Genomic DNA, 57671 nt, shown 5'->3' with positions numbered 1-57671 from the left:
CCGCGGTCGATATCGACCCGACTCACCGAGAAGCGGGGATTGGAGGCGGTGGCGATCACCGTCATCAGATAACGGTCCTCGGCGGCCGAAACATGACGTTCCTTCTGCCACGGCTGGCCGCTCGGCACGAACACCACCTCATCGAGGTCGAACAGGTCGGCCACCTCGCTGGCGGCAACCAGGTGGCCGTAATGGATGGGATCGAACGTCCCACCCATGACACCCAGCCTGCGAAGGTGCTTTTGCACGGTTTGCCAGCTTACTTGACCAGGCAACGCGGTATCGTCTAGGCATGCGTGCAACCATCGATAAGGCAGGAAGATTGGTTATTCCCAAGCCATTGCGGGATCATCTCGGGCTCAGGCCGGGTGAAGTCGAGGTCACCGCCGACGGGGCAGCCCTACGTGTCGAGGCGCTCTCCGGTGAGTCGCTCGGTGAGCGGGACGGCCGTTTGGTGATACCGGCCGGCGGAGCCGATATTGACGACGCGGTCGTGCGGACGCTGCGCGATGCCGGCCAGCGCTAGGGCAGGCACGCTGCTGGTCGACACCAGCGTCGCGGTCGCGCTCGTGGTGGCCGACCATGCACAACATGAGCAGACCTTTCGCGCGTTGAGTGGCCACACGCTCGGCCTCGCTGGCCACGCAGCCTTTGAGACCTTCTCGGTGCTGACTCGCTTGCCGCCGCCGGCCCGCAGGACTCCGGCCACCGTCACGAAGCTGCTTACCCACACCTTCCCAGAGACCCGATTCCTCGGCCCTCGGGCGGCAACGTCGCTGCTAGCCGAACTTGGGACGGCCGCAATCGCCGGCGGGACCGTCTACGACGCGCTGGTCGGCGCGGCCGCGAAGGAGCATCGACTCCGCCTGGCAACTCGCGATCGGCGAGCGTTGGAGATCTATCGCGCGTTCGATGTGGACGTCGAACTGCTGACTTGAGCGGCGCCCGCCAGGCACGTTTTGATTCAATGGCCCGGCAACAGCCCGCCCGGTCGTGTAAAAGAGGTCTGTGGACAATCTGTCGCTCGCCTCGGAGGAACCGACGCAGCTACTGCAAGAAGCAATGACCCGGCAGCTCTACCACCGATCGGTGGTCACGGGCGAAATCTCGCTTCCGGCGGTCCCGGGCATGATCGACGAATACGTGAAAATGTGTGACAACCTGTTTGCGACGGTAGGCAGGAAGTTTTCCGACGAGGAACTTGCGCACGTCCGGAAGGTGCTCGAAGGCCAGTTGGCCGAGGCTTTTGCCAGATCGCCGCGTTCGAGCATCGTCATCACCTATAACGCGCCCGTCGGCGGGACGTTGCACTACCAGGTCAACGCCCGCTGGTGGACCTTGGCCGAGGCCTACGAGAACTGGATCAGCACCCGGCAGCCGCCGCTGTTCGGCACCGAACCCGACGCGCGCATCTGGGCGCTGGCCAACGAAGCGGCCGACCCCACGACCCATCCGGTGCTCGAAATCGGGGCGGGAACCGGGCGCAACGCCCTTCCCTTGGCACGGCGCGGACACCCGGTCGACGTCGTGGAAATGACCCCGAAGTTCGCCGAGATGATCCGTACCGAGGCCGAACGGGAATCCCTCAACGTGCGCGTCATCGTGCGTGATGTCTTCGCAAGCACGGAGGATCTGGGCCGCGATTATCAGCTGATCGCGCTGTCCGAGGTGGTGCCCGACTTCCGGACAACGCAGCAGCTGCGTAATCTGCTCGAGCTCGCCGCTGTTCGCCTGGCTCCCGGTGGACGCATCGTCTTCAGCGTTTTCCTGACGGCTCTCGGCTACACCCCCGACCAGGGCGCACGCGAGTTCGGGCAGCAGGTATATACAGGATTCTTCACGCGCCGCGAGATGGCAGACGCTGCCAACGGACTACCGCTGGAGCTCATTGCCGATGACTCCGTCTACGACTACGAGAAGGCGAATCTGCCCGACGGCGCCTGGCCGCCGACGAGCTGGTACGCCGGTTGGGTCAGTGGCACGGACCTGTTCCCGGTCGAACGTGAGAAAAGCCCGGTCGAGTTGCGCTGGCTGGTGTTCCAGAGGAGACGCTGAGGCACGCCGGGCGCTTACACGGGCAACAACTCGTCGATCACCGCCGCCAACTGCTTGGCCGACCGGCATTCGTGCATTGTGATCACCTCTTGGTAGCGCGGCACTGCGGAATCGCCGCTGCCCCACAGATGTTTGGGCTCGGGGTTGAGCCAGTGTGCGTGCCGGGCGGCGGTCACCATGTCGTCGAGAACGTCGACGGCCGGGTTGCGGTAGTTGGTCCGGCCGTCGCCGAGAACCAGCAGCGAGCTGCGCGGCGACAGCACATTCGGGAATGCCTGCATGAACGAGACGAACGCGTTGCCGTAGTCGGAATGCCCGTCGCGGTTGTAAACGCCGGCCTCCCGGGTGATCCGCTGGATCGCCACCGCCAGGTCGGCTTCGGGCCCGAACATGTGCGTCACCTCATCGGTGGTGTCGATGAAAGCAAACACACGAACGCGCGAAAACTGTTGGCGCAGAGCATGAACCAACAACAAGGTGAAGTGGCTGAACCCAGCGACCGATCCGGAAACGTCGCACAGCACCACCAGTTCCGGGCGCGCCGGTCGCGGTTTGTGCAGCACGACGTCGATCGGCACGCCGCCGGTGGACATCGACTTGCGCAGCGTCTTGCGCAGATCGATCGACCCGGCGCGGGCGCGACGGCGACGGGCCGCCAGCCGGGTGGCCAGCGTGCGGGCCAGCGGGGCGACTACCCGTCGCATCTGGCGTAATTGCTCACCGGATGCTCGTAGGAATTCGACGTTCTCGGAAAGCTGTGGGATACCGTACATCTGAACATGCTCGCGGCCGAGCTGCTCGGCGGTACGCCGCTTGGTCTCGGCGTCGACCATCTTGCGTAACTGCGCAATCTTTTGCGCAGCAAGCGCTTTGGCTATCTGCTCCTGAGCCGGCGTGGGCTCGTCGCCGTACGGGGCGAGTAGGCCGGCCAGCAGCTTACCCTCCAGCTCATCCAGCGCCATCGCCTTGAGCGCTTGATAGGACGAGAAAGACGGGCCGCGGCTGGAACTGTATTTGCCGTAGGCCTCCACGATCCGCGCGATCATCGCGACCAGCCGCTCGTCCATATCGGCCAGGTCCGGGTTGTCGGTCAGCAGATCGAGCAGCATCTGCCGCATCGCCTCGACGTCGTCGGGTGGTAGAGCACGAGCGTCGGGGTCACCGGCGGCGGCGTCGTTCAAAACCACCGCCCGTGCGCCCAATGCGGCGGGAAACCACAGGTCGAACATGGCGTCGTAGGTGTCACGGTGGTCGGGTCGGCGCAACACCGCGCAGGCGATGCCCTCGCGCAGCACCTCACGATCGCCCAAGCCCAACGCTGCCATCACCCGGCCGGCGTCCACCGTCTCGGATGGGCCGACCGAAATCCCGCTTCCGCGAAGCGCTTCCACGAACCCGACCAAGTGACCGGGCAGCCCATGCGGGGCGAGCGGCCGGGTAGGACGGGTGCGTCGGGTGGCCATTTTGGTTGGGCCCCTTCCCTAATTGAGCCTGAGTTCGCCGGTCGCGCGTTGTTGGTCGGATTGGTGCTTGAGGACCACGCCGAGCGTGGCGGCAACGACCGCGTCGTCGATGGTGTCGAGGCCCAGCGCCAGCAGCGTGCGTCCCCAGTCGATGGTCTCGGCGATCGACGGCACCTTCTTCAGCTGCATCCCGCGCAGCACGCCGATGATGCGGACCAACTCCTCGGCGAGGTGCTCAGGCAGTTCGGGAACTCGCGACAACAGAATGCGGCGCTCCAGCTCGGGGGTGGGGAAGTCGATGTGCAGGAACAGGCAGCGACGCTTGAGCGCCTCGGACAGCTCGCGGGTTGCGTTGGAGGTCAGCAACACGAACGGCGCCCGGGTTGCGGTAAGCGTGCCCAGTTCCGGGACGGTCACCGCGAAGTCGGAGAGCACCTCTAGCAGCAGGCCTTCTATCTCGATGTCGGCCTTGTCGGTTTCGTCGATGAGCAGCACCGTCGGATCGGTGCGCCGGATGGCGGTCAGCAGCGGACGTTGCAGCAAGAACTCCTCGCTGAACACGTCGTCTTTGGTGGCCTGCCAGTCCCCGGAGCCGGCCTGGATCCGCAGGATCTGCTTGGCGTGGTTCCACTCGTAGAGGGCGCGTGCCTCGTCGACACCCTCGTAGCACTGCAACCGGACCAGGCCCGAGCCGGTTGCCTGGGCGACGGCACGGGCTAGCTCGGTCTTGCCGACGCCGGCGGGGCCTTCCACCAGCAGGGGCTTGCCGAGGCGGTCGGCGAGGAAGACCGCCGTTGCGGTGGCGGTATCGGGCAGGTAGCCGGTATCGGCCAGCCGCCGCGAGACATCAGCGATGTCGGCGAACAACGGCAGGGACCGTGCGGGCACGCTCATGGTGGAACGCTCCTTATAAAGAGTGCGTCAGGCCGGACGGATGTGGCCCGTAATGGGCGAGCCCCAGACGATCCACTTGGTCGAGGTCAATTCGGGCAGCCCCATCGGACCGCGGGCGTGCAGTTTCTGGGTGGAGATACCGATCTCGGCGCCGAAGCCGAACTGCTCGCCGTCGGTGAACGCCGTCGAGGCATTGACCATCACCGCGGCGGCGTCGACTTGTTCGGTAAACCGTTGGGCCGCAGCAAGGTTAGTGGTAACGATCGCTTCGGTGTGGCCGGTGCCGTACTCGTTGATGTGGGCAATCGCGGCGTCCACGCCGTCGACCACCGCTACCGCGATATCCATCGCCAGGTATTCCCGACGCAGGTCTTCCTCACCAGCGTCCGCATGCACGGTGACGCCGGAATCCTGCAGGGCGGCCAGCAGTCGCGGCATGGCCTGCTCGGCGATCGCCGCATCGACCAGCAACGTCTCGGCCGCGTTGCAGACGCTTGGCCGGCGAGTTTTGGAGTTCAGCAGGATGCGTTCGGCGACATCCAGATCGGCGGCTTCGTGGACATACACGTGACAGTTGCCGACGCCGGTCTCAATGGTGGGGACCTGCGCGTCGCGCACGACCGCGTTGATCAGGCCCGCTCCCCCGCGCGGAATCACCACGTCAACCAAGCCGCGGGCCTGGATCAGATGGGTCACGGTGGACCGGTCGGCGGCCGACAGCAGCTGAACGGCGTCGGCGGGCAACTCCTGGCTGACCAGTGCGTCACGCAACACCGTGACCAGGGCTTCGTTGGATCTCGCGGCCGAGGAGCTGCCGCGCAGCAGGGCGGCGTTTCCTGACTTGAGCGTCAGCCCGAAGGCGTCGACGGTGACGTTGGGTCGGCCCTCGTAGATCATGCCGACCACGCCGAGCGGCACCCGCTGCTGACGCAGCTGAAGTCCGTTGGGCAGGGTGTAGCCGCGGAGCACGACACCGACCGGATCGGGTAGGCCCGCGACCTGCCGAAGACCGGCCGCGATGCCATCGATGCGCTGCGGGTTGAGGGCCAGACGATCAAGCATCGCAGCGGGGGTGTCCGCGTCGCGTGCCGCGTTCAGATCTTCGGCGTTGGCCGCCAGGATCTGGTCGACATGGGCGAGCACCTCGTCAGCGGCGGCGTGCAGCGCGCGGTCTTTGACGGCTGTCGGCAGCGAGCCCAGGCGGCGGGCGGCCACCCGGGCTCGGCGAGCGGCCTCGTGCACCTCTTTACGCAGGTCGGGAAGGGACGGCGCGTGCACACTCATTACCCCAGGGTATCGGGCTTGAGCTGGCCTAGTAAGACGGGCCGTCGGTGAAGCGCGCGGTCGGCCGGTCGACGCGCAGGCGCGCCCGGGCCATGGGGGTTTTGCGCGTCGAGACTCAAGCCACGCACACCCGCCACGGCGAGTCGTGTACATGGTGTGAGTGTCGCAGTCGGGATAGCCGTGTGATGCGTTACGCCGCCGCAGGCTGCGGCACGCCTCTCAACCCGTCGCCTCACCACGGCGTGTCCGGTGCACTTTACTTTGCCGCTCATCCAGGATGTGTCCAAAGTCGTGCAGTAGCAACGGTTCCCGCATGACAAGGTGCTCAATATGCTCGCGACCGATCTCGACCGCGGTCACCTCTTCGAGCGCGTATGCGCTCGCGAGGTTAGGTTGCCGGGTCAATGCGGTCAGACCCAGAAATGAGCCTTCGTCCAGCGTGCTAATCAGCACGTCCAACCCCTCGTCGGTGGTGGCGACCAACCGCACCCGCCCGCTGACCAAGAACGTCATCCCCGCGGGGACCTGCCCGGCGTACTCCACGATCTCGTCGGCGCCGTAGCGGACGATCCTCGCGCGCGAGAGCAACGACGCCCTATCGCTATCGCTCAGCCGCAATACCGGCGCCACCACCGTTCGCAATGCGTTCTCGATACGCTCGGGCGTCGAGAAGTCGTCATCGGCGCCATCGAGGTGCAGGCCCTCCCGCCGTGCCGCATACCAAATCCACCGCAGAAACGTTGCTTTGGCGGCCCGTTCGTCGGCCGGCGAGTCCAGCCCGATGGTCGTGCAGTATTCGGCGTCGCCGAGCGGTTCCGACATTGGTATGTCCCCCGCCAGGAGCTGCGGCAGCGCGCTGGCGACGCGGGTCAGCATCGCACAAACTCGGTCGGGAGAATCAGCGTCCGAAAACTTGGTCGTCATCGCCAATTCGTGCGCGCCCGCGGGGCGGCTGAGATTCGTGAACGGTGTGCCGGCGAGCACCGCGTTTGGAGTGATCCGCAATCCGCTGCCGGTCTCGATGTGCACGGCGCGCCAGTTCACCTCCACGATGCGTCCCCGTGCCGTGGTCGTATCGATCCAGTCATTGATCTGGAAAGGCTGCTCGAACAACATGAATAAGCCAGACACGATCTGGCCGACGGAGTTTTGCAGCATCAAGCCGATGACCACCGAGGTCACACCCAACGCGGTGAACAATCCAGCGACTCGAACGCCCCAGACATAGGAGAGGATCACGGCCAGACCGGCTCCGATAAGTACGAAACGGGCGACGTCGAGGAAGATGACGGGTATCCGCTTGCGCCACGAGCCTTCGGGTGCACCCGCGAAGACGGTGGCGTTTAACCCCGACAACAGCAGTACCAACACCAGAAAGCCGAAGACCGTCGTCAGTATCCGCACTGCGGTGTCGCCTGCCGGGACACCCGTGGCATTGACAATCAGCAACAAGAGCGCCCCGAGCGGCAGCACATAGTTGCGCAGCAGACCAACCTGGCCGGCCAGTCGACTTCGCCTACGAACAAGCGAGCGATGCAGCTCGGTGAGAACGACAATCCCGACGGGCAAGCCCACTACGACTCCGAGGGCCCAGTAGAACCAGGCCGAGCCAAGGATGCTCATCGCCGCTCCGACAATCGCCAGATCTGCTGGCTGGATCCGCCGACCGAAATCTCGCCGGCCGGCGTGAATTCCCATATGTCTCGCATGGCTTCGTAAACCTGCGAGGTGACATAGATGCCGGGTTGGGTTGCGCCATTGTGCATTTGGTAGGCGAAATTTACCGCGTTGCCCCACATGTCATAGACGAGACTTGATCGACCGACCAACCCGCTGATGACCTTGCCAGTGTTGATACCGACCCGAAGGCGCAGCGGGTGGCGAGATTGACTGTTGAATCGATCGATAATGTGTTGAATCTCTAGGGCGAAGTCGACGCTGCGGTGAATGTTGTCCAGGCGCGGAGTGGTGGCGCCACAGCTGGCGAGATAGCCGTTGTGGAACGTGCGGATCCGTTCCACGCCAAGAGATTCGGCCGCAGAGTCGAACTCGCGGAACAGCCCATTGACAATCCCGATCAATTCGTCGCCCGACAGATTTTCCGACACCTCATCGAGCCCCACCATGTCGGCGAAGACGACCGCGACGTCTTGGTGCTCCTGTGCGATGATCTCTTCGCCCTCGCGATACCGCTGTACCACCGGTTCGGGCATCAGCGACAGCAGCAGGCGGCTGTTTTCACTACGCTGCTCGTTCAGCTGGTCCTCTTTGATCTTGAGGTTACGACTCATCTCGTTGAAAGCCGCAGTGAGGTCGCCGAGTTCGTCTCGCGAGCTCACCGGAACGGTGACCTCGTAGTCGCCGGAGCTGATCTTCTCGGTACCGGCCTCCAGTCGCCGGATGGGCCGCACCAGCAGCTTGGCAAGCAGCATCGACACCACACAGATGACCAAGCTGATGCCCGCGACGGACAACACCAGCGTCTTGCCGAACGAAGCCAATCGCTGATACGCATCCCGATCTGCCCGAGTCGCCAGAATGGACCAGTGCAATTCGGAGTTCGGTACGTCCAGTGGGGCGTAGGCTTCTAATTCCTTGTTGCCCAGGTAACTGGTGTCCCTGACGACACCGGTCTGCCCGCGTTGGGCCGCGCGAAGACCCGCGCTTGGCACCGGCTGCACCAGCGTCGTGCCGCCTAACCGAATCGCCTGCTTCACGACGTCGGGTGGCGTGCCGCCAGCGATTGCCTCGCGCTGATATTCCTCCGGATCCTGCAGGAAAAGCCTTGAATCAGAACGCATCAGGTTGTCCGGTCCCGCCAAATAGGTCTCGGTTGACCGGCCCATGCCGACAGCTTCCCAGTGCTTACTGGCGTTCATGATGTCGTTGATCTTCGAGATGGGTAGCGGCAGCGCCATCACGCCGTTCATTCGGCCGTTCATCCCGACCGGCGAAACCACCCACGCGGTGGGGGCGTCGAGTTGCGGCTGATACGGCTGGAAGTCGGTAATCCAGATGAAGTCTAAGTCGTTGGAACGCAACGCTTTTTGATATGCCTCTCGCAGATTGGTTTCGCGATATGGGCCGGTGAGGATATTGGTACCGAGATCGGGGCCTTTGTTCACGCTGTAGACAACATTGCCATCGAGGTCCAGCAGCAGCGCATCCCGGTAATCGAAACGTGTGACTATCCCGCGGAAGAATTCGCTATAGCGGGCGTTTGCTGCCGACCACGCGCTGCCGTCGTTGGAGTTGTTGCGGCGCATCGCGTCACTAGACCTTTCGAACGGCGCCGTGTAGTAGGCCTGAAGGTACTTCTGCGCGTTAGAACTGGGCAGCAGGGCGTTGATATCGAGATCGTCGCCAGTCAGCCGATTGATCGGCTTGATCAGTTCATTGTTGTAATAGTTGACGATCGCCTCCTGCTGGACGGCGTCGATCGTCGCGTTGGCCAATTGGGCGAAGCCCGTGGTGAATGCCTCGGTTGCCTCGACGGCGCTGAACCCGCTGCTGTACACGAGCAGCGAATTCGTCAGCTCCGCGAACAGCGCCTCCACCTGCCGCTTCTGCGACTCACGCAACTCGAGCAACCGCTCGGTTGCTACGTCGCGCAGCGCATTACGACCGGTAACGTAGCCGACGAGGCCGACCACCGCGACCGACATGATGCTGCAGACCAACAGCGTCACCAGAAGCTTGGACTGGATGCCCACCCGGAAGAACCGCAGAAACCGACGCCCACGTTTTCCGGCTTTAGCGGGCTCCTCTACCGATACCGGTTCCGCTTGCAGGCCCGATTTCAACCATGTTCCTCTCGCGAGTCCCGACAAGCCCTAACCCACTCGTTCTCGGTGAGTTACGCGCTCCGCCTTGGTTTGTCGTTCGTCGATAAGTCGGCCCAATTCTTGCAACAGGATCGGCTTGCTCATCACGACCTGCTCGAGGTGTTCGCGATCGATCTGTAGGGCGGTCACCTCCTCCAGCGCCACAGCGCCGGTCGGGTTGGGCTGCCGAGTCAGCGCGGTCACCCCCAGCAATGCGCCTTTGTGGAGCGTAGCGAGGGAAACGACCGAACCGTCCTCGATCGTCGCCGTGAGCCGAACACTGCCAGCGACGATAAAAGTAATCCCGCTTGGCACTACACCCGCGTGCTGCACGATTTCGTCGGCGCCGTAGCGCACCACCCTGCCGTACGGAGCCAACGACTGCTGATCACTCAGGCTCAGCCGTAGCTCCGGCCCCACCACGGTGCGCAATGCGGTCTGCACACGTTCGTTCGTCGAGAAGTCGTCGTCGGCCTCATCCAGGTGCAGCTCTTCACGTCGCGCGGCGTACCAGACCCATCGCAGGAACGTTGCCTGTGTGGCGCCCTCGTCGGCGGGTGACTTCAGCCTGACCGTGGTTCGGTACTCACCACCACCCAGGGCAACGGTGGTGGGCACGACACCGGACTTGAGTTGCGGTAGCCCGCTGGCAACCCTGGTGAGCATCGCGCACACCTTGTCCGGGGAGTCGGCCGAGGCAAATTTGGTCGTGATTGAGCATTTGTGCGAGCCGACCGGACGGCTGAGATTCGTAAACGAAGTGGTAGCAAGCATCGAGTTGGGTGTGATCCGCAACCCGGCGCCGGTCTCGATGTGGACGGCGCGCCAGTTCACCTCCACGACCCGGCCCCGCGCCGTGGGCGTGTCCAGCCAATCATCCATCCGGAATGGTTGCTCGAACAGCATGAACAAACCCGACACGATCTGACCGACCGAATTCTGCAACATCAGACCGATGACGACCGAGGTCACACCCAGCGCGGTGAACAACCCGGCGACCCGAACGCCCCAGATATAGGACAGGATCATCGCCAAGCCAATACCGATCAACCCAAACCTTGCGACATCAAGGAAGATGGTGGGCAGCCGCTTGCGCCAACTCTCTTGGGGCGCAGACTGAAACACCGTGGCATTGAGCCCGGACAGCAGCAGTACCAGCACCATGAAACCGAAGACCGTGGTGAGGATCCGCACCGTAACGTCCCCGGCCGGCACTTGGGATGCCTTGACCAGCAACAGCAACAGCGCCCCGAGCGGCAGCAGATAGTTGCGCAGCAGGCTTACCTGCCTGGCTAGGTGGCTGTTCCTACGGACGAGCATGCGGTGTAGCTCGGTAAGAACGATCAGCCCAATGGGTAAGCCAACCGCGATACCAACGGCCCAGTAGAACCACGACGAATGGAAGATATTCATGCTCGCTCCACCAATCGGTAGATCGGCTCCTCGGATCCTTCGACCAAGACCGTGCCCGCCGGCGTGAATTTCCGGACGTCGCGCATCGTTTCGTACACTTGCGCGGTTACGTAAATGCCGGGTTGGGGTGAGCCACTGTGCATTTGATAGGCCAGACTCACCGCGGCACCCCACATGTCGTAGACAACGCTGGATTGACCGACCAGCCCACTGGTCACGTCCCCGGTATTGATGCCGACTCGCAGTCCCAGGTCGTAGCCGGTTTGGCTGTTGAAACGATCGATGATGCGCCGCATCTCCAAGGCGAAATCGACGGTTCGGGGAATGTTATCCAGCCGCGGTGTGGTTACCCCGCAGCTGGCGAGGTAGCCGTTGTGCAAGGTGCGGATTCTTTCGACGCCGAGATGTTCTGCAGCCGAATCGAACTGCCGCACCAATTCGTCGACGATCCCGACAAGTTCGTTACCAGACAGACCGCTGGAAACTTCATCGAGCCCCACGATGTCGGCGAACAGCACAGCGACGTCGTGGTGTTCCTGTGCGATCGCTTTTTCTCCATCGCGGTAGCGCTGGACGACCTGCTCGGGCATCATCGACAGCAATAGCCGGTCGTTCTCCCTGCGCTGCTCATTGAGCAACTCCTCTTTGATCTCCAAGTTCCGGCTCATCTCATTGAAAGCCGCTGTGAGGTCGCCGATTTCGTCGCGCGACCGGACCGGGATGGTGACGTCGTAGTCGCCGGCGCTGATCCGCTGCGTACCGGCCTCAAGCCGCCGGATCGGGCGCACCATCGCTTGGGCGACCAGCATCGACGCCACACAGATGACGAATATCATCGCCACCGTGACAAGGATCAGCGCCTTGCTGAACGACGCGACGGCCGCGAACGCCTGCGAAGCATCTCGCGTCGCCAGGATCGACCAGTGCAGGTCGGAGTTCGGCACGCTCAACGGCGCATAGGCCTCGAGTTCATGATTGCCCGTGTAGTCAGTGTCGGAGACGGTACCCGTCTGTCCGCGTTGAGCGGCACGCAGACCTTCGCTGGCAACGGATTGCAGTAGGGTCGTGCCGCCAATTTGAACTGCGCGGTTCGCTACGTCCGCGGGTGTGCCGGCAGCTACCGCCTGCCGTTGGTATTCCTTGGGATCTTCCAGGAAAAGCCGAGAATCCGAACGCATCAGACGGTCCGGGCCGGCCAGAAAGGTCTCGGTTCCGGCGCCCATGCCAGCGGATTGCCACCGCTTGTCGGCGGTCATGATCCTGTTGATCTTGGCGATCGGCAACGGCAGCGCGAGGACGCCCTCGGTTTTGCCGCCCGCCTCGACCGGCGCCACCAACCACGCAGTGGGCACGTCGAGTTGCGGCTGATATGCCTTGAAATCAGTGATCCAGGTGAAGTCAACAGCGTTGGCGCCCAACGCCTTTAGATAGGCATCGCGCAGATTGGATTCCCGATATGGGCCCGTCAAGATGTTGGTGCCGAGGTCGGGGTCTTTGCTCAGGCTGTAGACGATATTGCCCCTGGTATCCAACAACACCGCATCGTCGTAATCGAACCGGGTGACGATTTCGCGGAAGTAGCTGTTGAATCGCGCATTCGCGGCGGACCAGGCGCTGCCGTCGCCGGCGTCGTCAAGCTGCATCGAGTCGGCGTCCGAAGTGAACGGGGCGGTGTAGTGCGCCTGGAGGTACTTCTGCGCGGGACTGGTCGGCAGCAGGGCGGTGATGTCCAGCTTTTCACCAGTTGCGCGTTCGACGGGTTTGATGAGTTGGTTGTTGTAGTAGTTGACGATGGTCTGTTGTTGCGCGGGGTCGATCGTTGCGTCGACCAGTTGATCAAAGCCGGCGGTGAACTGCGCGAGAGCATCCACCACGGTCAATCCACGGGCGTAAATGACCAGCGAGTTCGTCAGGTCGGAAAACAGCGTCTCTACGGCGCGCTTCTGCGACTCGCGCAACTCCGTCAACCGCTCATACGCCGCCGCCGTGAGCGAAGTGCGGCCAGACTGGTAGACGACGACCACGATCGCCGCAACGGAGAAGATGCTCGACAGCAGCAACAGGACCATGAGCTTGGATTGAATGCTCGCCCGGAAATGCGGCCGGCGTCGCCGCTCGACCTTCGGGCTCTTCTGCGCCGGCGCCGCTTCGGCTTGCGGTGCCGACACTGTGGTTGGCTCACCCAATGTCAATCGGCTGCCCTCCCGCTATGGGTCTGTGACTTTCCACGATGCACGGATCACACGGCAGCCTAGCGCCGACACGCAGCGGAAATGGCAATTGCGGAGAATGCGCGTGATCGGACCGGAGAACTGGTCTTTCTGAAACCTGGACTAACGAACCGGGCTCTGGACGGGAACATTCCGTCGGTACTGCGCGACTATAGAGAGATGCATTGCGAGGTGGCCCGCGAAGCGCTCTCGGCCCGACTCGACGGCGAGCGAGAGCCCGTACCGGCGGCACGCGTCGATGAGCACCTCAATGAGTGCGCCGCGTGCCGCAATTGGTTCGATCAGGCGGCTAGCCAAGCTCGCGATCTGCGCCGGTTGAGCCAGTCCCGCGCAGTCATCGCACCCCTTGGCCCCCTGACGATCGATCGAGTACCGCCGCGGCGACGCTTACCGATAACTTGGCAGCGATGGGCGCTGTTGTGCGTGGGCATCGCGCAAATCGCCTTGGCGACCGTACAAGGGTTTGGCCTCAGCGTCGGGCTGACACAGCAGCACGCAATGAGTGCTGGCAACCATCTGCTTAACGAATCCACATCGTGGTCGATTGCACTCGGTGCGGTCATGGTGGTTGCCGCCTTGTGGCCGGGTGCCGCGGCGGGCCTTGCGGGTGTCTTGTCGGTCTTCGTCGGCGTCCTGACGGTCTATGTTGTCGTGGATGCAATGTCCGGGTCCGTCACGACCATGCGGATATTGACCCACGTCCCGGTGGTACTCGGCGTGCTCCTTGCAATCCTGGTGTGGCGCAGCAGCGCCGCGCCGCGGCCGGCGCCGGATGGGGCCGTGGCCGAGCCCGACATCGTCTTGCCTCAGAACGCATCCCGCGGCCGACGGCGCGGTCACTTGTGGCCCACCGATGGCGCGGCCTAGCCGTTGCCGAAGTTCCGCAACCGCAGGCTGTTTGAGACGACAAAGAACGACGAGAACGCCATAGCCGCGCCGGCTACCACGGGATTGAGCAGTCCGGCCGCGGCAATCGGCACAGCGGCAATGTTGTAGCCGAATGCCCAGACCATGTTCATGCTGATGGTGCGCATCGTAGCGGCTGCCAAGTCAAGCGCCAGGGGCACGACGTCGAGGTTGTCGCGGACCAAAATAATGTCGGCCGCGCTAATCGCGACGTCGGTGCCGCGCCCGATGGCCATGCCCAGATCGGCGCATGCAAGCGCCGGCCCGTCGTTGATACCGTCACCGACCATGGCGACCACCCGCCCGTGGTCCCGCAGCTGCTCGATGACGTCGACCTTGCCTTCGGGCAAGATGTCGGCGATCACCTCATCGATGCCGACGCGAGCGCCCACGGCGGCCGCCGATGCGGGATTGTCGCCGGTCAACAGCACCGTTCGGAAGCCGCGATCATGTAGTGCCGCTACAGCATCGGCCGCCGAGTCCTTCACCGCGTCGGCCACCGCGATGAGTCCGCACAGTTCACCATCGACCTCGACGAACACCGTTGTCTCACCCCGTGATTCGGCGTTGCGCCGAGCCGCGACCAGCGTTGCCGAGTTGCAGGAGGAAGCGATCCAAGACGGCTTACCCACCCGCACCGCACGCCCGGCCACGGTGCCGCAAACTCCGCGGCCAGCTACCGCGCGGAAGTCCACGACGGGTTCTCGATGGGCCTTCGAGACAGGGCTCAACGCAGCGATGGCGAGGGCGACCGCGTGCTCGGACGCCGCTTCAACTGTCGCAGCCAATTCGAGTACTTGGTCGACATGCCAGCCCGGCGCGGCTACCACCGAGCTAACCGTTAACTGGCCGGTCGTCAGGGTGCCGGTCTTGTCGAACACGACTGTATCGACGGCACGGGTGGCCTCCAGCGACCGATAACCCTTGAGAAATATTCCGAGCTGGGCGCCGCGACCGGACGCCACCATCATGGCAGTCGGGGTCGCCAGTCCCAGTGCGCACGGACAGGCGATGACGAGTACGGCGAGCCCGGCCGAAAATGCCCGGTCGAGTTCACCCCCGACGATGAGCCATCCGACGGTGGTGAGCACAGCGATGGCGAACACACAGGGAACGAATACCGAGGCGATCCGGTCCGCCAGCCGCTGCGCATTGGCCTTCTGCACCTGCGCCTGCTCGACCAGTCGGACCATACCGGCGAACTGGGTGTCGGCACCCACCGCGGCGGCCTCCACGATCAGCCTGCCATCGAGCACTGCCGTGCCACCAATGACCTTTGCCCCGGGATCCACCCGCAGCGGCTTTGCTTCACCGGTCATGGCACTCATGTCCACCGCGGCCGACCCTTCGACGACAAGGCCGTCGGCGGCGATCGTCTGCCCTGGACGTACCACGAAGCGGTGCTGCTCTTTGAGTTCGTCAGCCGGGATGACCATTTCGGACCCGTCGGGCTGCAGGACGGCGACATCCTTCGCGCTCAACGCCGCGAGGGCCCGCAACGCACCACCTGCCTTCGACTTGGCACGGGCTTCGAAAAACCGTCCCGCCAGCACGAATACCGTGACACCCGCGGCGACCTCGAAGTAGATGGCGTCGCTACCCAGTAGCGCCTGCCATATGCCGCTACGCTCGGCGGGCCGGTGACCGCCGAAAACGGTGTAAAGCGACCACAACGTGGCTGCGGTGATACCGACCGAGATCAGTGTCTCCATGGAGGCGCTGCCGGAGTGCGCGTTCTGTAGCGCGATTCGATGGAACGGCCACGCCGCCCAAGTCACAACCGGAAGGGCCAGCGCAGTCAGCACCCACCCCCAGCCGCTGAAGCGGGTATCGGGAACTACCGCGAACATCACCGACAGATCGGCCAGGGGCACGAAGAGTATGGCCGCAACGGTCAACCGGATCAGCAGGTATCGCGCGTGATCGGCGTCGGGATCGCCCTCGTCCATACCGCCGGCCACCCGCGGCTCGGCCCGATAGCCCAACCGTTGAATCGCCTCGCACAATGCGGCGGTCTGCGCGTCCTCGGCGGCGTCGATCGTTGCCACTCGGGTGGCGAAGTTCACAGATGCCCGGACCCCCGGCAGCCTGTTGAGCGTCCTCTCGATGCGCTTGGCGCACGCGGCGCAGGACATCCCGCCGACGTCGAGTTGTACCCGCTGAAGTGGCAGGGAACGCTCGTCAGCTGGCGCCGTTACCGACCGGGCTATGGCCGACATCGTGGCTGTTCACCTCCTGCAATTCCGAGCCCACCCCAATAAGGTCGTCACGGCCTGGCCATGAGTTCCCAACGCGTTTTCGCCAGTTATCGCCTACCCTCACTATCCGTGGCGACAAGCGGCGACGACGACCAAATTACTCACCTGGCAAAAGCCGCCGGACAGGGTGACCGCGCCGCGCTGTCGCAATTCATTGCGGCCACACAGCGCGATGTGTGGCGGCCGGTCGCCTATCTCGCCGATCCGCCCAGCGCCGACGATCTGACTCAGGAAACGTTTCTGCGGGCCATCCGTTCTTTGCCGCGCTTCACAGGCCGATCCACGGCTCGGACGTGGCTGTTGTCGATCGCCCGGCGCGTGGTCGTCGACCAGATCCGCCACAACAGGAGCAGGCCCCGCACCGCGTACGTGGCAGAGCTCGACAGTGCGATCCGGCACGGCCATCGTTCCAGCCGGATCGAGAACACGGTGGAAATCCGTATGCTGCTTGACGGACTGGAACCGGAACGCCGCGAAGCCATGGTCCTCACTCAGGTCTTGGGCCTCTCTTACGCCGAAGCGGCAGAGGTCTGTGGATGCCCCATCGGCACAATCCGCTCCCGGGTGGCACGGGCCCGCAGCGATCTACTGCGCGCGGCCAACGAGGACGAAGATGCCGGGTCGGCATCGTAATGTCGATGATCGAGGTCATCATGATCTTGCCGCGGCGGCGGTCGGTTTGACTGTATCCGGCGATGAGGCGCTGGTAGACGCTCCAGGGCCGGGGTCAAGTCGATGATCACCGTGACGTAGCCATCGTCTCCGGGGCGGCAGGTGTGTGACCAGCAGTGCTCATCGACACCGATGACCCGCACCCCGTCCAACCTGGCCGGGTCGGCGACCACGATCGCGCGGTTGGCAGCTATGGCGATGGTGTTGACGGTGTCCCAGGAAAGGCCGAGTTCGCCGGCTACCGCGCGACGGTGGCGCGGGATGTAGCGCCCACACCGGAAAACGCGCAGCATTGCCTGAACCTGTCGCGCCACCGCGTAAGGCAAACGTTGTGCCGATTAAAACCGAGCGCTCCAGCTACCGACTCAAAGACACCGGAATCGACACACTGCCCGCCGCCAGGGCAGACAACACGGCACAATAAGCAGCTGACCACGTGGCCTACTTTTCAACCGTCGCTACCGGCCTACATTTGGACCGTCGTCAACAAAACGTCTGCCAAAACCAGCGATAACCATCCACACGGATTGAACCGGCCTGGTTCAACTTGCAGACACACCCAGCAAACCGGCTAGGCCAGCACCAAGCCACCACGCCAGCACGCCGACGCGTTTGCCCAGGGGGGTGCTGACTTCGGATTTTGCTATCTGCCAGCATGATTCAGCTGTGCTGGTTCAATCAAAGCTGTTGAACACCAACGGTTCTAGAATCCGATTTGAATCGCGTAACCATTCAATTTGTGTCCTAGATTCTTTGCCGACCCGCCTTGGTCACACACTCAACGTTGATGTGACCGCACCTGTCGGCCGGCCGCCTCGATTGCCCGTGCCCACGCTGCTCGCACGGTCGCCAGCGCTTCCTTTGCTGAGACGGTGAGGCGCGTTTGGCCGGCGAGCTGGGTGTGCCACTCGGCTTCGGCCGGCGCCCTGATGAAGTCGTGGGCCGCCGGTGGTTGGTTCGTCGGCCCGTAGCGCCGGTAGAGGCGTTCGGCCACCGGATCGATGGCACCGATCGCATCCAGCGCCCACAAGTCCCACAGGTCACGCGCGGCGTGGCGGTCGGTCCATGTCGCGGTCTTCGATGCCGCGAAGGCGGGAAGCGTAGGAACCAACAGCTGTGCGGCGGGTGCATCGGCGTAGCGCTGAACCAGTGACCGTCGCTCCGTTGGCCACACCGTCCTGTCGCGCGAGGAGAGCAGCTGCAGCCGCACCGAGAGGCCAGCGGCGGTCCGAAGAAGTGATGGGCGAGTGTCGGGTACATGACTGAGGGCCGGGTCAAGAATGAGTCGCCCGTGGGTGCGGGAGAGCGCACGGGGTACGGCGGCGTCCAGATCGGCGACGACGGCCTTTCGATCGCCAATTGCAATCAGGTCGATGTCCTCACTAAGCCGTCCGTCCGGAAGGTGGGTGCGGGCAAGCGCGGTGCCACCGATGAAGTGGATTCGGTCGCCAAATTCTCGGCTGAAGAAGGCAAGCAGGTGTGAGATAAGATGGTCGCGCTCGACTTGCTCGACCGCGACGCCGAATTGGGTTGCCACGGCCCGTTGTTCGTCCCTATTCACTGCAAGCCCAGGTTTCCGCGCGCTTCAGTGATGCCAGGCGCCGCTGGTTGGTTGCCAGCGTGCGCAATCGGCCATTGTCGCTGCGCTCATATAGCGCTGCGACGGCGGACCGAACATCGGTTTCGGAGTCGCCGAGTTGGGGGCGGTGCGCCAGGTCCAGGATCGTCTGCTCGGGCGTGGTGACCAGCGTCGGTCCAAGCTCGGTCTCGTAGCGCTCGGCGTCCAGGCTTTGAGTGTCGCGTTTGACGAATCGCACGATCGCGGGGCGATCGGACAGCACGATGGGGCGGTGCTGCTCAGGGACGGCGACGATCGCGGTGGCAAGCGCCCGCGGTATCGCCCCATGGAGTCGTGCGGCGCTGACGCCCATCACGACGATGTTGTCGGGGCCATAGAGCGCTGTAGCGATTCCCGCGGCGGCGATCTCGAGGCCAGGCATCCAGGCGCGTCCGACCATGTCTTGCGGGACCACCGCGTAGTACCCATCGGCGAGACGGTGCAGAAGCCCACGTTCCGTGAGGCGGGCCAGCTGTGGGCGGGGGTGGGCATAGGTCTGCGCCGTGTCGCGAGGACGGATGGTTCTTAGCGGCGCCTGGGCCAAGCCAGCGGGGAGCGGAGTGCTGCGGTCCTGCATCATTTGGCTCCTGAGTATGCGAAACGTATCTCTGTAGGGTACGTAGTGCATACTTGAGATCGCAAGAGGCGGCTTGACTCACGAAGACTGCCCGCGAAATGCCCTCGGTGCCTCACGTAAGAGTGCCCGCGAAATGGTGATCGTCGTGGGGCTGGTTGGCGTCTGTGGCTGAGCATGAGCCGTAGCAATACGTGGCCGCACGCATAACAGCCCCCCTCCCAGGGGATCGGGTGTGGGACCAAGCCGGCGCCCGACAGCGTAGCGCCGTTGATTCAACACGCGCCAGACTTCCCGGACGTCCCCAGTCCGCAGACAGCCCGCAGAGCGCTCGTCAGTTGCGATTATCAACAGTAACGTCCCACAGTGAACGCCATTAGCGACAACCTGGGTCGGCCACTCGGCTGCAACGGATTAGTCGCTCTGAGGCGGGCACAACGCGACATCCCGGGACAGGGGCAGTTGTGACAAATGTGGCGATTCAGAAGTCAGGCCCCGGAATACATCGCCGCCCCGAGTTGTATTGCTGCCGTATGCTAGTCGGCCGCAACAGGGTAGGTGACGTAGCGGCCGACCGAAACTTGTCGCACCGCTTGGTGTGCACTGCTGAGCAATTCCTGACTTGGCTCACGACGAGCAATCCGGAAGTGCCGCGAGTCCATGCTCCCCAGTGTGGTCAACGGTCGCCTGCACGAAACATGTTGATTACACGGCACCATGTTTCAGTCACTGTGAACATCCGTGTGCTAGCACGGCTCGAACCGACTCTGGTTTCGCGACGAGTTCGGCGACGGATTGGATACCGAGGGCTAGGGTTCGGTAATCCGCCAGGTATTCCGCGTAAGAGCGGGTACCGAGTCTCCTGCCCAGGCCGACCCAGGCATCCACCACCGACCACCTTCGCGGATTTCTTGTCGCCCAATCGCTTTCATCCAATCGATACTTCCACTCCTCGGCATCAAGTTCGTCGAGCGCGTACCCGCTGAGAAACTCTGCATACGCGACAGCCGCACCGTGTACCACGGTGATTCCGCGTCCCAGCTCGGCCGAGCCAGCCAACTCTGGCAACAAGCCCAGGATTGCCTTCGTCGCGGCTCGGCCAGTGGTGACCTCTTCCGTCAACGTCACGGAAGGGTAGGCACCCAACGCGATGCAGGCATCAACGATCGAGACCAGAATGTCGGCGGAATCGCGCAATTGATAGTCCACGCCAAGGATCCGGGGCAGGCGCACGATGGTGAAGTCGAGTGTCGGCGGTGATCCCGTCACTACCAGCTCCGCGAGTGACTTGGAGGCCGCGTAGGGATAAGGCGCGTCACGGGGGTCGGTGACTCGCGGCGCGGTAACACTCCCATTGACGACGAACGTCGACAACTGCACCAACCGCGTACCACGACTCGCGCAGGCGTCGGTGATCGCGGAAACGAGCTCTACGTTCGCCAACCGGAGTTCGCGGTATGGCACGAGCACGTTGGTATTACCGATGCAATTTATGAGGGTTCGAGCGCCGGTGTCGCGGATCAGGGCGTCGAGGTCATCTGGACCAAACTGGGGAGATAAACGTTCGATCCGTACCCCATCAACGCTACGCAGAGCTGCCCATGGATCACGTTCGGGGAGCTGTGATCTCGTGGCCAAGACCACTTCGGGGCACGGCACTCCGGACCGTCTCAGGTCGAGGACCGCCTGGGCAAATCCTGTGCCCAGAATTCCCGACGCGCCCAACACGACGATTGCCTGTGGCCTGCGGCTGGTCGGGGACCGTTTGACGCTCAGCTCCGAAGGGGGACGACGCCGCCGCCCCAACGAAGCGAGATCGCGTTCTATCGCGGCAGCTGTTTCAACGTCCATCCATCCATCGGCTGTCGAGCCGCTACCAGCCAGGTTGGCGGCGCTATCAGCACTGATCAGATCCAGAAGCGACAGGTGCCGATTCAAGTACCTGCGAGTTTCGGGGAGGATTCTGATCAGCTCCAACGAACCGATTCCCTCGTCGAGGAGCGATGAGTCTGACCGGATCGCTCTCCCGAGGTGTCGACTCCAGATTTCCGCGAGACCTGCCGCCTTCTCGCCCGATTCGGCGTCGTTTCGCACAGCGTCCACAAACTGAGACGGCGTCCTTAGGTTGTCGCTGTCAATCTTTCCGTTGGGCTTTCTCGGGATACTCGGCACGCCGACCACGAAAAACGAAGGCACTCCTAAACGAACGAGAATGCGCCTGATACGAGCGGCCGCCGCAGTGTCTTCGGCACCTTCGCGGGTCCGCTGAGTTTCGAACCACACCCCGAGACCAACCTCGTGTGGCTCGACGGCGACATCGGATACCGCGGGATCGTCGAAGATCCGCCTAACTGCTTCAGCGGTGTCGACTCGCTTGCCCGAGATCTTGACAATGGCGTCTTTGCGTCCGGAGAAGGCCGGATGGCCCCGATCAAGATTGTCATCAAGAATGACACGATCGGCGGTGGCGAACGCGCGCCGTCGCGAACCGTCGGTGGCAGTCACGGCACCGAAGCTCATGCTGTCGATTCCGAGATAGCCGGCGGAGACCAAATCCCCAACGATGACGACCTCACCGAAGGCGACGAACACCGTGTTGGGCACGAGCGGCCGGCCCAGCGTGAGTCGAGCGCGGCCCGCAACGGTGGTCCCATCGCAGGCGATCGGCAAATAGGTGACGGCGACTGTGGTCTCTGTCGGACCATAGGTCGAGACAACCGAGATACCTTGTGAAGCACCGGATTCGATCCACTTGTCGACGGCATTGGGGCGTATGGCTTCACCGCCGATGACGATCTGGCGGAGGCAAGACCGGCGGATTGCGTTAAGCGCGTCGCCGTCGTCGCACAACAGATGCCACACGGCGGTGGGCAGGTCGATGACTGTCGGCCTCTTCGCGACGAAATCGTGTGCGAGTGCCTGCAGGTCGCCCGTTTTCATGGCGGTGGATCGGACCAGGTTTGATCCACAGCCTGCGCCGCCAAAGATCTCTTCGACGCTGATGTCCGATGTCAAAGGCGCGCATTGGAGGATGGTGTCGTCTGGCCCCCATCCATAGGCACGTCGCACTGCGTCACTGAAGAGCGCGAGCGACCCTTGTGAGATTCCGACGAGCTTGGGTGGACCGGTCGTCCCCGAGGTCGGCATGATGTACGCCGTCTTGGTGGCAAGCAGGGGGTCTTGTGTCACCTTTTCGATGCGCCCGTCCACCAGCTTGCGTAGCTCGTCATCCAGAACCGCCGCCAGCCCGGTAGCAGCCACGTTGACGACGTGCGTTGAAATGCCGTCGCTGTGAGCGGCGATCGCATCGGCTCGCAAGTGAAGTTCGTCGACGGTGTCGCAGACGCTGTAGCCGCAGCCGGCAAGGTGGCATGCGATCAGGAGGTCGATGGTCATGTCGGTGTTGTCGTCCGTGAACACCAGGACGTCGCCCGGCACGGCGCCGTTCTGCACCAACCAGGCGACCCACGGGTAGACGTAGCAACGGATTTCAAGGAATTGGTCGACGCCCCGCGCTGGATTGAGAAACCAGGCAGGCGCCGGCTGCTCCGTCTGGGTTGCCCAATCATCTTGGCGGAGAGCACCGTCGGGGCCGATCCCGAACCATTCGTTGACGGTCATGGCGATCGGGTTATGCCACATCGCCGTCATTGATTCCAATGCCGCAGCGATCCGTTCTGCGACCCTCGGGTGTGTCTTTCTCTCGGGCAGATCTGCCCTGTCCCAGATAGCCAGGTTCAGTGTGCGCTGGTCTTCGTCGAGAACACACGCTACTGTCCTGCCCTCAACCGGACCGATATCCGTCGCAACCGGTGCTTCCGACAAGAAGGGGCGCAGGCCGCGCGCGCACGGCTCCCGGATGAAATTGAGCGTCAACGCCTCAACGTTCGATGTCCGGTTGATCGCCAAATACATCCGGCGGTACTGCTCTTCCCGAAACCACCGGCGTCTTAGTGCCATGACGTAGCCCCGGTCAAGGATCCGAACGACATCCGCTACCGACGCAAATGGCGAAAACCGGACCGCGTGCGCAACCGAGTTGACCAGGCATGTCGCCACATTCAGATCGGCATCTCCGAACCGGTTGTCAACTGCGTGCACTAACAGGGTTTCGGTGCTCTGCCGAAGGCTCGCGTCGACGGCTACTGCCGCCGCGGCCACCAGCACGTTGAGTGGGACCTGTTTCTCCTCCGAGAAGGTGAGGATCGCATCAAATGCCTTGCCAGAGATCCTCGCTGATTCATGAAGCACGCCCTTGGCCGCGGTCCCGGGAGCGTCGTTAGAGCCTTGACCATAGCCGCTGTGGCGCGCCTCGTCGGCGAGCTCACGCCGCACGACCTCGGCGAGGCGCTGTAGCGATTCCTCCACCTTGACCGACTCGCGACGGTGCGCCTCGGCTAACTTCCTCAGACCGTTTGTAACACGGGGGATCTCGTCCTCCTGTCCGGCTGCAAGGTGTCGCGCCAAATCAGTCTCGATGATCCCCGTCGCGCCGCCGTCAAGCAGGATGTGGTGAGTGTGGACGTCGAGGCCCGACACATAACCGCTCCGGTCGGTCCGCACGGTATAGCGCACGAGTGGCTTGGCGATGATGTCAGGAGACCACATGCGCGTGAACTCGTCGTCACCGCGGTCTGTGTGGTCCTCGTCGTCCGACCGCACGCGCACGATGTCGCCAAACTGTAGCCGCGGCGCGAGCTCTGGATAATCACCCCCCTCCGGGGGCGCCTCGAGAACGCAAAGTTGCACGGGATTGTTGAGTATCGTTGCCTGCAAGCCAGCCAGGAATCCGGACAGCTCCAACGGGTGGAACCGATAGCTCTTGCCGATCAGATATAACGCGGGATCGTTATCCTGCAGCACCCCGTTGTAGATGTTCTGTTGAGACCTACTTAAGGCAACTCGATCCACGCGACCTTCTTCAGGCACGGTCACCGAGATCCTCCAGCTCGCGAACCCAGCTCGCAATCGACGGGTTCTCCACCAATCGGGATGGCAGCTCTGATACTCGGTTCACGCCGAGCCGCTTCATCAGGAGAACGAAGCGAACAGAGTCCAGCCCGAGGTCCCTGAGATCCGTTGCGTCGCCGTCGAAGAGGTCCGCCCCTGCGATGTACAACACCTCACAGACAGCAGCGAGGACCCGATCCCGTACCGTCTCAGCCACGAACGGCCACTTCGGCTTTCACTCCACTCATCGCCGCCGCCAATGATGCGCGCATGACCTTGCCCGACTGCGTTCGGGGAATATCGGCGACAATCACGATCGTGGATGGCCGCGCCATCGACTCTGACTCGCTCCGATAAGTAGCCGCGATCCTTCGCTTGAGCTGGATCGTCGCCGGCTCGTCCAGCGCTGCCGACGGGACTACAGCCAAACCGACCAACGCCCCGAACTCCGCATCGGGTATTTCGTAGCATGCGGCCTCGCGGACGCCCGGAACGCCTTCAGCGATGCGATCGACCTCGTCGGGCACTATGTTGACGCCACCGGAGATGATCATCTCCGAGGATCTTCCCTTGATGTAGAAGAATCCGTCCTCGTGGCGCTCCAGTAGGTCGCCGGTGTTCACCCACCCGTCAATCAAAACCTGTTGGGTGCGTTCTGGATTGTTCCAGTACCCCAACATATTTGCCGGCGATTTAATCCACAGCGTGCCGAACGAGGCCGACGGGGCAACGCCTAGGTGGGTGGGTCCGCTGCCTTCTTTAGCTGCCAGATAGACCTCCACGCCAGGGTACGGACGTCCTACCGCTCCCGCCTCGATTTTGGCGATTGAGCCGTCGTCGGTCGGCAGACACAAGGCGGTGCAGCCCGTTTCGCTCAAGCCGTAGACCTGTGCAGTGCGGATGCCGGCAGCTTCAATAAATCTCACATCAGCCGCGATTGCCCGCGAGCCACCGTAGCCGACCAGTCGCAGCGACGCGGGAACCGTCGCGTTTGCGGACTTCAGCTCGGAGACCAGTTTCGAAAGAAGAGTTGGCACTAGGCATGTCGTCGCGACCGCGTTCACGTCGAGAATCTCCACCAGGGACGATGTGTGCTCACCGCCGGTGATACACAACGCCCCCTGCATCAGACAGGTGAGTATCCACCACAGTCCCCCGATATGCGTCGCCGGCAACGGCGAGTACGTGGTTTCGCCGACGACCCAAGTGATCCAGTTCAAACCCTCTTCCCGCAAAATGTCCGGGACGGCAAAGAAAGTTCGATTGGCCAGCAGTACGGCCTTTGGCTCGCCCGTGGTACCGCTCGTAAAGATCATCGCCAGCGCGTCATTAGCGCCCTGATCTGGGTTTCCAGCAAAACTATCCGCACTTAAGAGTTGAGCGGAATCCCTTGCGCCAGCTGCAATATCGACCGTAATCGCCGGTATCGAGCGGAGCACTTCGGGCAGCGTGGAAGATCCGATTCTGCTACCCGGAGCGATGAGTATCGCGCGGGGGTCAGTGATCTGGCAGAAACGTTGGATGGTTGCCGGCGGAAGGTTGCCGTCCACCATGACGGCGATTGCCCCGAGCTTTGCGCAGGCCAGTACCGACAGGTATGTCTCGGGCCCGTTGTCCGAAATCACAAGTACCCGGGATCCGCGAGAAACCGACTGTGCACCAAGATTCGCGGCAAGGCTGCCCGCTTCGGCAACGAGTTCGGAGTACCGAAGCGCGCTAGTGCCGTCGCAGCGGCGCAGGGCGGTTGCCGCGGGCTGCCGCCGCGCCTGTTGAAAGATCCGTTCCAGCACGGTAGGCGGTAAATGAGACATGGCTATGGCTGTTCCCCTCTTAGCGGGTTACGGGATGTTGAGGGCCGCTAGTTCGATCTCGCCGAACGCGGCCCCGCCGTCCTCGTCCCAGAACTCGATGGCGCACGGAACCAGGAGATAACGCCACGTTCGTTCGATGACTTGCAAATCTCGACACAGCAATCGTGCAGAGAATTTTTGGGGATTGATCGGCTTTTTGAATCGCGATGATGTTCTCCTGATCAGCATGCTGGCGAGCTGGTGTCGGTAATAATCTTCGATCGACCAGCCTCGGAGTGCAGGAATATCCTCGTTAATGACCGCTGGGGCGAAAGCGCTGTAAGCGAGCTGATTGAAGCACAGCAACAGTTCGACCGCATTGAAGTGTCCCGTGCTTCGAATGTAGGCGGGCTCACCAATCCTGAAATTGCCATAGGCAAGGACCGAATCGGCGGTAGCTTTGGACTCCGCGTCGATGAGATAGCGGCATCCCTTGTAAGAGTAGGGCTCGAGCACTCTACTGAGCAGATCCTCCGCGATTGGAACTGTGTCTGCGCACTCCGTCCCGGCCCGCGCGGAGGGGGTCAAGTCGGTGTGGCTCATACCGCGTATCCCGGTGACTTGAGCCCATCGAGCATGGTCAGACGGTAGGTCGTCAGAGTGCCCCTGGCGCTGCCGTGCTTCGCTCGGTGCATGAGAACTCGGTTGTCCCACAGAACGATGTCGCCAACCTCGTAGTGCTGAGTGTGAATGAACGGCGACCTGAACTCGGGATCGAGTTGCCCGGTCGCGGCCATGAGTTCTTCCAGCACAGCGGGATCAAGCAGATTCCCGTCCTGGTCCTCGATCTTGGTGGTGCCCGACGCGCAGATGTAGAGGATCTCTTGACCGGTCTTCGGGTGCCTGATGACCGTGGGCCACTTTATTGGGGGCGTGGTCCGGCTGATCTCGCCCCAGACTTCTCCGATGGGCTTGTAGACATCGCTTGGGCGGATCTTGATGTGGCGTCGAGGATCGTGGGTGCTGAATGTTCCGCGAACCGGGTCCCGCTTGGCAGCGGGCAACGACTCCCAAACCTTAGCCAGATCGATGAAATAGGTCCCGCGGTCCCGCCCGGGCACTGCGAGCGGCACAACCATGGAAAAAGCAAACGGTTCCGGCATGAACATGTAATCGATGTGCCAGAACGCGCCGGTTTTTGGAACACCCTGACCTTCCTCGGTGGACGAGACAAAGATCTCAGGATGATCCGCGTGATGATACATGGGCTCGTAATAGGGAATAATTTCTCCGATTATCTTTCCGAGTTTTATAAAGTCCTCCGGGGACGGATTAACATCTTTTAGAACAACGAGTTTATTCTCGTAAACCACGTCGCGGATCTCGTCGCCAGATATACTGCCCAGGTCTTTGGGGTCGATCCCGGTGACCTGCGCACCGAGTCCCTCCCCTTTCACATTCAGCGCCATCGGCTCTGATCTCCTCATTCACTTCGTTTTGGCTCGCTCTCGGGATACTGCTGAATAAGGTGACTAAGAGCTCCTCCTGTTCGCCCCCGGTATTTCGTCGTCGGTTACCCATGTCGCAGGGAGGAGCGGGACGCCATGGCTTGTGCCGTCGGCGGAAAGGTGGACCACTCCGGCGGCGTGGGTGCCAAGCCTGACGGCGGTGCCGGCAAAACCTAGGGGGCCCGCGCCTCGCCTACTTGCCATGGATGAAGTGGATTCGGCGTCGGCATCGATAGCGTCGTCCATAGTTGCGTGCGGGAACTCGTCGCGGTAGCCGCGCGCCCCGGCTCGGATCTTGCGGCGATGTATGCGGCGCGCTCGTGCGGGGGCCGCCGAGTGCTTTCTTGCTGCGGCGCTGGCTCCGATGGTGTCAGTAAGGGTGTCAGGCGATTTCGCGCCGGATTTGGGGTTCGAACTGGCCCCCGGGGGCGCCAGGCCGGGCACCGCGTAGCCGATGACGGGTGCAGGTACAGCGCCGTCGACCGGGGCCGACGCGGGTGCGCCCGGTGCCGAGTTGCTCGTTGCTGAGACGCCGCTCGCGGCGGCCGATGTGATGGGCGCTACCCCGACACCCATGTCGGGACCAACGTGGTGGCCGGCGCTGGGCGCTACGGCAACAGGAATCAGTCCGACCGAGGGCCCGGTGTCCAACAAATAGCTGAACGCGCCAACGGCGCTGAGTGCGCTTAGGGCGGGAGTGAAGAAGGGGAGCAGCAGGAGAGAGTAGGAGGCGTAGTAGGGGTACCACAGGACGTCATACAAGAACAACGCAATGACGGCAAGGACAACCGCAGCCGCGGGGCCGAATCCGAGTCGTTCGAAAAACTGTAGAAAATACTTGAAGGGATCGGCGATGAAATTCAAGATGTCCCTGATGAGTTGGGCGATTGAACTCCATACGTCCCGCTGGTCACCTCGGGCTTCGCCACCGGGCGCAAGGATGGGTGGCGCTGGTGGGGTAGGCGGTGTTCCTGAGGTCGCCGCCTCAGTGATGGCTTGATAGGTAGCCATGATGTCGGCGGCTTGGATCCACATCCTGGCGTAATCGGCTTCGTTGAGGGCTATGGGAACGGTGTTGATGCCGAAGAAGTTAGTGGCGACGAGAACGCCGTGGACTGCGTGGTTGGCGGCCAGTTCGGTCAGCGTGGGCATGGCGGCGAGGGCGCTGCTGTAGGCGGCGGCGGCCGTCTCGTGGTGTGCGGCGGTGACTGCGCTACCGATCGAGGCGTGCTCGAGCCAGGCCAGATAGGGGGCATGCGCAGCCACATACTGCGCGGCGCCGGTTCCGTGCCAGCTGCTGGCCTGTACCTCGGCCAGCAGCTGGCTCAACTCGGCGGCTACGTGACTGTATTGATTGCTGAGTTCTTGCCATTGCGCGGCAGCCGCAAGTAATGATCCCGGACCTTGTCCAGCGCTCAAGAGAGTCGAGTGCACCTCCGGCGGCATAGCCATCCATATCGGGGCTATCAGGGCTACACCTCCTTTTCGCGTCGCTTGCGGTGTAGTCGGCCAAGCGAGGCAAAAAGTTCCCGCGGCGCCAGAGATCGTGTGTGATCCTTGCCCGGAACGGCGAGATTATGGGGAACGGCCCTTGAACTCTGCACTGCCTATAGTGCATCCATGCCAGTCATTGACGCCCGTCATCTCGACGGCATATCCGAAACTGCGCTTCTTACACTGCATCAGCGCGCGACCGAGGCCATCCGACCCGACGGCATCATCGACGACCCGATGGCTATCGCCCTGCGCGACAGCCTCGACTATGACTACCACCACTTCGGCCGCACACACCAAGCTACCGCTCTTCGGGCCTTGGCATTCGACAACGCATCCCGCGAGTACCTCGACGGCTATCCGCGTGCCACCGTCGTCGCCCTGGCAGAGGGGCTGCAGACCAGCTTTTGGCGCCTCGACAACGGCGAGCTGACCTGGCTCTCGGTGGACCTTGAGCCAATCGTGCGGCTACGCCAGCAACTGCTCCCGGTATCGAACCGGTTGCGCTACTGCGCTCAGTCCGCACTCGACTACTCCTGGATGGACTGGGTCGACGACACCAACGGCGTGCTGATAACCGTCGAGGGTCTGCTCCAATACCTGGAGCGTGATGTGGTGTTCGACCTAATCACGGCCTGTGCCAAACGATTTCCCGGTGGCCAGTTGATCTTCGACAGCATTCCTTGGTTCTTGAGCGCGTATTCGCGACGCGGCATCAAACTCAGTAAGCATTACACCGCACCCACGATGCCGTTCTCGTTCACCGCCAATCAGTACGACGAAATGCGTGCTATCACCGGCATCCGCGCGGTGCGCGAGCTACCGGCGCCCCAAGGGCGTGGCAAGTTGTTGCGGTGGGCCATTCCGCTGATCTACCGGTTGCCCTACCTCGACCGGCTCCGGGCCCCCACAACACTCGTCGAATTCGGTTGATTCGGCGGCATTCAGCACGCGGAAGGTTGACGAGCTTCGGGGCGAAAGCATCACACGCCAACCACATGTTGGGCGAAAACTTTGTCTGACCCTGGAAGTGTCCATTGTGAAAGCCGGCGCGAGTCCATAACCTCGGCGGAATGGCGACGCGAGTATGCGTAGTGGGCAGCGTGAACATGGACCTGGTGTTTGAGGTGGCCGCGCTGCCACGCCCGGGTGAGACGGTGCTGGCGTCCACTTTGACGCACGTGCCCGGCGGCAAGGGCGCCAATCAGGCCGTGGCCGCCGCGCGCGCGGGCGCGCGGGTGCAGTTCGTCGGCGCGTTCGGCGACGACCCGGCCGCCGAAACGTTGCGAGCCCACCTGCGGGCCAACGCCGTTGGAGTCGACGCAACCATCCGGGTACCCGGACCGACCGGAACCGCCGCCATCGTGGTCGATGCCAGCGCGGAGAACGCCATCGTGGTGGCTCCGGGTGCCAATGCGCACCTGAAGGTGACCCGGATCCCCACCTGCGATGTGCTATTGACCCAGTTGGAGATTCCGGCGATGGCCGCGCTGGCCGCGGCACGGGCGGCCAGGGAGGCCGGTGCAGTCGTCATCGTCAATGCGTCACCGAGCGGGCAGGATCCCGCCGCCCTGGCCGAATTGGCTGCCGTCGCAGACGTCGTGATCGCCAACGAGAGCGAGGCCGATGACTGGCCTTATCAGCCAACCCATTTCGTGGTTACGCTCGGTGCGCGCGGGGCCCGATACGCCGGCCCGGACGGCAGGTTCGAGGTACGCCCGCCGGCTGTGACACCCGTGGACACCACCGGCGCGGGTGACGTGTTCGCGGGGGTGCTGGCCGCGGACTGGCCGCCCAACCCCGGCTCACCGCGCCAGCGGCTCCGCGCGTTACGGCGCGCCTGCGCGGCAGGTGCGATCGCTACGCTGGTGCCTGGCGCCGGCAACTGCGCACCCGACGTCGAAGGAATCAACGTGGCGGTGCCGGAGAACTAGCACGCTGTACGAATACGGATCTCGATGTACTGTTACTGATTATGTCAGCGACGACCGCGGCCGACATCGCCCTGGCACTCTTGGTGGCGTTCAGTGTGCTCGGATTCGGTTGGCGCAGTTGGCTGCAGCATCGGCGCACCGGATCGGCCGGCTTCCGCGGCATCAACGGCCGGTTCGGGTCGCCGGAATGGCTGGCCGGGGTGGGCTTCGTGGTCGCACTGCTGGTGAGTGTGACCGCTCCGATCCTGCAGCGGCTCAATCTCGTTGAACCCATTGCCATCTTGCGCGCGATCTGGATTCAGATCGCCGGAATACTCATTGCGGTGGCCGGGATCGTAGTCACGGTATCTGCGCAGCTCGCGATGGGCGATTCGTGGCGGATCGGGGTTGACGAGGAGGAAACCACCGCGCTGGTGCACACCGGTCTATTCGGGTGGGTACGCAATCCCATCTACACCGCAATGCTCGCGTTCTCCCTCGGGATTTCCCTGGTGACGCCGAATCTTGTTGCGTTTGCCGGATTTGCCTTGCTCGTCACAACGATCGAACTGCACGTGCGTTTGGTGGAGGAGCCCTATCTATTGCGCACCCACGGCGATGCTTACCGCGCCTACACGGCTAAGGTGGGCCGCTTCATTCCGGCGGTTGGCCTGATCCGCTAGCTAGCTTTCGGGCACGTCGCGTTCGATTTGGTCGAGCCAAATCCGCGCGGACATGTCCGACGGGGCGCGCCAATCCCCCCGCGGCGACAACGCCCCTCCGTGTGACACCTTGGGCCCGTTGGGCAAGGCCGACCGCTTGAACTGGCTGAACGAATAGAATCGCTGGACGAAAACCTGCAGCCAATGCCGGATCTCGGACAGTGAATAGGAAGGGCGTTTGTTCTCCGGGAAGCCGGGCGGCCAGTTGCCACGGTCCGGGTCGCTCCAGGCGTGCCAGGCCAAGAAGGCGATTTTCGACGGCCGGAAGCCGTACCGCAGAACCTGGAACAGTGAGAAGTCCTGCAGGACGTAGGGTCCCACCTTCGCCTCGCTGCTTTGCAGTTCTTCCTCTTCACCGGTTGGAATCAGTTCGGGGGTGATCTCGGTGTCCAGGCCCGACTGCAGCACCTCGCTCCCCTTGTCATCGAATTCCCCCGCCGAGATCACCCACCGGATCAGATGCTGGATCAGTGTCTTTGGCACTCCAGCGTTGACGTTGTAATGCGACATCTGGTCGCCGACACCGTACGTCGACCAGCCCAGCGCCAGCTCGGACAGGTCGCCCGTGCCCAACACGATGCCGCCGCGCTGGTTGGCTAATCGGAAGAGATAGTCGGTGCGCAGGCCGGCCTGAACGTTTTCGAAGGTGACGTCATACACCTTCTCGCCACGCCCGAACGGATGACCCATCTGGTGAAACATCAGCGTGGCGGCGTCGCGAATATCGATCTCCTCGAAGGTGACACCCAGCGCGCGTGACAATTTGATCGCGTTGTTCTTGGTGCGCTCACCAGTGGCGAATCCGGGCAGCGTGAACGCCAGAATGTCGCTACGTGGACGGCCTTCGCGGTCCATCGCGCGGGCCGCGACGATCAGCGCGTGCGTTGAGTCCAGGCCACCGGACACCCCGATGACCACCTTCGGGTAGTCCAGTGCCCGCAGTCGCTGTTCGAGCCCCGATACCTGGATGTTGTAGGCCTCGTAGCAATCCTGTTGCAGCCGTTGCGGATCGGCCGGGACGAACGGGAACCGCTCAACACTGCGCAACAGTCCGATATCGCTGGCCGGCGGATCGACGCGAAACTCGATGCGGCGGAACGAATCCGCCAACGCCCGGTGGTGACGCCGGTTGTCGTCGAAGGTGCCCATGCGCAGCCGCTCCGATCGCAGCAACTCGGTGTCGACGTCGGCAACCGAACGGCGCTCTCCCCTGGGGAAGCGCTCGGACTGCGCGAGTAGCACCCCGTTCTCCCAGATCATGGTCTGGCCGTCCCACGCCAGGTCGGTCGTGGACTCACCCGCGCCCGCGGCGGCATAGACGTAGGCCGCCAGACAGCGCGACGACGCCGAGCGGGCGAGCAGGCAGCGGTCCTCGGCGCGGCCGATGGTGATCGGGCTGCCGGACAGGTTGGCAAGCACCGTCGCACCCGCTAGCGCCGCCTCTGCGCTGGGCGGCACCGGGACGAACATGTCCTCACAGATTTCGACGTGCAACACAAAACCGGGCAGGTCCGACGCGCTGAACAGCAGGTCCGGGCCGAATGGTGTCTCGGTATCGCCGATCCGGATGATGCCGTACTCGCCGTCTCCCGGTGCGACCTGGCGTCGTTCGTAGAACTCTCGATAGGTGGGCAAATAGGACTTGGGCGCCACGCCGAGCACGGCGCCGCGGTGGATGACGACCGCGGTGTTGTAAATGCGGTGCTGACGACGCAGCGGCGCGCCAACCACCAAAACCGGAAGTAGACCAGCGGACGCGGCGACGATCTCGAGAAGCGCATCTTCGACACCGTCCAGCAAGGCATCCTGCAGCAAGATGTCCTCGATGGAGTAGCCCGACAGCGTCAGCTCGGGAAAGACCGCCAGCGCCACGCCGTCGTCGTGGCACTCGCGCGCCAATCCCAGTACCGCCGCCGCATTGGCCGCGGGGTCACCAATGGTCGTGTGGTTCGTGCACGCGGCAACGCGCACGAACCCGTGCTGGTATGCGGAATAGAAGCTCATTGCCTTCCATTGTCGCCTGGCCGGGCCCGGAGACCGAATTTGCCCCTAAGCTCGGCCTTGTGGAGTCGCCTGAGCTCGTCGCCGTACTGGCCGGTCGCCGGGTCGCCGTGTTGACCGGAGCGGGGATCTCCACGGACTCGGGCATTCCCGACTATCGAGGCCCCGATTCGCCGCCCAGCAACCCCATGACCATTCGGCAGTTCACGTCAGATCCGGTTTTCCGGCAACGGTACTGGGCGCGCAATCACGTTGGCTGGCGACACATGGACGACACCCGGCCCAATGCCGGGCATCGCGCGCTGGCCGCGCTGCAGCATGCCGGCGTGGTGATCGGCATCATCACGCAAAATGTCGACCTGTTACACACCAAGGCGGGCAGCACCAGCGTGATCAATTTGCACGGCACCTACGCCCAGGTGACGTGCTTGAGTTGCAGCTACACCGTCAGCCGGGCCGCGCTGGCCGAACGGCTCGAGGCACTCAACCCGGGATTCATCGAGCGCGCCGGGGCCGTCGGCGGGTTGGCCGTCGCCCCGGACGCGGACGCCGTGGTTTCCAATACCGCCTCGTTCCGCTATCTCGATTGCCCGTCTTGCGCCGGAATGCTCAAGCCGGACATCGTCTACTTCGGCGAAACCGTTCCCAAAGAACGTGTGGCCGAAGCCTATTCGCTGGTTGACCAAGCTGATGCGTTATTGGTCGCGGGCTCGTCGCTTACCGTGTTCTCCGGCTACCGGTTCGTACGCTACGCCGCGGGACTCGGCATCCCGATCGGGATCGTCAACCGGGGCCGTACCCGCGGTGACGACTTGGCCACCGTCAAGGTCGACGGCGGGTGTTCGGAGTTGCTGGTGCTGCTGGCTAGTGAGCTCAAAAGCTGCAGGGCATGCTGCGGATCGCGTGAATAAAGTTGCCCGCCAAGTACTCCGGATCGCCGGCCCGAATGTCGGGCAGCTGCCGGAGCAGCTCGCCGAAGATGGCGCGCAGCTGCGCGCGGGCGACATGAGCGCCCAGACAGAAGTGCACTCCGCCACCGCCGAAGCTTACGTGCGGGTTGGGACTGCGGCTCAGGTCGATGCGCTGCGGATGGTCGAATGCCTCGTCGTCCCGGTTGCCGGACGCATAGAACATCACTACTTTCTCCCCCGCCCGGATGGTTTGGCCGCCCAGCTCGAAATCCGTTGCGGCCGTGCGGCGGAAGGTCATGACCGGGGTGGCCCAGCGGATGAATTCCTCGATCGCGGTGCCGATGCGGTTGTCGAAATCGTCGAGTAGCCATGCCTTCTGGTCGGGGAAGTCGGTAAGCGCCTTCATCGCGTGGCTGGCGGTCTGGCGGGTGGTGTCATTGCCGGCTACGGCAAGCAGCACGAAGAATGCCGCCACATCGGCGTCGGTGAGCCGCTCCCCGTCTACTTCCGCGTTTACCAGGCCGCTGAACAGGTCATCGCCAGGATTTTCACGACGCTGTGCGGCCAGCGTGCTGGCAATCTGATGCAGATAGATTTGGTTCTCGACCAACACTTGCAGCGCGTTACGTCCGTCGAGATAGACGGGATCGCCCCAAGACACCAGCGCATCGGCCGCGTGTGCCACCTGCTGACTTTCGGATTCCGGAATTCCCATGATGTCCGACAAGGTGCGGATGGGTAGTTCCTTGGCGCAGTGGTCGACGAAATCGGCGCCGCTGCCCGCCGCGCGGAACTCCTCGACAATCGTCTTGGCGTTGGTCTTGATCGAGTCCTCGATACGGCGAACCTGCCGCGGGGTGAAGGCAGCGCTTACGAGCTTGCGCAGCTTGGTGTGTCGCGGTGGGTCCATCGCCAAGAAGGACTGCGACGCCTCGAGCAGATCCTCGGGGACGTTCTCGAACATCACCCCCTTCCCGGACCGGAACACCTCGTTGTTGCGGCTGACCGTGACGATGTCGGAACGTCGGGTGACCGCCCAATAGCCGGGATCGTTGGGATCGTGCATCAGGGCGTCTTCGACGGGCGGATGCCAGCTCACCGGCCGCTCGGCCCGCAGCACGGCGAATGATCGCTCCCGCTCGGCCGCGGTCTTGGACCAAAACGTACGCGACGACAGGTCAACCGCATCGTAGGGCCGGCTGCCCGTCATCGTGGTCATCGACGTCATGAAACGTGACCTTATGCCTAGACAATATGTCTAGTCAATACGTCAGCATCTCGGCTATGCTCAGCAGATGCCATCGGTCACCCGCAAGCCGCAGGCCAACCGCCAGCAGCGGCGAGAACAGATGGAGCGACGATTACTCGACGCCACCGAACGGCTGATGGGCGAGGGGGCCAGTTTCACCGAGCTCAGCGTGGATCGGCTCTCGACAGAGGCCGGCATCTCACGAGCCAGCTTCTACATCTACTTCGAGGACAAGGGCCACCTGCTGCGGCGCCTCGCCAGTGAGGTCTTCGGCGATCTCACCAGCCGCGCCGAACGCTGGTGGGCGGTGGCCTCGCAGCACAATCCAGACCAACTCCGCGCCGCCATGGCCGGCATCATCGAGAGCTTTCGCCGTCACCAGGCCGTGCTTGTCGCGCTCAACGAGATGGCCGCCTACGACCCGGCAACCGCGCAGACCTACCGAGACCTGCTGACCGCCATCTCCGCGCGAATGGCCGGTGTCATCGAGAACGGCCAGGTCGAGGGCTCAATCCGCCGGGAGCTCCCCGCGGCCACCACCGCCAGCGCATTGACCTGGATGGTCGAGCGGGCTTGCCAACAGAACCTGCCGACGAGCCCACCCGACTACGACACTGAGCTGGCCGCAACGCTAGCCGAAATCATTTGGGGTGCACTGTATCTCGAACGCGCCCGGTGACACTACACGGCCACCAGGTCGTCGGCGTGCACCGCGGGCCGCCGCAGCTCGCCGGGCAAGTCCGACGTGGACCTGCCCATCATGGTGGCAAGCTCGGTCGCGTCGTAGGCAACCACGCCACGGGCGACCATGGCCGCGTCCGGTCCCACCAATTCGACGACGTCACCCCCGTAAAACCGGCCCGACACCGCCGTGATACCCGCCGGGAGCAGCGAGCGACGCTGCCGCACAACAGCACGCACCGCGCCCGCGTCGAGCGTCAGCGAACCGGCCGACTCGGCTGCATAACGCACCCAGAATCGTCGTGCCGACATGCGCTCGGGCCGGGCGGCGAACACCGTGCCCACCGACGCGTCAGTGAGCGCGGTCGCGGCATCGGCGGCCGGCGCTAACAGCACCGGCACCCCGGCATCGGCGGCCAGCAATGCCGACGACATCTTCGACGCCATTCCGCCGGTACCCAAATGGCTACTGCGGCCGGCGATTACATCGACCAGATCCGCGGGCCCGGACACCTCGGGAATGAACCGGGCGCCGGCCTTCTTTCGGGGATCAGAGTCGTAGAGCCCGTCGATGTCAGACAGCAAGACTAGGGCATCTGCGCCCACCAGATGGGCCACCAATGCCGAAAGGCGGTCGTTGTCACCGAAGCGAATCTCGTTGGTGGCCACCGTGTCGTTCTCGTTGACGATCGCCACCGCATGCAACGACCGCAGCCTGTCCAGGGTGCGCTGGGCGTTGGTGTGCTGCACTCGCATCGAAATGTCGTGCGCGGTCAACAGCACCTGGCCCACCGTTCGGCCATACTTGGCGAACGCCGCGCTCCACGAATTCACCAGTGCGACCTGGCCGACACTGGCCGCCGCCTGCTTGGTCGCCAAATCATTTGGGCGACGGGATAATCCGAGCGGTTCGATGCCGGCGGCGATTGCACCCGAGGACACGATGACAACGTCGGAGCCCGCCTTCATCCGCGCCTCGATCGCGTCGGCGAGTTCGGCAAGGCGGCTGGCGTCGAACATCCCCGACGCAGTGGTGAGCGCCGTGGTCCCGACCTTGACGACGAGACTGCGCGCGGTGCGGACGGCTTCGCGGTGCGAGGTGGCCATTAGTGCTCACCGCGTTCCCGGCGCTGCCGCCGGGCCGCCTTGCGTTCGGCGGCACCGACCCGCTCGTTGCGTTCCAGCCGCGCATCGGTGCCGCGGCCGGACATCGCGACGTGATCCCCCGCTGGGGTTTGTGGCTCCCAGTCGAAGGTCATCTCACCGATGGTCACCGCGCAGCCGGGTTTGGCACCGAGTCGTAGCAGTTCCTCCTCGACGCCCAGGCGAGCGAGGCGGTCGGCGAGATAGCCGACGGCTTCGTCGTTGTCGAAGTTGGTCTGTCTGATCCACCGCTCGGGCCGGGCGCCGGTTACCACGAAGCCGCCCTCCCCGTCCGGCTGGACCATGAATCCGCTGTCGTCCACGGGCACCGGACGAAGCACCGGCCGGCGCGGCACCGATTGTGGCCGCGCGGCGTTGTACTCGGAGATCATCTGCCATAGCCCGAAGATCAAGGGCTGCAGGTTTTCCCGGGTAACGGTCGACACGCAGAACACCGGCCAGCCACGTTCTGCGATCTCGTCGCGGACAAACTCGGCAAGCTCACGTGCCTCAGGGACGTCAATCTTGTTGAGCACCACGGCACGCGGCCGCTCGGCAAGGTCACCCAGCGTCGCGTCCCCTTGCAGCGTGGGTGTGTAGGCCGCGAGTTCTGCCTCCAGCGCGTCGATGTCGGAGATCGGGTCGCGGCCCGGCTCACCCGTGGCGCAGTCCACGACATGCACCAGCACCGCGCAACGCTCGATGTGCCGCAGGAAATCAAGGCCCAGACCGCGGCCCTGCGACGCGCCCGGGATCAAACCGGGAACATCGGCGACGGTGAACGCGTGCTCGCCGGCCGAGACAACGCCAAGATTGGGGACCAGGGTGGTGAACGGATAGTCGGCAACCTTCGGCTTGGCCGCCGAAATCACTGACACCAGCGAGGATTTTCCGGCCGACGGGAATCCGACCAGGCCGACATCGGCGACGGTCTTGAGCTCCAGCGTGAGGTCACGGGCTTGCCCCGGCTCACCGAGCAGTGCGAAGCCCGGCGCCTGGCGGGCGCGTGACGCCGGCGGGGCGTTGCCCAGTCCGCCGCGCCCGCCAGCGGCGGCCTCAAACCGGGTGCCCGCGCCAACCAGGTCTGCAAGTAGCCGGCCGTTTTCGTCCAGCACCACGGTGCCGTCCGGAACCTTGACTTCCAAGTCCGCACCGGCGGCGCCGTCGCGGTTGTTGCCCATCCCCTGCTTGCCCGACGGCGCGCTGATATGCGGACGGAAATGGAAGTCCAGCAGGGTGTGCACTTGCGGATCGACGACGAAGACGATGCTGCCGCCGCGGCCGCCGTTGCCGCCGTCGGGGCCGCCCAGCGGCTTGAATTTCTCGCGATGGACCGACGCGCAGCCGTTACCGCCGGATCCCGCTCGCGTGTGGATGACGACCCGATCGACGAACCGAGGCATCGAGGTCCCTCTCAGCTGTCGCGTTCGCCGAACGTGCAGCCAGTGCGAGATTTGCCTCGAATTCTCGCGGTGAGTGCACGCTCGCGACTCTCAGTCGGTCGCCTGTCCGGCGCCACCGACGATGCTCACGGTCTTACGTCCGCGCTTGACGCCGAACTCCACCGCACCGGCGGCCTTGGCGAACAAGGTGTCATCGCCGCCGCGCCCGACATTAACGCCCGGATGGAATTTGGTGCCGCGCTGCCGGACCAGGATCTCGCCGGCCTTGACGACCTGGCCGCCGAACCGCTTGACGCCCAGCCGCTGAGCGGCGGAATCACGACCGTTGCGCGAGCTGGAAGCGCCCTTCTTGTGTGCCATTGTTGTGGACTCCGCTCAGTGTTGTCTGTTCTTCGCCTGACGGCTCATCACGCGATGCCAGTGACCTTGAGGACCGTCAATTGCTGACGGTGTCCCTGGCGCTTGTGGTAGCCGGTCTTGTTCTTGAACTTGTGAATCCGGATCTTGGGGCCCTTGGTGTGTTCGAGCACCTCGCCGGTCACCGCGACCTTGGCCAGGGCCTTGGCATCGGTGGTGACTTTGGCGCCGTCGACGACCAGTGCGACGGGCAACGACACCTTCGCCCCAGGCTCGGACTCGAGCTTCTCGACCTTCACCACGTCGCCGACGGCAACCTTGTATTGCTTGCCGCCGGTCTTGACGATTGCGTAGGTCGCCATCGTGGGTGCACCTCTGCTTACTGTCGTGGGCACGCATCACCGGTTGCGTGCGCGTGGTGGGTCTGGGTCACGGGAGTCTGGGGCCGCGGCCTCGTACATCCCGCTGTCGTCGGCTGGTGGCCTGACGACAACTGTCCAAGGGTACGTGACCAGCGGCTACAGGGTCAAACCGGCGCCTCGTCAGTCCGCGTGGATCGGCGGGCCGGCCGGCCTGCCGGCGGCCCGCCGCCGGCGCGGACGTTCGGCAACCGTCGCGGCAACGACCGGGTGATTCGAGCCGTCGGGAACTGCTGCATCGTCGGCGTCGAATTCTTCCTCACCGTTGCCGGAGTCATCGTCGTCGGAGTCGTCGGAATCTTCATCGTCTGAATCGTCGGAATCGTCGGAATCTTGATCGTCGGAATCGTCGAGATCGAGGTCCTCGTCATCAAGGTCCTCGTCGTCGAGCTCGTCGGCGTCATCGAGGTCCTCGTCGTCGTCGAGCTCGTCCTCGTCTTCCTCGGTGTCCTCGGTGTCCTCGACGTCCTCGAAGTCTTCCGTCTCGTCGAGGTCAGCGCCGACCTGCTCTTCGGTCTGCTCATCGAGCTCTTCGGCGAGTTCCTTGACGGCGATGTCGGATTCCTCGTCACCACGATCAGCCAACGACCCCGCGGCCATCGCCTTGAACATCGGATGCTCGCCCGGAGCGTGCGCAGGAACCTTGGCAACGACGCCCTTCTCGCTGGGCTCTTCGGATCGGCTCTTTTTCGACCGTCGGCCCCGGCGACCACCCGATTCAGACTTGCGTCCGGTCGCCGCGGCCGAATCGACCGGGTCGGCGTGCAGCAAGATCCCACGGCCGGTGCAGTTGGGACACGAGGTCGAGAATGCCTCGATCAGGCCGGTTCCTAATCGCTTCCGGGTCAGCTGCACCAGACCCAGCGACGTCACCTCGGATACCTGATGGCGGGTGCGGTCCCGCGCCAGCGATTCGGTCAGCCGACGCAACACCAAATCGCGGTTGGACTCCAGCACCATATCGATGAAGTCGATGACCACGATGCCGCCGACATCGCGCAGCCGCAGCTGTCGCACTATTTCCTCGGCCGCCTCGAGGTTGTTCTTGGTTACGGTCTGCTCGAGGTTGCCCCCGGACCCGGTGAACTTGCCGGTGTTGACGTCGATCACCGTCATCGCTTCGGTCCGGTCGATCACCAGCGTTCCGCCGGACGGCAGCCAAACTTTGCGGTCCATCGCCTTGGCCAGTTGCTCGTCAATGCGGTGCACCGCGAACACGTCCGGGCCCGACTGCCCATCCGGCCCGGTGCTGGCTTCGTACTTGGTCAGCTTCGAAACCAGGTCGGGGGCAACAGAATTCACGTATTCATTGATCGTGTTCCAGGCTTCGTCTCCGGAGACGACCAGTCCGGCAAAGTCCTCGTTGAACAAGTCACGGATCACCTTGACCAGAACGTTAGGTTCCTCGTAGAGGGCCACCGCGGCACCCGCGGCCTTCTCCTTGGTCTCGGCTGCCTTGGCCTCGATCTGGCTCCAGCGCTCCTGCAGCCGGGCAACGTCAGCGCGGATGTCGTCTTCCTTGACCCCTTCGGACGCGGTGCGAATGATCACGCCCGCGTCCGAGGGCACCACCTCGCGCAAGATCTCCTTGAGCCGTTGGCGTTCGGTGTCGGGTAGCTTGCGACTGATGCCGGTCGACGATGCACCCGGCACATAAACCAGGTAACGACCCGCGAGCGACACCTGCGTGGTCAGCCGGGCACCTTTATGCCCGACCGGGTCCTTGCTGACCTGGACGACGACGTAGTCGCCGGGTTTGAGGGCCTGTTCGATCTTGCGGTCGGCCCCGCCTAGTCCAGCGGCTTCCCAATTGACTTCACCGGCGTAAAGCACGCCGTTACGGCCGCGTCCGATGTCGACGAAGGCCGCTTCCATCGACGGCAGCACGTTCTGCACGATTCCGAGGTAGATGTTGCCCACCAAGGACGCAGAGGCCGCAGAAGTCACGAAATGCTCCACGACGATGCCGTCTTCGAGCACGGCGATTTGGGTGTATCGCTCGCCCGGATGCGGTGGCTCGGTGCGGACTTTGTCGCGCACCACCATTACCCGTTCGACGGCCTCGCGACGGGCCAGAAACTCGGCCTCGCTCAACACCGGTGGGCGGCGCCGTCCGGCGTCGCGTCCGTCGCGGCGGCGCTGTCGCTTGGCTTCCAGCCGAGTCGAGCCGTCGATGCCCTTGATCTCGGTGCCACCGCCTTCGCCGCTGTCCGAGTCGCCGGACTTACCGGCGCGCGGCGCGCGTTCGTGCACAACGGTGTTGGGCGGATCGTCGGGCGCCGGCCCGTCGTCGTTATCTTCGCCGGCAGTCGACTTCCGGCGCCGCCGGCGGCGGCGACGACGATTGCCGCCTTCCGCCGAACCGTTCTCGTCCTCGCCGCTGTCTCCGAAGACATTGTCTTCGGAGTCGCTGCCATCGACGCCGTCGGATTCGGCGGAGTCCGCTCGCGGCCGCTGGTCAGCCTGGCCGTCGGCGTCGTCATCCCCCTGGGTCTGACCGTCGGGTCCGCCCTGCTCACCGCGTCCGCGACCACGTCCCCGACGGCCACGACGCCGCCGCCTGTTGGCCGGACGGTCGGTCTGCTCGTCGTCTGCACCGAAGTCGTCGCCCTCGTCGGCGGCGGAGTCGTCGCCAGTGTCCTCATCGGCTGCGACCGGTTGCGGAGAAACAAACAGCGGCATGTAGTGCGGCCGCTCTACGGCGGATTCCGGCGACCGCGACTCGGGTTCCCCGGCTGCGGTAACCGCTGGACTGCCGATGCCCGGGATGTGCTCTAAGGGCTTGGCGAATAGCAGATCACGTACCCGGAGTGCATCTTCAGGGTCCACGCCGGAGTGCACATTGCGAATCTGCACGTTGAGCTCGCTGAGCGCTTCCAGCACCTCACTGGTGGTGTTACCTAGCGCTCGGGCGAGCTGATGGACTCGCATGCGGCGGTCCGGCAGTTCGTCGTCCTGGGTCGACTCGTTTGCTGGGTCTGAAGATAGGGCATCGTCTACCACGTATTCTCCTCAAGCCCCCGGGCGCGTCCTATCGACGCGGCCACGCGAGGGCTTCGCTATGTGCCCGGGTTACTTCTCCCGAGCTTGTGATGGTCTCGCCCCGAGCGGCTCAAGGAAGAACACACTCGGCGCCGTACTGAATGACGGCTCGACATGCCGCGCCGCATCGCGGGTTGGCGATGGTCGCGCTTGTCTAAGTCTTCATTCGGGTGTCTGACGCCGGTCCGGCGACGTTCACCCGCAGCCAGTATCCCACATCACCGTGTGGGTTCACTCTCGCCTTAGCTGGATGCCCCGCAATCGACCACAGGGCCCCGGTTTGCGGCGCTAAACGCCGGGAAACCAGAGCGCGATCTCGCGCTGGGCTGACTCGGCCGAATCGGAGCCGTGCACCAGATTGAATTGCGTTTCCAGACCGAAATCACCCCGGATGGTGCCCGGCGTGGCCTGGTTCACCGGGTCGGTGCCCCCGGCGAGCTGCCGAAACGCCGCGATCGCTCGAGGTCCCTCAACGATCGCCGCCACTACCGATCCTGAGGTGATGAACTCCAGCAGCGATCCGAAAAACGGTTTGCCCTCGTGCTCGGCGTAATGACGGCTGGCCAGCTCATCGCTGACTTTCCTGAGCTCCAGCGCCGCGATAGTGAGGCCCTTTTGCTCGATGCGGCTAATGATCTCGCCTATCAACTGACGTTCGACGCCGTCAGGCTTGATCAATACGAGGGTCCGTTCGGTCACGGTGCCCAACAATAAATGGCCGGGGGTGCAAGCCCAAACCTTGGTGCCCGACCAACTGCACCAAGGCCGAACTTCCCGGAACTGACCGACCCCGTCGGCCAAGAAATTGCTCCGAGCCGCGCGTAGAACTCAGCATAGGAACCCCGCAGTTGCGGGCGACCTTCGGCCGGCTCGCCCAGTTGGTCAAACCTGCTCCGCACAATTAGGGCGGCGGCGAAAAGCCGCCGTTCTGCCGGCGCCGGACCTCCGCACGGAAGTACGCAATTAGCGCCCACAATCCGGTGAACAGCACCCCCATGAAGCCAACACCCGGATACACCAAGAAGCCGGCGAGGAGCACCAGCTGCATGCCAAGGTTGACCCAAATCGCCCAGGATCTGCGCTGCAGTCCGGCAAGCAGGATCAGCACCACTGACAGCCCGATGAGGTACCCCAGCGACACCGTGTTCAGGCCACCGCCTACCGCGCCCACTACCGGTATTGCCAGCAGCACCACGATCGCCTCCAAGATCAGCGTCGCGGCCATCACCGCACTGAAACTCTTCCAGGGGTCCACCGGCGGCGTCGGTTCAGCAGACTCGCCCGGCTGTTCGGGCTGATCAGTCATTGTGGGTCACGACCAAACAGTGTCCGGGCGGCGCCCGCGGTGACCACCGAACCGGTGATGACGATGCCGGTGCCCGCGAACGCATCGCCTTCCTCGGCGGCGGCATCATCGACCAGCGCGGTCGCAGCGTCAATGGCATCGCGCAGGTTCGCGGCGGGAATCACCCGGTCGGGGCCAAACCGCTCCTCGGCCGCCAGTGCGAGTGTCTCGACATCCAACGCACGCGGTGATCCGTTGTGGGTCACAACAACCGAATCGAACACCGGCTCCAGCGCGGAGAGGATTCCATCCACGTCCTTGTCGGCCATCACACTGAGCACACCGACCAGCATTCGGAAGTCGAACTCGGCGGCCAGCGCGTGCGCCAGCGCGTTCGCCCCGGCCGGATTGTGCGCGGCGTCGATGAACACGGTGGGCGCGCTGCGCATGCGTTCCAGTCGTCCTGGACTGGTGACGGCCGCAAACCCGGCTCGGACAGCATCGATGTCGAGCTGCCGCTGGGCACCGGCGCCGAACAGCGCCTCGACCGCGGCAAGTGCGACGACCGCGTTATGCGCTTGGTGTTCGCCGTGTAGCGGCAGGTAAATGTCGGAGTACATTCCGCCGAGGCCTTGCAATTGCAGCACCTGCCCACCGACTGCCACCTGTCGGCCCAACACCGCGAACTCCGAACCCTCGCGGGCGACCGCCGCGTCAGCGCGAACCGATTGGGCCAACAGCACTTCCATGGCCTCTGGCACCTGACGCGCGATGACCGCGACCGTGTCCGGCGCACCGTCAGGCGCACGAGTGATGATGCCCGCCTTCTCGCCGGCGATCTGCGCGATGGCGTCACCGAGGTATTCGACGTGGTCAACGCTGATCGGCGTGATGACCGCCACCGGCGCATTGATCACGTTGGTGGCGTCCCAGTGCCCGCCCATGCCTACCTCGACCACCGCAACGTCGACGGGGGCGTCCGCGAACGCGGCGAACGCCATTGCGGTGAGCACCTCGAACTTGCTCAGTCGCGGGCCATCCCCTCCAAAAGCACCAGCCTGCGACTGCTCGTCGATCATCTGCACGAACGGCTCGATCTCGCGGTATGTCGCCACGTACTGTGCGGGGCTGATCGGTTTGCCGTCGATCGAAATGCGTTCCACCGCCGACTGCAGGTGGGGGCTGGTGGTTCGTCCGGTGCGCTGATGCAGGGCGGTCACCAATGCGTCGACCATTCGCGCCACCGAGGTCTTGCCGTTCGTGCCCGCGATGTGGATCGACGGGTAGTTGCGTTGCGGCGAACCGAGCAGGTCCATCAGCGCACTAATTCGGGTGAGACTCGGTTCGATCCGGGTCTCCGGCCAGCGCTGGTCCAGCAGATGCTCGACCTGCAATAGCGAAGCGATCTCGTCCGGGGTTGGGGTCACGTCGGTAGCCTGATGGGGTTCCGGCCTGTCGGGCTCCTCGAAATTCATTGCAGCGCAGCCAGCCTGGCTGTAATCCGGTCGGTTTCCTCCTGCGCCAACCGCTGGCGGTCGCGGATTTTGGCGACGACGGCCTCTGGTGCCTTGGCTAGAAAGTCCGCGTTGGCCAGTTTGGCTGCGGTTGATGCAAGCTCCTTTTGCGTTGTGGCCAAGTCCTTTTCGAGACGACGCCGCTCTGCGGCCACGTCGATGGTGCCTGAGGTGTCGAGTTCGACGACGACCGTGTGGTTCATGTTGGGGCCGAGTCTCACCTCGAGTGACACGGACGGGCGGAAGTCCGGCCCTGGTGCGGTGAGCCACGCGAGCGATGTCAGGGCGGACACCTGAGTGCTCAGATCGGCGTCGTCGACACCGGACAGCCGGGCCGGCACTTTCTGTCGGTCCGCCAGGCCTTGATCGCTGCGGAACCGCCGCACCTCGGTGACCAGCTTCTGCATGTCGCTAATCCGTTGCGCGGCAACCGGGTGCAGCACCATGCCCGAAGACTGCGGCCAGTCGGCGATAACCAGGGACTCTTGGCCACTCAGCGCCTGCCATAGCGCCTCGGTGATGAATGGGATCACCGGGTGTAGCAACCGCAGCAGCGTGTCGAGTCCCGCGGCCAGCACGGCCGTGGTGTGGGCGAGCCCGTCGGCAAGTTGCGTCTTGGCCAGCTCGACGTACCAGTCGCAGAATTCATCCCACGCGAAGTGGTAGAGCGATTCGCAGGCGCGGCTGAACTCATAGGAGTCGAACGCCGAATCAACCTCGGCGCGAACCTCTTCCAACCGTCCCAGAATCCAGCGATCGGCGTCGGTCAGTTCGTCTAGCGGGGGTAATGGCGCCTCGGAAGCCTTAGCCGCGCCGTTCATCAACGCATAACGGGTCGCGTTGAAAAGCTTGGTGCCGAAATTGCGCGACGCCCGCACGGCATCCTCGCTGACGGCCAAATCCCCGCCCGGGCTGGCGCCGCGGGCCAGCGTGAACCGCAATGCGTCGGCTCCGAACTTGTCCACCCAGTCCAACGGATCGATCACGTTGCCCTTGGACTTGCTCATCTTTCGGCCGAACTCGTCGCGGATCAGCCCGTGCAGGAACACGTCGGTGAACGGCACTTGCGGACCCCGGCGGCCGTCCAGCGTAATGGCGTCGTCACCGCCGACGAAGGTGCCGAACATCATCATCCGCGCAACCCAGAAGAACAGAATGTCGTAACCGGTGACCAGAACGCTTGTCGGATAAAACGTTTCCAGCTCCGCGGTCTTGTCCGGCCAGCCCAACGTGGAGAAGGGCCACAGCGCAGACGAGAACCAGGTGTCCAGAACGTCGGGGTCCTGTTCCCAACCCTCCGGGGCCGTTTCATCAGGGCCGACACAGACCTTTTCGCCGTTGGGCCCGTACCAAATCGGGATGCGGTGCCCCCACCACAGCTGCCGAGAGATACACCAGTCGTGCATGTCATCGACCCAGGCGAACCAGCGCGGTTCCAGGCTCGCGGGGTGAATCACGGTGTCGCCGTTGCGCACCGCATCGCCGGCGGCCTTTGCCAGCGACTCCACCCTGACCCACCACTGCAGTGACAGCCGTGGCTCGATCGGCTCGCCGCTGCGCTCGGAGTGTCCGACGCTATGCAAGTAGGGGCGCTTCTCCTCGACGACCCGGCCGTGCGCCGCGAGAGCCTCGCGCACCGCGACCCGAGCTTCGAAGCGGTCCATGCCGTCGAATTGCGTTCCGGTGTCTATGATCCGGCCCTTGGTGTCCAGGATCGAAGGCATCGGTAACTGGTGGCGCATCCCGATTTCGAAGTCGTTCGGGTCATGGGCGGGTGTGACTTTGACTGCGCCGGTTCCGAATTCGGGGTCCACGTGGTCGTCGGCGACGACGATCAGCTCCCGGTCCACAAACGGATGAGGCAAGCTGGTGCCGACCAGGTGGCGGTAGCGCTCGTCGTCGGGATGGACCGCGATCGCGGTGTCGCCCAGCATCGTCTCGACCCGCGTGGTGGCGACCACGATGTGTGGTTGCGAGTCATCGAGCGAGCCGTACCGGAACGACACCAACTCGCCTTCGACGTCCTGATAGTTGACCTCGAGGTCAGAGATCGCCGTTTCCAGCACCGGTGACCAGTTGACCAGGCGCTCGGCCTGATAGATCAGCCCGGCATCGTAGAGCCGCTTGAAGATCGTCCGCACCGCACGCGACAGGCCCTCGTCCATGGTGAACCGGTCGCGGCTCCAGTCCACTCCGTCACCGAGGCGGCGCATCTGCCCGCCGATGGCACCGCCGGACTCGTGCTTCCAGTCCCACACCAAGGCGGCGAACAACTCCCGACCAAAGTCCTCTTTGGTCTTGCCGTCGACCGCGAGCTGCTTTTCCACCACGCTCTGGGTGGCGATGCCAGCATGGTCCGTGCCCGGCTGCCAAAGCACCTCGTAGCCCTGCATGCGCTTGCGGCGGGGTAGGGCGGCCATCATGGTGGGTTCCAGCGCGGGGCCCATGTGCAGGCTGCCGGTCACGTTGGGAGGGGGGAGCACGATCGAATAAGGGGGCTTGCTACTGCTCGGGGCCGCGGGGAAGTAGCCGGCTTCCAGCCACTTCTGGTAGATCGCGCCCTCCATCGCGGCCGGATCCCACGACTTGGGCAGCTGGTCGTCGGTGGGGCGGGGGCTGGCGGTCACCGGTCAATTCTAGGAACCGCCGCTTATCGGCGTGTAAGCGCCCAAATCCGCAGGTGATCCGGCGGGGCAGGGACCACGATCAAGGGATCGTGAGCACCTGGCCGGGGTAGATCAGGGCCGGGTTCGGGATGCCGCTCGCATCGGCAATTACCTGGGATTTGCTGCCGTCGCCGTAGAAGCGCTCCGCGATGGCCCACAGGGTGTCACCCGAAACGACGGTGTAGGTCCGCGCGGCGGGTTCCGGCGCGGGCTCGGTCTCCGCTACAGCTTCTGGGGCCGGCCCTGGTGCGGCTTGCCCGACGGGCTGGGCGGACTCGGCGGCAGCGGCTTGCTCCGCGGCAGCGGCCTCGGGCGGCGGCGGGGCATCTGTTTCCGTATGTGTCGACCATGCCGGGCCATCGGCCGCGTAGAGCACCAGGTTGCGGTCATCCTGAAGCACGAGTTTGACGTCCTTCTTGCCCTTTGTGTCGGTGTGCCAGACGGGTTTGTCCGCCGTGTAGACGACGAAGTTTCCGTCGCGCTGCACTTCGGCACGCACCACATTCTGGCCATTGGTCGACGTGGCCCACAGCGGCGTACCACGGGATGCCAGCACCAGGTTGCCATCCTCTTGCAGGGTGAGGGTGTAGGCCCCATTGTGAGAAACCAGCGACTCCCCCCGCACCAGCTTCTGTCCTTCAGTCAGCGTGTCTTGCATAACTTTCCCTCTCGATCCCTCTTGTTAATCGGTCCGGCCAGCTCAAGCCGAACCCCTTCCCCGATAACGACGAGCAAGACGCAATCGCGTTGCCGCGCTTGCTATTTCTTTCCACCAAGCAAGCCGCCCAGGATGTCACCGAGCGCACCGCCCTTGCCGCCCTTGCCTCCCAGAACGGTGCCCAGGATGCTCCCCAACGATTTGTCGCCCGAGCCACTAAGGATGCTGCCCAATACTTCACCCAGGCCGCCTGACGCCTTTTCCTGCGAGGCAGAACTCTCCGCCGCGCCGGTGGAGCTAAGCCGTTTTCCGATGTACGCCAACACGATCGGGACCAGGACCGGTAGCAACCGCTTGAGCAGGTCACTATCGCCGGCCCCGCCATCCGCCAGCGCCGATGCCACCTGGTTGGTGTCATTGCCGCCGAAAAGCGTCGCGACCGCTTGCTGCCCGTCGCTCTCGTCCACCTGGTCCAAGGCCCCGCCGACGTCGAGTAGGCCGCGGTCGGCATGACCACTGGCGGCAGACACGATCCTGCCGGCTTGTTCGGGATCTTGGGAGTTCTGCTGCAGTCCGCTCAACAGCACCGGCACCAGCGTGTGAACCGCGGCTTCAACCTCACCTTCGCCAGCGCCGAGCTTGCTGGCGATTTCAGCCGTAGGAATCTGGGCATACAAATCATCAAGACCGGCCATCGGTTCACCCACCTTCATTGCTGGGTTGTGATGCTGGGATGTAAGCCAGGTCAATTACGACATTAGACTCACACGGCCGCGGACGACACCCCTGCGGAGGAACGGATCAGTTGAGCCGCTCGGTCCGCAGCGACACGCCCGCGGCCGGGAAGCGTGCCAACAACGCATCACCCATCGCGGCAGCGGGCGTTAGGACACCATGCAATTCGGAGAGCTTGTCGCGGTCCAGCGCGAGTGTTAGACCGCACTCGCCCAACAGCACCGAGGTCGCCTTGTACCCGGGGTCGCCGCGCTGCTCCATGCGGGCAACATAACGTGCACCGGTGGTCGTGGTGGTGTACGTCTCGACTCGGTAGTAGCCGCGCTCCCGAGTCCTCGCACTCGGACCGGTGCCGGGTTTGGGGACGACGCGCTCCACCAGCCCGCGAGGCAGCAGCCGGAAGTAGCGGTTGCCCAGACCGAACATCGCGTTGCTAAATCCGGTGACGATGGCCGACGCCACCGGCGCGAGAGGCGACGACCCCACGCTCATGGTTTCGGTATAGCGGAACTGCTTCCCGTACGACCAGTCCAGTAATGCGTTGCTACGTCGGACGATCCGGGTGTTGTAAGGCGCCATCAGGAACCCTGCCGTCCACAAGCCGGTGAGCTCCGGCGCAAGGTGACGACCACGGTAAAGCGGCAGATCAGGTTGCGAGCCCAGTTCGGGCTCCGCGCTGCGGTCGCTGCTCAGCGTGTACGGGTCACTCATCTGCCGGCGCGCTTCTGGGTCGCGCGAGGCTGTGCTCATGATTTCCAGCATCGTGGCGATGGTGCCGCCGGATGCCCCGCCCCGCATGGAGCGCAACACGAAGTTGGTGTCGCCCAGCCCACCCGCACCGTCGTCGCGCGCGGCGCGGTACAGCGCGTACACGCTCAGATCCGAAGGGACCGAGTCGAATCCGCACGCGTGCACGATGCGGGCGCCGGTGTCTTCGGCCTGTTTGTGGTACAGGTCGATGGCTTCGCGCACGAACATCGCCTCGCCGGTCAGGTCGGCGTAATCGGTGCCGGCGGCGGCACACGCTGCCACCAGCGGCAGCCCGTAGCGCGTATACGGCCCCACCGTGGTGATGACAACCCGGGTGCGGGCGGCCATCTCGTTGAGCGTTGACGGCGAGCCCGCGTCCGCGGTCACCACCGGCCAGGACCGCGCGGATTCCCCGAGCGTGTTGCGAACGGCGAGTAAACGCTCGCGCGACCTGCCGGCCAGCGCAATTCGCGCATCTCCCCCAGCTCTCGCCAGGTACTCGGCGGTCAACTTCCCAACAAATCCAGTCGCGCCGTACAGGACGATGTCGAATTCACGCGGCGTTGTGGTCACGCGCCCGACGCTACTCCGAGGATCTCGGCCGTCTCGCGCGACTACGTTGCCCCCATGGCGCACAGAATCGTCATCATCGGAGCGGGCATCGCCGGACTGGCAACCGCCGTAGCGCTGCAGCAGCGCGATTACGACGTCAGCATCATCGAAGAGCGCACCGATACATCGACCGGCGCCGCGATAAGCATCTGGCCCAACGCGCTCGCAGCGCTCGACGAACTCGGTCTGGGTGACGCAATCCGGGAGGCGGGCGGTCAGATCACGGCAGGAGCGCTCCGCTGGCGCGACGGCTCGTGGCTGCGCCACCCTGCCGCCGAAACACTGATCGCCACGCTCGGCGAGCCATTGGTCGTCGTGCAGCGGGCGAGCCTGCGGGACATCCTCACCGCGGCCGTGCACGGCGGGACCATCGAATATGGGCTGGCGGCCAACGGACTCCGTGCCAACGCCGACGGCGTACAGGTCAGGTTGTCGGACGAGACAGTCCGCAAAGCGGACGCAGTGATCGGCGCCGACGGCATTGGCTCGACGGTGGCCCGCCACCTCAACGGTCCGCTGGCCCACCGCTACGCGGGCTATACGGCCTGGCGCGGGATCGCCTCTTATGCCATGGATCTCGAGCTGGCCGGCGGGACGCTTGGGCCCGGAGTGGAAACCGGCCACGTCCCGGTCGGGCCCGATCGCACCTATTGGTACGCCACCGAACGTGCACCCGAGGGCCGCCTGGTGCCCGAAGGAGAGTTGCCGTATCTGCGGACCAAACTGGCCGGATGGCCCGAACCCATCCCGAACGTTCTGGCCGCGACCGCACCCGCTGATGTGTTGCGCAACGACCTCTACGACCGCACACCGGCCCGGCATTGGGCACGAGGACCCGCGGTGCTGGTCGGCGACGCGGCCCATCCGATGCGCCCGCATCTAGGCCAGGGCGGCTGCCAGGGGATAGAAGACGCCGCGATTTTGGGGGCATTCGTGGAACGAACCACCGACCTGGCGACAGCCTTCGCCCGGTTCGCCAGCTACCGTCGGCCGCGGATCGCTTCGCTGGTGCGCGAGTCTGCATTGATCGGCCGTGTCATCAACCTGCGCCCGGCATTTCTCAGTGCGGCGGCTACCCGTGCGTCCGTGCTGGTGCCGGAGGCCATGTTCACCCGGCATCTGGCATCCGTGGCGGCACGGTCGGCGTTCGTATTACCCACTTGATCCCGCGCGAGCAGACGCAAAGGCACCCTTTTTGGATGCCAAAAGGGTGCCTTTGCGTCTGCTCGGCGGGAGCGGCCGGCCGGTGATCAGCCGCGTCGGCCGCAGACCGGCCACGCGCCGATCCCCTGCGAATGCAGCACATTCTCGGCCACCCGGATCTGCTCTTCACGGCTTGCGGCACTCGCAGACCCGATGCCACCGTTGGCACGCCAGGTGCCGGCGGTGAACTGCAGGCCGCCGGAGTAGCCATTTCCGGTGTTGATTGACCAGTTTCCACCGGATTCGCATTGGGCGATCGCGTCCCAGTTCACGCTGTACGCCTTGACGGGCGCGGGCGCGGGCGCGTCACCGGGAGGCGGGGCATCCGGGGCCGGCGGCACGTCGGGGTCAAAATCCACCGGCTCCGGTGCGGGCGCCGGCGGCAAGTCGACTGGCGCGACCTCTGCCTCTGGGGCGGGAGGTGGCGGCATGTCCGGGTCAAAGCCTACGAGCTCCGGATCGGGCGCGTCGGCCGGCGGGGCGGGCGGCACGTTCGGGTCATAGCCCACAACGTCCGGCCCGGGAGCCGCGTTTGGATCCGCGACATCCGCGTAGGCGATACCAGTGGACGGCACGGTCACGAGCGTCCCTGTGATCGCGGCGACGATGAGCGTCTTACGGACGGTCTTCAACATTGTTCCTTTCGCGGTGCGCGCGCGCCAAAGCCAGCCCACAGGTGTGGGTTGGTGCCTGATGCGTTTCGAAATTGCTGCTCTGGGACGTGCCGTCTCGTTTCGGCACGACAGCGGAGGGCTTGATCTACCCGGCGTGGCTACTCGCCGACCGCCTGCGGGACGGCTCAACGTATTCAGCGCCGTCCCCAGCTCCGCTCACACGCGGGTCCGTGGATTCAATTGTTTTATCGCCCGGTTCGGGCTAAGAGCACAGTACGATAACGATTTGAATTAGTCACTCCGCCCAACAGATATATCAGTTCTATAACGCGCCGATCACAACGCAGCAGCACGTTTTGTTCTTGCAGGTCAGCTAAGGATTTTTGCGCCACGACAAAGATTCGCGCAGGCAACGTTGTCGTGAGCCGAATCACGCGAATATTGTGAGCTGTACCACGAATTTGGCGCGCGATCATCGGAAAGCCGTCCGGGCATAACGTCTCGACGGTGGTTCAGATCACAGCAACCACCCAAACTCGACGTGTAGTAGACCTTGAGCGAAGTCAAGCGAGCGCGCCCAGATGGTTCTTCAAACACGCAGTGCCACAGCATTATTCATCAGCGCGGCGAAACGCTTTGTTGGCTCGTGTTGCGCCACCGGCACCGCCACCGGGCGCGTGACCGGCAAGGCCTTACACAATCGCCTTTGCTATAAATCCGCTGAATTTCTCTTATTTGGGCGTAGCTCCAGTTCAACACTACTCAAACGACGACCTTCCGCGCTTCGGAGCACTAAATACATTGTGCCCCAACCGAATACACACGCACCATCGCATGAAGCGCGCCCATCGCCCTTCGGCCTTCGGCCTTCGGCCTTCGGCCTTCGGCAACGCTAAGGCGGCCCAAGTCCAGGCCATCGCTTAACGTTTTCATTAGAAAATGGAAAGAAAGAGAAATATGGAAGGCCGCGAGAAATTTATGAAATAAATTGCGAATACAAACTCGCATCAATTAATTGATGCGAGGTTTTCAGAGCCCCGGCTGCACCGGCACACGCAGATCGGCGGCCGAATTTACATTGGTCAGCGGCCGGGAATCCGTCACCACAATCTGCTGGGCGTCGGATGCGTCGATCAAGGCGCTCATCTTCCGCTCGCCGGCGGCGACCAACGCATCGACCCGGTCGGCCAGATCAGTGCGGTACACCGCGGCCAGGTAATGGGTGCGACCGTCCCACGGCAACACCACCTCGGCGTTGGTCTCCTCCGCGAGACGGACCAGCTCGTCGATCAGTTCGACGGTCAGAAAAGGCATGTCGACCGCACAGACAAACGCGAACTGGGCACCCGCCTCCGCTGCCGCGCGCAATCCACGCCCAGTCGCCGGCAACGGCCCCAGCCCGCGCACCTCGTCGCGCACGACAGGAACCTCCAGCGTCGGCAACGGTTGGCCTGGGGCCGCCATCACGAAAACATGTTCGCAGCGCTGTCCGATGACCTTGACCACGTGTTCGACCAGGGTGGAAGTTCCCCCCGGCACCTGCATGGTGGCCTTATCGCGGCCCATGCGCCGGGATTCGCCGCCAGCTAGTACTACCCCGGCCAGTGACACTGCTGCCACGTCAGTCGACGTTCCAGGTGTCGCGCCCGCGTAACAACGATTGCAGTGCGGCACGGTCGGACGGGGCTGAACTCCGGGCGGCACCGACTTGCGAACGGGCCGCGTCATCGTAGGTGGGTCGGCTGATGTGCCGGAAGATTCCGAGCACGGTGTGATCGAGGTTCTGGTCGGAAAGTCGTGACAGGGCAAATGCGTAGGCCGCGTCGTCGGCGTGCGCATCGTGCACGACGATCTCTTCGACGGCGACGTCGGCGGTCTTGGCCACTTCGAGGCTGAAGCCGGACTTCACCACGCAGTACTCGCCGTTAGCACCGAAAACAATCGGTTGGCCGTGGCGGACATTGATCACCCGCTCTTCGGCGCCCTCCTTGCGCAGCGCGTCGAACGAACCATCGTTGAAAATCGGGCAGTCCTGCAGGATTTCGACCAACGCGGCGCCACGATGCTCGGCGGCCGCACGCAGCACCTCCGATAGGCCGGCACGGTCGGAGTCCAATGCCCGGCCCACGAACGTCGCCTCGGCACCCAGTGCCAATGACACCGGGTTGAAGGGGTGGTCCAGCGAACCCATCGGGGTGGACTTGGTGATCTTGCCGACCTCGGATGTCGGCGAATACTGGCCTTTCGTCAGACCGTAGATCCGGTTGTTGAACAGCAGCACCGTGATGTTGACGTTGCGGCGCATCGCGTGGATCAGGTGGTTGCCGCCGATCGACAACGCGTCACCGTCGCCGGTGACGACCCATACCGAAAGATCGTCGCGGGCCAGGGCCAGACCGGTCGCGATCGCCGGCGCACGTCCGTGGATCGAGTGGAACCCGTAGGTCTCCAGGTAGTACGGGAACCGGCTGGAACATCCGATGCCACTGATGAACACGATGTTCTCGCGGCGCAGTCCGAGTTCGGGCAGGAAGTTCCGGATGGTGTTGAGGATGACGTAGTCACCGCAGCCAGGGCACCAACGCACCTCCTGATCACTGGTGAAGTCCTTGCCTTTTTGCGGCTGATCGGTAGTGGGCACCCCATCGTTCTTGGTCAGCTTCCCGTTTTTGATTCCACCCGGAGTTAAACCGAGGTCTATGCCCGCCAGATTGCCGGTCATGCGATAGCTCCCGCTCCAACCGTGGCCGCTCCCAGTTTGGCGACCATCGTCTTGTCTTGCTCAATCTCGGCCAACGTCCCGCCCAGCGCGGCGCGGATAACGCGGCCCACCTCGTCGGCCAGGAACGACAGGCCCTGAACCTTGCTGACCGATTGCACGTCTACCAGGTACTTGCCGCGCAGCAATAGCGCCAGCTGACCGAGGTTCATCTCCGGGCACACCACCTGCGGGTACCGCCGCAGCACGTCGCCCAGGTTTGCCGGGAAGGGGCTGAGATGCCGCAGATGGGCATGCGCGACCTTGATGCCCTTGTGCCGCGCCCGTCGGCAAGCTTCTCCGATGGGGCCATACGAACTGCCCCACCCAATCAGCAGCAGCTCGGCGTCTCCAGTCGGATCGTCCACTTCCAGATCCGGTACTCGGATGCCATCGATCTTGGCCTGGCGTATCCGGACCATCAGGTCATGATTGACGGGCTCATAGGAGATGGCGCCAGAGCCGTTGGCGGCTTCCAGCCCACCGATGCGATGTTCCAGACCGGGCGTGCCCGGAATGGCGAATTGACGGGCCAGGGTTTCCGGGTCGCGAGCATAGGGCTGGAAGGGCTCGTCGGGCTTGGCGAAGGTGTGCTTGATGGGCTCCAGGGTGCTGACGTCCGGGATTCGCCATGGCTCCGAGCCATTGGCGATGGCGCCGTCGGACAGCACAATCACCGGGGTGTGGTACGACACGGCGATGCGCACCGCCTCGATTGCCGTCGCAAAGCAGTCCGACGGGGACCGCGGTGCCAGCACCGCCACCGGCGACTCACCGTTGCGGCCGTAGAGCGCCTGCAACAGGTCAGCCTGTTCGGTCTTGGTGGGCAGCCCGGTCGACGGCCCACCCCGCTGCACGTCGATAACGATCAGCGGCAGTTCGGTCATCACGCCGAGGCCTAGCGCTTCGGACTTCAACGAAATGCCCGGACCCGACGTGCTGGTGACGCCCAACGCACCGCCATAGGCAGCACCCAGCGCCGCGCAAATGCCGCCGATCTCATCTTCGGCCTGGAACGTGGTGACGTTGAAGTTCTTGTGCTTGGACAGCTCGTGCAGGATGTCGGAGGCCGGCGTGATCGGATAACTGCCGAGCACAACGGGAAGGTTGGCCAGCTGGCCGGCGGTGACGATGCCGTAGGCCAGCGCGGTGTTGCCAGAGATCTGCCGGTACTCGCCGGGGGGCAATTTGGCCGGCGACACCTCGTAGGTAGTGCCAAAGGCCTCGGTGGTTTCGCCGTAGTTCCAGCCCGCCTTCAGCGCCAATACGTTGGCTTCCGCGATGTCGGGCTTGCGGGCGAACTTCTCCCGGATGAAGTTCTCACTCGTCCGGATCGGCCGCCCGTACATCCACGACAACAGGCCCAGCGCGAACATGTTCTTGGCGCGCTGGCCGTCCTTCTTCGACGCGCCGATCGCCTCCACGGCTCCCAATGTCAGCGTGGTCATCGCGACGGCATGGACGACGTACTCCTCGAGTTCATCGGACTCGAGAGGGTTGGTTACGTAGCCCACTTTCGTCAGATTGCGCTTGGTGAACTCGTCAGAATTCGCGATCACCATTCCGCCGCGCGGTAGGTCGCCAATGTTGGCCTTCAGAGCGGCCGGGTTCATGGCGACAAGCACATCCGGCCGGTCACCGGCGGTCAGAATGTCGTAATCGGCAATTTGAATCTGGAAAGACGAAACCCCGGGCAGGGTGCCTGCCGGGGCTCGGATCTCCGCGGGGTAGTTCGGCTGAGTGGCGAGGTCGTTGCCGAAAAGGGCCGCCTCCGAAGTGAACCGATCGCCCGTGAGCTGCATTCCGTCACCGGAATCCCCAGCGAAACGAATGACGACATTTTCCAGGCGCTTCCGACCGGACCCGGCACCAGAAGCCCCGTTATGAGACTCTGACCCGGCCTCCCTGCCGTTCGGATCCACGTCTCCGCCTTCCATCTGTTATCCGGACAGGCACTCCGCGTTGCGAGTTTCAGGTTACGCGCCGTCGGAGTGACTCCCCCACCCTCACGCTTTGTGTGTCACTGGCGGTACCAACTATGACACTTATTTTTCGCTGTTTGTCCCGCTCCGCCCCCCTGCTCCCGCCGAGCCGTCTGCTT

The 57671-nt window shown here is 63.9% G+C and carries 45 protein-coding genes and 2 pseudogenes (1 of these 47 running past the window's edge); 11 read left to right on the top strand and 36 right to left on the bottom strand.

Annotation, left to right across the window (positions count from 1 at the left end; all coding sequences use genetic code 11):
- Positions 1-248: the beginning of a nicotinate-nucleotide adenylyltransferase gene (nadD, locus tag MSIMFI_RS15445; protein WP_191497855.1), read on the bottom strand. It extends 418 nt beyond the left edge of the window; only the first 248 of its 666 coding nucleotides appear in the window; the start codon lies at positions 246-248; its stop codon lies beyond the left edge, outside the window.
- A 44-nt stretch (positions 249-292) separates the two neighbouring features.
- On the opposite strand from nadD, the gene MSIMFI_RS15440 reads away from it, so the two are divergent.
- From MSIMFI_RS15440 to MSIMFI_RS15430, 3 genes are all read left to right on the top strand, one after another.
- Entirely contained in the window at positions 293-526 is a 234-nt protein-coding gene (locus tag MSIMFI_RS15440; RefSeq protein ID WP_186243878.1) for an AbrB/MazE/SpoVT family DNA-binding domain-containing protein, read from the top strand.
- Positions 510-938 (top strand): type II toxin-antitoxin system VapC family toxin, encoded by a 429-nt coding sequence (locus MSIMFI_RS15435; protein ID WP_186243879.1) that lies wholly within the window; start codon positions 510-512, stop codon positions 936-938. Before MSIMFI_RS15440 ends, MSIMFI_RS15435 begins: the two co-directional genes overlap by 17 nt.
- A gap of 70 nt (positions 939-1008) precedes the next feature.
- Positions 1009-2055 carry a class I SAM-dependent methyltransferase gene (locus MSIMFI_RS15430; RefSeq protein WP_191497854.1) on the top strand — a complete coding sequence of 349 codons (1047 nt, stop codon included), beginning with the start codon at positions 1009-1011 and terminating at the stop codon, positions 2053-2055.
- A 14-nt stretch (positions 2056-2069) separates the two neighbouring features.
- Here MSIMFI_RS15430 and MSIMFI_RS15425 read toward each other — a convergent pair whose 3' ends face one another.
- The 7 genes from MSIMFI_RS15425 to MSIMFI_RS15395 form a co-directional block, all read right to left on the bottom strand.
- Positions 2070-3518, bottom strand: coding sequence for a vWA domain-containing protein (locus MSIMFI_RS15425; protein WP_191497853.1), 1449 nt, complete (start codon positions 3516-3518; stop codon positions 2070-2072).
- A gap of 18 nt (positions 3519-3536) precedes the next feature.
- Positions 3537-4412, bottom strand: a complete 876-nt coding sequence (locus tag MSIMFI_RS15420) for an AAA family ATPase (protein ID WP_186243882.1) — start codon at positions 4410-4412, stop codon at positions 3537-3539.
- A 27-nt stretch (positions 4413-4439) separates the two neighbouring features.
- Positions 4440-5696 (bottom strand): glutamate-5-semialdehyde dehydrogenase, encoded by a 1257-nt coding sequence (locus MSIMFI_RS15415; protein WP_186243883.1) that lies wholly within the window; start codon positions 5694-5696, stop codon positions 4440-4442.
- 219 nt (positions 5697-5915) lie between these two features.
- Positions 5916-7319 carry a mechanosensitive ion channel family protein gene (locus MSIMFI_RS15410; protein ID WP_191497852.1) on the bottom strand — a complete coding sequence of 468 codons (1404 nt, stop codon included), beginning with the start codon at positions 7317-7319 and terminating at the stop codon, positions 5916-5918.
- Complete coding sequence (locus MSIMFI_RS15405) at positions 7316-9499, bottom strand: adenylate/guanylate cyclase domain-containing protein (protein WP_396820050.1); 2184 nt, start codon at positions 9497-9499, stop codon at positions 7316-7318. The genes MSIMFI_RS15410 and MSIMFI_RS15405 overlap by 4 nt, the downstream gene beginning before the upstream one ends.
- Before the next feature lie 30 nt (positions 9500-9529).
- Positions 9530-10933 (bottom strand): mechanosensitive ion channel domain-containing protein, encoded by a 1404-nt coding sequence (locus tag MSIMFI_RS15400; RefSeq protein ID WP_191497851.1) that lies wholly within the window; start codon positions 10931-10933, stop codon positions 9530-9532.
- On the bottom strand, positions 10930-13125 hold the full coding sequence (locus MSIMFI_RS15395) for an adenylate/guanylate cyclase domain-containing protein (protein ID WP_396820048.1): 2196 nt from the start codon (positions 13123-13125) through the stop codon (positions 10930-10932). Before MSIMFI_RS15395 ends, MSIMFI_RS15400 begins: the two co-directional genes overlap by 4 nt.
- Positions 13126-13323: 198 nt before the next feature.
- Here MSIMFI_RS15395 and MSIMFI_RS15390 point away from each other — a divergent pair, with 198 nt between their 5' ends.
- The gene (locus tag MSIMFI_RS15390) at positions 13324-14031 is read left to right on the top strand and encodes a zf-HC2 domain-containing protein (protein WP_191498209.1); all 708 of its coding nucleotides are present in this window, start codon (positions 13324-13326) and stop codon (positions 14029-14031) included.
- On the opposite strand, the pseudogene MSIMFI_RS15385 reads toward MSIMFI_RS15390, so the two are convergent.
- Positions 13984-16289: pseudogene (locus tag MSIMFI_RS15385) on the bottom strand (heavy metal translocating P-type ATPase); the annotation flags it as partial. The gene MSIMFI_RS15390 and the pseudogene MSIMFI_RS15385 sit on opposite strands and share 48 nt — an antisense overlap.
- A 108-nt stretch (positions 16290-16397) precedes the next feature.
- Between MSIMFI_RS15385 and sigC the strand changes: the two are divergent.
- Positions 16398-16961: an RNA polymerase sigma factor SigC gene (gene sigC / locus MSIMFI_RS15380; protein ID WP_224770196.1), complete on the top strand. Its 564-nt coding sequence runs from the start codon at positions 16398-16400 to the stop codon at positions 16959-16961.
- An 86-nt stretch (positions 16962-17047) separates the two neighbouring features.
- Here sigC and MSIMFI_RS29680 read toward each other — a convergent pair.
- From MSIMFI_RS29680 to MSIMFI_RS15335, 9 genes and pseudogenes are all read right to left on the bottom strand, one after another.
- A pseudogene (locus MSIMFI_RS29680) lies at positions 17048-17248 on the bottom strand (ISL3 family transposase); the annotation flags it as partial.
- Positions 17249-17778: 530 nt separating this feature from the next.
- A complete protein-coding gene (locus MSIMFI_RS15370; RefSeq protein ID WP_191497848.1) occupies positions 17779-18561 on the bottom strand; it encodes a nucleotidyl transferase AbiEii/AbiGii toxin family protein in 783 nt (260 codons plus the stop codon).
- Entirely contained in the window at positions 18554-19198 is a 645-nt protein-coding gene (locus MSIMFI_RS15365; RefSeq protein WP_191497847.1) for a type IV toxin-antitoxin system AbiEi family antitoxin domain-containing protein, read from the bottom strand. Before MSIMFI_RS15365 ends, MSIMFI_RS15370 begins: the two co-directional genes overlap by 8 nt.
- Positions 19199-19918: 720 nt before the next feature.
- Complete coding sequence (locus MSIMFI_RS15360; protein ID WP_318187395.1) at positions 19919-24127, bottom strand: AMP-binding protein; 4209 nt, start codon at positions 24125-24127, stop codon at positions 19919-19921.
- On the bottom strand, positions 24114-24359 hold the full coding sequence (locus tag MSIMFI_RS15355) for an acyl carrier protein (protein WP_191497846.1): 246 nt from the start codon (positions 24357-24359) through the stop codon (positions 24114-24116). The genes MSIMFI_RS15360 and MSIMFI_RS15355 overlap by 14 nt, the downstream gene beginning before the upstream one ends.
- Complete coding sequence (gene fadD10, locus MSIMFI_RS15350; RefSeq protein WP_191497845.1) at positions 24352-25953, bottom strand: fatty acid--CoA ligase FadD10; 1602 nt, start codon at positions 25951-25953, stop codon at positions 24352-24354. The genes MSIMFI_RS15355 and fadD10 overlap by 8 nt, the downstream gene beginning before the upstream one ends.
- A gap of 27 nt (positions 25954-25980) precedes the next feature.
- The gene (locus MSIMFI_RS15345; RefSeq protein ID WP_191497844.1) at positions 25981-26535 is read right to left on the bottom strand and encodes an FcoT family thioesterase; all 555 of its coding nucleotides are present in this window, start codon (positions 26533-26535) and stop codon (positions 25981-25983) included.
- Positions 26532-27401: a (3R)-3-[(carboxymethyl)amino]fatty acid oxygenase/decarboxylase gene (gene scoE, locus MSIMFI_RS15340; protein WP_191497843.1), complete on the bottom strand. Its 870-nt coding sequence runs from the start codon at positions 27399-27401 to the stop codon at positions 26532-26534. The genes MSIMFI_RS15345 and scoE overlap by 4 nt, the downstream gene beginning before the upstream one ends.
- Positions 27402-27464: 63 nt before the next feature.
- The gene (locus MSIMFI_RS15335) at positions 27465-28892 is read right to left on the bottom strand and encodes a PPE family protein (RefSeq protein WP_191497842.1); all 1428 of its coding nucleotides are present in this window, start codon (positions 28890-28892) and stop codon (positions 27465-27467) included.
- Between the two features lie 168 nt (positions 28893-29060).
- Between MSIMFI_RS15335 and MSIMFI_RS15330 the strand changes: the two genes are divergently transcribed.
- From MSIMFI_RS15330 to MSIMFI_RS15320, 3 genes are all read left to right on the top strand, one after another.
- Positions 29061-29867, top strand: coding sequence for a class I SAM-dependent methyltransferase (locus MSIMFI_RS15330; protein ID WP_191497841.1), 807 nt, complete (start codon positions 29061-29063; stop codon positions 29865-29867).
- Between the two features lie 140 nt (positions 29868-30007).
- Positions 30008-30868: a PfkB family carbohydrate kinase gene (locus MSIMFI_RS15325; protein ID WP_191497840.1), complete on the top strand. Its 861-nt coding sequence runs from the start codon at positions 30008-30010 to the stop codon at positions 30866-30868.
- Positions 30869-30909: 41 nt separating this feature from the next.
- A complete protein-coding gene (locus MSIMFI_RS15320) occupies positions 30910-31530 on the top strand; it encodes a methyltransferase family protein (RefSeq protein ID WP_186243895.1) in 621 nt (206 codons plus the stop codon).
- On the opposite strand, the gene MSIMFI_RS15315 is transcribed toward MSIMFI_RS15320, so the two are convergent.
- A complete protein-coding gene (locus MSIMFI_RS15315; protein WP_191497839.1) occupies positions 31531-33573 on the bottom strand; it encodes an NAD(+) synthase in 2043 nt (680 codons plus the stop codon).
- A gap of 59 nt (positions 33574-33632) precedes the next feature.
- Here MSIMFI_RS15315 and MSIMFI_RS15310 point away from each other — a divergent pair, with 59 nt between their 5' ends.
- Positions 33633-34481 carry an NAD-dependent protein deacetylase gene (locus MSIMFI_RS15310; protein ID WP_224770195.1) on the top strand — a complete coding sequence of 283 codons (849 nt, stop codon included), beginning with the start codon at positions 33633-33635 and terminating at the stop codon, positions 34479-34481.
- Here MSIMFI_RS15310 and MSIMFI_RS15305 read toward each other — a convergent pair.
- A complete protein-coding gene (locus MSIMFI_RS15305; RefSeq protein WP_191498207.1) occupies positions 34444-35700 on the bottom strand; it encodes a cytochrome P450 in 1257 nt (418 codons plus the stop codon). The two genes, MSIMFI_RS15310 and MSIMFI_RS15305, sit on opposite strands and share 38 nt — an antisense overlap.
- A 76-nt stretch (positions 35701-35776) precedes the next feature.
- On the opposite strand from MSIMFI_RS15305, the gene MSIMFI_RS15300 reads away from it, so the two are divergent.
- Positions 35777-36409, top strand: a complete 633-nt coding sequence (locus tag MSIMFI_RS15300) for a TetR/AcrR family transcriptional regulator (RefSeq protein WP_186243898.1) — start codon at positions 35777-35779, stop codon at positions 36407-36409.
- 2 nt (positions 36410-36411) lie between these two features.
- Here the strand turns inward: MSIMFI_RS15300 and proB are convergent, their stop codons facing one another.
- The 12 genes from proB to MSIMFI_RS15240 all read right to left on the bottom strand — a co-directional run bounded on the left by proB (position 36412) and on the right by MSIMFI_RS15240 (position 50956).
- Entirely contained in the window at positions 36412-37518 is a 1107-nt protein-coding gene (proB, locus tag MSIMFI_RS15295; protein ID WP_191497837.1) for a glutamate 5-kinase, read from the bottom strand.
- Positions 37518-38957, bottom strand: coding sequence for a GTPase ObgE (obgE, locus tag MSIMFI_RS15290; protein WP_191497836.1), 1440 nt, complete (start codon positions 38955-38957; stop codon positions 37518-37520). The genes proB and obgE overlap by 1 nt, the downstream gene beginning before the upstream one ends.
- Before the next feature lie 90 nt (positions 38958-39047).
- On the bottom strand, positions 39048-39317 hold the full coding sequence (rpmA, locus tag MSIMFI_RS15285) for a 50S ribosomal protein L27 (RefSeq protein ID WP_085253213.1): 270 nt from the start codon (positions 39315-39317) through the stop codon (positions 39048-39050).
- Positions 39318-39364: 47 nt separating this feature from the next.
- Complete coding sequence (gene rplU, locus MSIMFI_RS15280) at positions 39365-39676, bottom strand: 50S ribosomal protein L21 (protein WP_186243901.1); 312 nt, start codon at positions 39674-39676, stop codon at positions 39365-39367.
- A 180-nt stretch (positions 39677-39856) separates the two neighbouring features.
- Positions 39857-42736, bottom strand: a complete 2880-nt coding sequence (locus MSIMFI_RS15275; RefSeq protein WP_191497835.1) for an Rne/Rng family ribonuclease — start codon at positions 42734-42736, stop codon at positions 39857-39859.
- Positions 42737-43063: 327 nt separating this feature from the next.
- Complete coding sequence (ndk, locus tag MSIMFI_RS15270; protein ID WP_191497834.1) at positions 43064-43474, bottom strand: nucleoside-diphosphate kinase; 411 nt, start codon at positions 43472-43474, stop codon at positions 43064-43066.
- 202 nt (positions 43475-43676) lie between these two features.
- A complete protein-coding gene (locus tag MSIMFI_RS15265; RefSeq protein ID WP_186243904.1) occupies positions 43677-44081 on the bottom strand; it encodes a DUF4233 domain-containing protein in 405 nt (134 codons plus the stop codon).
- Positions 44078-45535: a bifunctional tetrahydrofolate synthase/dihydrofolate synthase gene (gene folC / locus MSIMFI_RS15260; RefSeq protein ID WP_191497833.1), complete on the bottom strand. Its 1458-nt coding sequence runs from the start codon at positions 45533-45535 to the stop codon at positions 44078-44080. The genes MSIMFI_RS15265 and folC overlap by 4 nt, the downstream gene beginning before the upstream one ends.
- Complete coding sequence (locus MSIMFI_RS15255) at positions 45532-48201, bottom strand: valine--tRNA ligase (RefSeq protein WP_191497832.1); 2670 nt, start codon at positions 48199-48201, stop codon at positions 45532-45534. The genes folC and MSIMFI_RS15255 overlap by 4 nt, the downstream gene beginning before the upstream one ends.
- A 79-nt stretch (positions 48202-48280) precedes the next feature.
- Positions 48281-48898: a LysM peptidoglycan-binding domain-containing protein gene (locus tag MSIMFI_RS15250; RefSeq protein ID WP_191497831.1), complete on the bottom strand. Its 618-nt coding sequence runs from the start codon at positions 48896-48898 to the stop codon at positions 48281-48283.
- A 101-nt stretch (positions 48899-48999) separates the two neighbouring features.
- A complete protein-coding gene (locus MSIMFI_RS15245) occupies positions 49000-49593 on the bottom strand; it encodes a DUF937 domain-containing protein (protein WP_191498206.1) in 594 nt (197 codons plus the stop codon).
- 106 nt (positions 49594-49699) lie between these two features.
- The gene (locus MSIMFI_RS15240; protein ID WP_191497830.1) at positions 49700-50956 is read right to left on the bottom strand and encodes a saccharopine dehydrogenase family protein; all 1257 of its coding nucleotides are present in this window, start codon (positions 50954-50956) and stop codon (positions 49700-49702) included.
- Between the two features lie 54 nt (positions 50957-51010).
- Between MSIMFI_RS15240 and MSIMFI_RS15235 the strand changes: the two genes are divergently transcribed.
- On the top strand, positions 51011-52159 hold the full coding sequence (locus MSIMFI_RS15235; RefSeq protein WP_191497829.1) for an FAD-dependent oxidoreductase: 1149 nt from the start codon (positions 51011-51013) through the stop codon (positions 52157-52159).
- 86 nt (positions 52160-52245) lie between these two features.
- On the opposite strand, the gene MSIMFI_RS15230 is transcribed toward MSIMFI_RS15235, so the two are convergent.
- The 4 genes from MSIMFI_RS15230 to MSIMFI_RS15215 form a co-directional block, all read right to left on the bottom strand.
- Positions 52246-52830 (bottom strand): transglycosylase family protein, encoded by a 585-nt coding sequence (locus MSIMFI_RS15230; protein WP_191497828.1) that lies wholly within the window; start codon positions 52828-52830, stop codon positions 52246-52248.
- Positions 52831-53841: 1011 nt separating this feature from the next.
- Positions 53842-54432 (bottom strand): molybdenum cofactor guanylyltransferase, encoded by a 591-nt coding sequence (gene mobA / locus MSIMFI_RS15225; protein WP_224770194.1) that lies wholly within the window; start codon positions 54430-54432, stop codon positions 53842-53844.
- A gap of 1 nt (position 54433) precedes the next feature.
- A complete protein-coding gene (locus MSIMFI_RS15220; protein WP_186243911.1) occupies positions 54434-55534 on the bottom strand; it encodes a 2-oxoacid:ferredoxin oxidoreductase subunit beta in 1101 nt (366 codons plus the stop codon).
- Positions 55531-57492, bottom strand: a complete 1962-nt coding sequence (locus tag MSIMFI_RS15215; protein ID WP_191498205.1) for a 2-oxoacid:acceptor oxidoreductase subunit alpha — start codon at positions 57490-57492, stop codon at positions 55531-55533. Before MSIMFI_RS15215 ends, MSIMFI_RS15220 begins: the two co-directional genes overlap by 4 nt.
- Between the last annotated feature and the right edge of the window lie 179 nt (positions 57493-57671).

Origin of the sequence: Mycobacterium simulans, from assembly GCF_900232995.1 — a bacterium.
Classification (GTDB): domain Bacteria; phylum Actinomycetota; class Actinomycetes; order Mycobacteriales; family Mycobacteriaceae; genus Mycobacterium; species Mycobacterium simulans.
This window is presented reverse-complemented; position numbering and strand designations above follow the sequence as displayed.

Bases quoted from the DNA above. Each gene is read 5' to 3' on its own strand.
- MSIMFI_RS15440 (WP_186243878.1), top strand. From the start codon at position 293: ATGCGTGCAACCATCGATAAGGCAGGAAGATTGGTTATTCCCAAGCCA.
- MSIMFI_RS15435 (WP_186243879.1), top strand. From the start codon at position 510: ATGCCGGCCAGCGCTAGGGCAGGCACGCTGCTGGTCGACACCAGCGTC.
- MSIMFI_RS15425 (WP_191497853.1), bottom strand. From the start codon at position 3,518: ATGGCCACCCGACGCACCCGTCCTACCCGGCCGCTCGCCCCGCATGGG.
- MSIMFI_RS15420 (WP_186243882.1), bottom strand. From the start codon at position 4,412: ATGAGCGTGCCCGCACGGTCCCTGCCGTTGTTCGCCGACATCGCTGAT.
- MSIMFI_RS15415 (WP_186243883.1), bottom strand. From the start codon at position 5,696: ATGAGTGTGCACGCGCCGTCCCTTCCCGACCTGCGTAAAGAGGTGCAC.
- MSIMFI_RS15410 (WP_191497852.1), bottom strand. From the start codon at position 7,319: ATGAGCATCCTTGGCTCGGCCTGGTTCTACTGGGCCCTCGGAGTCGTA.
- MSIMFI_RS15400 (WP_191497851.1), bottom strand. From the start codon at position 10,933: ATGAATATCTTCCATTCGTCGTGGTTCTACTGGGCCGTTGGTATCGCG.
- MSIMFI_RS15390 (WP_191498209.1), top strand. From the start codon at position 13,324: ATGCATTGCGAGGTGGCCCGCGAAGCGCTCTCGGCCCGACTCGACGGC.
- MSIMFI_RS15365 (WP_191497847.1), bottom strand. From the start codon at position 19,198: ATGATGCAGGACCGCAGCACTCCGCTCCCCGCTGGCTTGGCCCAGGCG.
- fadD10 (WP_191497845.1), bottom strand. From the start codon at position 25,953: ATGTCTCATTTACCGCCTACCGTGCTGGAACGGATCTTTCAACAGGCG.
- MSIMFI_RS15345 (WP_191497844.1), bottom strand. From the start codon at position 26,535: ATGAGCCACACCGACTTGACCCCCTCCGCGCGGGCCGGGACGGAGTGC.
- scoE (WP_191497843.1), bottom strand. From the start codon at position 27,401: ATGGCGCTGAATGTGAAAGGGGAGGGACTCGGTGCGCAGGTCACCGGG.
- MSIMFI_RS15335 (WP_191497842.1), bottom strand. From the start codon at position 28,892: ATGGCTATGCCGCCGGAGGTGCACTCGACTCTCTTGAGCGCTGGACAA.
- MSIMFI_RS15330 (WP_191497841.1), top strand. From the start codon at position 29,061: ATGCCAGTCATTGACGCCCGTCATCTCGACGGCATATCCGAAACTGCG.
- MSIMFI_RS15325 (WP_191497840.1), top strand. From the start codon at position 30,008: ATGGCGACGCGAGTATGCGTAGTGGGCAGCGTGAACATGGACCTGGTG.
- MSIMFI_RS15320 (WP_186243895.1), top strand. From the start codon at position 30,910: ATGTCAGCGACGACCGCGGCCGACATCGCCCTGGCACTCTTGGTGGCG.
- MSIMFI_RS15315 (WP_191497839.1), bottom strand. From the start codon at position 33,573: ATGAGCTTCTATTCCGCATACCAGCACGGGTTCGTGCGCGTTGCCGCG.
- MSIMFI_RS15305 (WP_191498207.1), bottom strand. From the start codon at position 35,700: ATGACCACGATGACGGGCAGCCGGCCCTACGATGCGGTTGACCTGTCG.
- MSIMFI_RS15300 (WP_186243898.1), top strand. From the start codon at position 35,777: ATGCCATCGGTCACCCGCAAGCCGCAGGCCAACCGCCAGCAGCGGCGA.
- proB (WP_191497837.1), bottom strand. From the start codon at position 37,518: ATGGCCACCTCGCACCGCGAAGCCGTCCGCACCGCGCGCAGTCTCGTC.
- obgE (WP_191497836.1), bottom strand. From the start codon at position 38,957: ATGCCTCGGTTCGTCGATCGGGTCGTCATCCACACGCGAGCGGGATCC.
- rpmA (WP_085253213.1), bottom strand. From the start codon at position 39,317: ATGGCACACAAGAAGGGCGCTTCCAGCTCGCGCAACGGTCGTGATTCC.
- rplU (WP_186243901.1), bottom strand. From the start codon at position 39,676: ATGGCGACCTACGCAATCGTCAAGACCGGCGGCAAGCAATACAAGGTT.
- MSIMFI_RS15265 (WP_186243904.1), bottom strand. From the start codon at position 44,081: ATGACTGATCAGCCCGAACAGCCGGGCGAGTCTGCTGAACCGACGCCG.
- folC (WP_191497833.1), bottom strand. From the start codon at position 45,535: ATGAATTTCGAGGAGCCCGACAGGCCGGAACCCCATCAGGCTACCGAC.
- MSIMFI_RS15250 (WP_191497831.1), bottom strand. From the start codon at position 48,898: ATGCAAGACACGCTGACTGAAGGACAGAAGCTGGTGCGGGGGGAGTCG.
- MSIMFI_RS15245 (WP_191498206.1), bottom strand. From the start codon at position 49,593: ATGGCCGGTCTTGATGATTTGTATGCCCAGATTCCTACGGCTGAAATC.
- MSIMFI_RS15235 (WP_191497829.1), top strand. From the start codon at position 51,011: ATGGCGCACAGAATCGTCATCATCGGAGCGGGCATCGCCGGACTGGCA.
- MSIMFI_RS15220 (WP_186243911.1), bottom strand. From the start codon at position 55,534: ATGACCGGCAATCTGGCGGGCATAGACCTCGGTTTAACTCCGGGTGGA.